Origin of the sequence: Myxococcus sp. AM010, from assembly GCF_013372585.1 — a bacterium.
In the GTDB taxonomy this organism is placed as follows: domain Bacteria; phylum Myxococcota; class Myxococcia; order Myxococcales; family Myxococcaceae; genus Myxococcus; species Myxococcus vastator.
This window is the reverse complement of sequence record NZ_JABXEO010000015.1, coordinates 57,234-114,904: the sequence shown is the minus strand read 5'-3', so window position 1 is coordinate 114,904 and position 57,671 is coordinate 57,234. Positions and strand designations below refer to the sequence as shown.

Here is a 57,671-nt window from a genome sequence, read left to right as displayed (position 1 = left end):
GTCCTCGCCGTGGCCGCCCACGTCCGAGCCCAGGTCGAACAAATCCCGGGGATTCGCGGTAGGGGGTATCGCGGCCGGCGCGTCTGCGTGGAGGTCGACGGACGCGAACGGGTCGCTCCCGACCGGCGCCGGAGCTGCCTTCCGAGCCGACGCGGCAGGTGCCCGCAGGTCAATGGCGGCGAACGGGTCGTTACCGCCCACAGCAGCCGGCGACGACGCATGGAGGTCGACCGCCGCGAGAGGACCACTTCCTACTGAAGGCGACGCGGCCTTGGAGGGCTTCGCGGGCCCCGAGGCGTGGAGGTCGACCGCCGCGAGAGGCCCCTTCCCGACGGTAGGCGGCGTGGCCTTCGCGGGCACAGGCGCATGAATGTCGATGGACGCGAACGGGTCGCTGCCCACGGGCCGAGGCAGCCCGGGTGCCGCGGACGGCACCGTCGCGTCGTCGATGTCAATGGACGCGAACGGGTCGTTCTCCACCGGTGGCGGCGCCCCCGTGGTCGTCGACGGCATCGCCGCCGCATCATCGATGTCGATGGACGCGAACGGATCGTCCCCACCATAAGCGGGCGGCGCACCGCCCGGGCGCACCGTCCCGAGCGCCATGGCCGCCACGGGCGCGCCCACCGGAGGCGGCGTCACCGCGCTTCGGCCGAGCGCCTTCGCGGACGCCGACGGCGCGGCAGGCGAAGACGGCCCCAGGAGCTCCGAGAACGGGTCGGCCACCGGCGGCGCGGCGATTCGGCGAGCACTCGCCGGGGACACGGGGGCCCCAGCAGCGGGCTCGGGGACGGGAGGCACGGAGCGGTCCTCCACGCCAGCGGGCGTGCTCGCACCTCGGGCCCCCGCCGCCCGCGCAGGTGCGCTCCCCGGACCGGGGGACGCGGGCACCGCCGCGGGTGGACGCCCCGAACGCTCAGGACCTGGAACCACGAAGGCGCCCGGCGGCGGCGCGCGCCCCACCGGCGCTTCGGGTGGACGCGCAGCGGGAGGCAGCGGCAGCGACGTGATTCGCGTGGGCTCCCGAAAGACACCGTCTTCCGAGCCCAGGTCCCCGTCCATGCTGTTCCAGTTCGACGCGGGGGGCGTGGGGCGTGCAGGCATCGGCCTGCTCGCCTCGACTCCCAACTCGAAGTAGCCCGGCTTGGTGACGTCCACCGTCGTGGGGTCTGGAGCGACCCCAAACTGAGCGAAAGGGTCCACCTGCCCGCCCGAGGAGGGGGCTGGCGGCTCGCCCGGAGGGCCGGCAGCGGCCTCGCGGGTGACCCGGAACGTGTTCTGGCATTTGGTGCAGCGGACCTTGACCCCCTTCTCGGTCACCTTCTCGTCGGGGATCTTGAACCGCGTCTGGCACCGCTCACACTTGACGATCATTCAGCAGGCCTGGCTGGGAGCAGGAGTATAGGACGACGGGGTAGACACGGCGAGCCGGGTTCACGTTGCTTGCTCGCCCCCACCCCCTCTGCTACGAGAAACGCCCCTGCGAGACTCGGGCGGGGCACGTGGCTTGATGTCGAGCCCAAAAAGGGGCGGAGAGACACATGAGCGAGGCTGAGCAAGCAGGCGCTCCGAGCAAGGAGCCGAAGATCATCAAGCGGTACACGAACCGGAAGCTCTACGACACCGTGGAGAGCCGGTACGTCACCCTTGATGAGATCGCAGCGATGATCAAGGAGGGCACCGAGGTACGGATTGTCGACAATCGTACCAAAGAGGACCTGACCTCCGTCACCCTCGCGCAGATCATCTTCGAAGAGGAGAAGAAGAAGAACCAGATGCCGCTGTCGGTGCTGCGGGAAATCATCCGCCACCCCGGCGAGTCCATCTCCGGGTTCATCCAGAAGGAGGTCTCCCCGCGAGTCGCCTCCATCCGCGAGGAGGCCGAGTCCCGACTCGACAAGCTCCTGCGCCGGGACGAGAACGCCCCCCGGGCAGAGGGTGAGCCCGAGGCCCCCGCCGCCGCCACCGAGGACACCACCGCCGCGGACGCCGCCGCCGCGGCAGCAGCGGGGCTCAGCCCGGCCGACCTGCTCAAGGCCAGCCAGCGCGCCTTCGAGGAGTGGCAGCGGCGAATCGACGAGCGCGTGAAGCACGTCGTGGAGAACCTCACCGGCAACCTGCCCGCGCTTGGCCGCGACATGGCTTCGCTCACCCAGCGCCTCGAGGAGCTGGAGAAGAAGCTGGAGCAGGCCGAGCAGCAGAAGAGCCCGCCGAAGCAGGAGTAACCGCGCGGCTTCAGGCCTTCTGTGAGGCCCGCCTCCGCTTGGGGGCGGGCTCTCCGTGCAGCTCCGCCGCGATGGCGGCCAGCATCTGTGCGCCCCGGCTGCGCGGCGCGTACTCCCAGATGGTCTGCCCGTGGCTCTGGGCCTCGTCGACCTTCACGTCGTAGCCCAGCGGCGTGGCCGCCAGCGCGTCCGGGAAGTAGGCCTTCAGGCGCTCCAGAATCGCCGTGGCCAGCGCCGTCTTCCGGTACAGCGTGGGCACCACCTTCGTGACGCGAAGGTCCGACCGCCCCTCCGCCTCGCCCACCTGACGCACGGTGTCCGCCACCTCCGCGCAGCCGTCCAGCGCCAGGTACGTCAGCGCCACCGGCACCACCACCTCGGTGGCGGCCACCAGGATGTTGCGCGTGGTGGTCCCCATGGAGGGCGGCGCGTCGAAGACGATGGCGTCATAGCCCGCCGCTTCCGCCGCGCGCAGGCGGTCCGCCAGCCGGTGGGCCCGGCGTTCGTCCGCAGCCACCACGACGGGAAAGTCCGCCATCTCCTTGTAGGCGGGCAGCACGTCCAGGCCCTCGAGGGCCGAGCGCTGGACGACGTCCTCGAAGCGCACCGACGCGTCCGTCAGCAGGTGGAACACGTTGCGCGGCAAGGTGCGCACGTCCACGCCCAGGGCCTTGCCCGCGTGGCCCTGCGTGTCCAGGTCCACCAGCAGCACCCGCAGGCCGCGCTCCTTGGCCAGCCAGGCGGCGGTGTTCACCGCCAGGGTCGTCTTGCAGGTGCCGCCCTTCTCATTGATGAACGCGATGCGCCTCATGCCTGGGCACTCCTCACCCGCCGACTACTTCTTCGGGGACTTCGCCGCCAGCAGCGTGTCGAGCTTGCCCTCGACGGACGAGAGCAGACGCTCCAGGTCGTCCACCTTCGAACGAAGCTGCTCCAGGTCCGCGGTGGACGGCAGGTTCGCGGCGGACAGGGCCGTGCGCAGCGCGCTGTCCAGGGAGCCCTTCGCCGCCAGGGAGCGTGACACCAGCGTCTGCACCGCCGACACGAACTTCTCGTTCGACAGCAGCTGCTGCGCCAGCTTGCCGATGCGCTCCTCGCCCGTCTCCACGAGCTTCTTCATCACCGGGTTGTTCTTGAGCATGAAAACACGCGTCCTCGCGAGCAAGGCCCTACCGGGCCGTCTGGAAGTCTTGAAGAAAACGCCGCACTCTGCGAGGGGGCAACGCGACGTGTCAAGCAGCGCAACAAGCCGAGGCCAAACGCGTTGACTCCCGTGAACACGATTCCTACGGTTCGCCGCTCTCATTCTATGGCCGGACTACTCGACAAGCGCCTGTGGATCGTCTCCGGCAAGGGCGGAGTCGGCAAAAGCACCGTCGCGGCGGCTTTGGCCCTGCGCTCGGCGCGTGCGGGCAAGCGCACCCTGGTGTGCGAAGTGAACACCCAGGAGCGCGTCAGCCGCTTCCTGGGGCGCCCCGAAGCCGGGCCCGAAGTGGCCCAACTGGAGCAGAACCTCTGGGCCGTCAACGTGCGGCCCCAGGAGGCCATGCGCGAGTACGGCCTCATGGTCCTCCGCTTCGAGACCCTCTACAAGACGGTCTTCGAGAACCGGCTGGTGCGCCAGTTCCTGCGCTTCATCCCGTCCCTGCAGGAGCTGGTGCTGCTGGGGAAAATCATGTTCCACCTGCAGGAGAAGCTCCCGGACGGGCGCTGGCGGTTCGACACCGTCATCATGGACGCGCCGGCCACCGGCCACGCCATCTCCTTCCTCAGCGTGCCGCAGGTGCTGATTCAGACGGTGCCGCCGGGCCCCATGGCCCGCGAGGCCCAGAAGATGCGCGACCTCCTGGTGGACCCGGCGGTGACGGCCGCCGTGCTGGTGGCGCTCCCCGAGGAGATGCCGGTGAACGAGGCGCTGGAGCTGCACGCGGCGCTGCGGGACAAGGTGAGCCTGCGCACGCACGCGGCGGTGCTCAACCAGTCCTTCCCGGAGCGCTTCACCGAAGCGGACCTGGAGGCCCTGGGGGGCCATCCGGAGCTGCTCGCCGTGGCCCAGGCGCACCACGACCGCGCGGCGCAGGCGGTGCTCGCCGGGACGAAGCTGGAGCGCAACCTGCATGCGCCCGTCTACCCCGTCCCCCGGCTCTTCACGCCCGAGTTCGGGCGCAAGGCGATTGAACAGGTCATGGAGCACCTCGAACCTCTCGTGACGGGGGCGGCGTGAGCACCACGGCCCTGTCGCCCGCGCTGGCGGGCAAGCGCGTCCTCATCTGCGTGGGCTCCGGCGGCGTGGGCAAGACGACGGCGGCGGCCGCCCTGGCCCTGCGCGCGTCGGTGGATGGGCGCTCCAGCCTGGTGTGCACCATCGACCCGGCGCGGCGGCTGGCCAACTCGCTGGGCCTCACGGCGCTGGGCAACGCGGAGACGCCCGTCCCCGCCACCGCGCTGGAGCCGCTGGGCGTGCATCCTCGCGCGCAGCTGTACGCGATGATGCTGGACATGAAGCAGACGTGGGACGAGCTCATCACCCGCGTCGCCTCGCCCGAGCAGCGCGAGCGCATCCTGTCCAACCGCTTCTACCAGTCACTCTCCACGGCCCTGGCGGGGAGCCAGGAGTACATCTCCATGGAGAAGCTGTGGGAGCTGCGCCGCGGCAGCAACTACGAGCTCATCGTCCTGGACACGCCGCCCACCGCGCACGCGCTGGACTTCCTGGACGCGCCCAACCGGGTGCTGGACTTCCTGGACAACGACGCGGCGAAGTGGCTCCTGACCCCGGCGCTCAAGGCCGGCAAGCTGGGGATGTCCCTGTTCAACCGCGGCGGCTACGTCATGCGAGGCCTGGCAAAATTCACCGGCACGGAGATGCTCCAGGAGCTCTCCAACTTCATGCTCGCCATCTCCTCGCTCAACGAGGGCTTCCGCGAGCGCGCCCGGGGCGTGCGCCAGCTGCTGGAGGACCCGAACACCGGCTTCGTGCTGGTGACGAGCCCCCACCCCGAGCGCATGGACGAGGCCATCCACTTCCACAAGATGCTCACACAGCACCGCATGGAGGTGGTGTCGCTGGTGGTCAACCGCGTGCACCCCATGCCCACGGAGGCGCTGTGGGCGGACGCGGCCACGCTGACGCCCAGCCGCCGCGCCAAGGTGGAAGAGACGCTGCGCGAGCAGCACATCATGGCCGAGCAGGACCACACCGGCATCGCCCAGCTCCAGGCCGCCTGTCCGGGGGTCCCCATCATCCAGGTGCCCCGCTTCGCGATGGATGTGCACGATATCTCCGCCCTGTGGCGTACCGGACGCTACCTGATGGGCGACGAGACACTCGGCTGACCCCGGCCAGGGGCCCACATGCTTCGGGCCCGCCGCCGCGTTTTCCTGTTTCGCACGGTGCTTGTGCGAAACCGTCGCACTTCTTCAGTCCAGCCGTCCGCGGGAAGCAGGCGGCCGGGGAAGCGCGCACGGGTCGGGCGCATTAAGCTGGCGTGCCCGGTGACGGGGCTGGGAACCCCGCGGTGCCCTGCGCTGTCCGGGGGGGAGCCGGTCCAGGAGGAGGATGTGGTGAACGGGAGAGCGCTGAAGCAGAAGCCTGTCAGCCGGTGGTGGTGGATGGCCGCGCTGGGCCTTGTCGTCTCCGGGTGCCGGACGACGGGCTCCGCCGCGCGGGAGGAGCCGCGGGCGAAGGCGCCCAAGCAGGAGCTCCACTTCGACGCGGTGACGGTGACGGCGGACCTGGAGCTGGACAAGCTCAACGACGAGGAGCTCTTCGCGGGCGGCACGTCGGCCTTCGCCGCGAACGACTTCCAGCAAGCGGCGCGCTACTTCGGCCGGCTCGTGGACTTCTTCCCCGACAGCCGCCACCGCCGCGCGGCGCTCTACAACGCGGGTCTGGCCCACCAGCGCCTCAAGGAGTGGGAGGAAGCCGGTCACCGCTTCTCCGAGCTGTCGGACCCGGCCAAGGGCCAGGGTGACGCGTTGGACGCGGCCTTCCGCGTGGCGGAGGTGGACTACCACCTGGAGCGCTACGAACAGGCCTCGAAGCTGCTGGGCATCATCGTCGCGCGCGAGGACCTCCCCCTCAACCGCCGCCTCGAAGCGCAGGTGCAGCAGGGCATCTGCCAGTTGGAGAGCGGCTCGCCGGAGACCGCCGAGGTCACCCTGCGCAAGGCGCTCTCCACCTACGACGCCCTGGAGGACAAGGGCGAGGTGGATGACTACTTCCCCGCCCAGGCCCACTTCTTCATCGGCGAGCTGTACCGGCTCCACTACGACGGCGTGAAGCTGGACCCGGCGAAGGGCGCGGACACGCTCGCCCAGGACCTCAACTACAAAGCCGAGCTGCTCCTGTCCGCGCAGGGCCACTACCTGCGCTCCATCCGTGTGGGCAACGGCTACTGGGCCACCGCCGCGGGCACGCAGATTGGTTCGTTGTACGAGAACCTCTACGAGCACATGGTGAACTCGCCCGCCCCCGCGGAGCTGGATGCCAGCGAGGCCCAAATCTACCGGCAGGAGCTGCGGAAGAAGATTCGGGTGCTGCTCACCAAGTCCATCAACATCTACGAGCGCACGTTGGAGACGGCCGAGCGCATCGGCTCGCAGAGCACCTTCGTGGACCGCACGCGTGAGAGCCTGGCCAAGGTGAAGGCCCTGCTGCTCGCGGACGCGGAGGGCGAGCCCGCGTCGACGGCGCCTTCCTCCGAGGCCGAGCCCCATACCTGAGCGTGGCAACGCCCCTGGCTGGGCAGGCCAGGGGCGCGCGGCGTAGCCTGGGGCTTCCATGGAGCCCCTCTTCACGCCCGAGCAACTGGCGGAGATTCACGCCTTCCACCGGCCCTATTACATCCGGGCCGCGGTGGGGCCCTTCGCCAACCTGGCCCTGATGCTGCTCATGTTGGGCGTACTCGTCCAACCCCTCCACCGCCTGGCCGTGGCGGCCGCCGCGGGCCTGGAACGGCGGCTCGGCTTCCTCCGGACGGCGCCAGTCACCCGCGCCTTCTTCCGCGCCATGAACAGCCTGTGGGGCGAGCCCGGCTGGGGCGCGGCGGTGCTCTTCGCCCTCTTCACGGACCTGGTCGTGTCGCTCATCTACCTGCCCGTGGACGTCTGGTTCAGCTACACGCTGGAGCACCGGCACGGCATGTCCACGCAGACGCCCGCCACCTTCGCCTACGACATGGTCAAGGCCCATCTGCTGGCGTCCTTCGCCATCTCCGCGCTCGTCATCGGAATGTTCGGCCTGGCGCGCAGGCTGCGCCAATGGTGGCTGGTGCTGGGCGTGCCCGTGGCCCTGCTGCTCCTCGTCTCCGGGGCGCTGGACCCGTACCGCAGCCGGCTCTTCTTCGACCAGAAGCCGCTGCCCGACGGCCCCCTGCGCACCCGCATCGTGGACCTCATGGAGCAGGCGGACATCGCCTTCGCCGATGTCCTCGTGGAGGAGACCTCCGTCTCCTCGCGCCGGCTGCAGGCCTACTTCGCCGGGCAGGGCCCCACGCGCACCATCGTCCTCAACGACATCATCCTCAAGGAGCTCTCCGAGGACGAAGTGCTGGCCGCGGTGGCCCACGAAGCAGGCCATGTGAACGAGTCGAAGTGGCCCGCCCGCATCGCCTCATCGCTGGTGCTGGTGGCCCTGCTCTTCGCGCTCGACCGCCTCTTGCGCCTGTCCGCGTCGCGGGGGTGGTTCGGCGCCCCCCACTTCGCGGACATCCGCAACCTGCCCCTCATCTCCCTGGTCTTCTTCCTCCTCGTGCTGACGGCCAGGCCCATTTCGGGCGCCTTCTCCCGGGAACGGGAGCGCGAGGCGGACCGCTATGCCCTGCGGCTCACGGGGGACGTGGACGCCTTCCGGCGCATGCTGGTGAAGGCCGCGCGCGTCAACAAGATGGACCCCGCTCCCCCCCGCTGGGTCGTCCTCAAGGGCATGAGTCATCCGCCCATCGGCGAACGGATTGCCTCGCTTCCCACGCCCTGAAACAGCGGTCGACAGGTGGGCTCTCCCCACCTCTTCCGGCCACGCCTCCTCCCCGAGCCCACCCGCCGACTGCCACCACCCCGCCGCTCCCCGACGGCCGGGTGACCCTGCTCCCCCCGACTCCGGCGCTACGGCTGCGCGTCCTCCTTCAGCTTCTCCACCGCCATCAAGGTGATGGCCTTCACCAGCGCCCGCGCCCGGCGGCCTCCCGCCGTCTCACCATGCGGGTCCGCCTCCACCGCGTTCGCCAAATCCGTGAAGCCCTGGCGCTCGCCCCTGCGGAGGTAGAGCTCGCCACGGTTGGCCAGCGCCACAGGGTTGTCGGGCTCACGCTCCAGCGCGGCGCTGTACTCGGCGATGGCGTCGTCCAGCTTGCCCAGCTTCTGGTACACGGTGCCCAGCGCCGCCCGCGCCGCCGCGTCCTTCGGGTTCCCCTCCACCAGGCCTTCGAAGAGGATGCGGGCCTCCTCCAGGCGTCCCGCCGCCGCCAGGTCACACCCCACCTGGGCAATGGCCTTCGCTTCCTCGAAGGTCATCCCCTCCACTTCGGCCCACGTCGCCTCTCCCCGGGCGAACGCCTTCAAGCCCTGCACCGCGCCGCGCTGCATCCGCATGGCCACCGCTCCCTCGTGTTTGATGATGCGTCCCATGACGGCTCAGGCGCTCCGCAGGTTGGAGATGGCCGTCTTCGCCATCTCGTGGAACTTCGAGGACATGTTGCTCATCAGGTCGAACATCGCCTTGCGCTTCTCCACCAGCCGCTGAAGGCGCAGCTCCAGCTCCTGCATGCTGCTCTCCAGCTTCGCGCCCGCCTTCCGGTCCGACTCACCGTTGCCCAGCGAGGCCCGCTGGTCGCGCACGTTCGCCATCTGCTCCATCACGTCGAGAATCTCCTCGTCCGTGTCGCTGGAGATGGACATCAGGATGGCTTGAATCTTGTCCTCGATGCTCATGGTGGGGTTGTCGACGATGCTCCGCACATTCGACGAAGCGCCGCCCACCGGCCGGCTCCCGCCAGTCCCGCTCGCGGGCGGCGTTCCGGAGGACGCCTGCGCCGCGTCCGCCTGGCGCAGCGCCGCCGTGACATCCGGCCGGCCCACGATGCCGTCCCGCGGCCCCACGCCCGCGGCCATCTCCAGCCGGTCGTAGTAGGCGGAGTGGTCCTTGAAGAACTGCGCGGCGCGCTTCAGCGTCGACGATGCCGCCGGGCTGCTCAGGATGGCGTCCAGGTTGTCGCGCGTGAGCACGTTGTCCCGGGCCCCCACCGCGGAGTCGAAGGTGTCCCAGTTCGCGCTCAGCACGCGCAAGGCGTCGTGATACTCGTGGAAGTCCGGGTCCAGCGGGTTCGCCGTCGAGGTCGGCGGGCTGCCCGGCACGGGCGCGGAGCCACCGCCGCCGGACGTGCCGCCAGTCCCGGGCACCGGCGTGCCACCACCGCCGGGCGTGCACCCCGTCCCCGGAGGCGTCGCGCCACCACTTCCAGGGCGCACCGGCCGGCCATACCGCGCGAACTCCGCATCCACCGCCTTGAGCTCGCGCTGGAGGTCCTTCACCGAGAAGGTGTCGAGGTTGTACAGCGGCGAGAAGACGCCAATCCTCGCCAGCGGCCCCTGCCGGTCGAGCCGCTCGAAGAGGGCCGTGTTCTCCCCCATGAAGCGGGCCGCGTCCCGCAGCTGAGGAGACAGGCTGGAGTCCGTGGAGATGCGCTGCAGGTCCTTCTTCGACAGCGAGCCGCTCTTCGTGCCATCCAGCAGGTCCAGTTGCTGGAAGTTCGCCTCCAGCACCTTCAGGGCGTCCGCGTAGTCGAGCATCTTCGGGTCCAACGGACTGCTGCCCGGATTCAGGATGGGCGACGAGGACGCGGAGGGCGCGTAGCCGCTGTCGGCCTTCGAGCTGCCCGAGGAGGACGCGTGGTACTCCGTCTTCGCGGGCGGGTTCTTCGACAGCTCCTGCGCCACGCCCATGGCGCCGCTGGCCGCCAGCATGACGTTGCCCGTCGCGACCCCCGCCGCGGTCTTGATGGAGTTGGTGATGAGCGGCGGCAATCCCAGCGCGTTGCCCGCGAACTCCACCGCGGTGGACATGGGGCCAGCCAGCAGGTTGGCCGCACCTTTGAGGAAGTCGAGCATGAACCCTCTCGCGCGACGGGGTTGAAGTGGACGCCGCGCAGTCGTCCGCTGGATTGCAGCGGCGGTGCCGTCCGTGGGCGTGGGAGGCATCCAGCGAATTCCGACGGTTAGCGCTCACCGAGGTGGCGGCACGTCCCCAGGCGCGGACGGAGCGGTCCACGACGAAGGATTGCGGTTAAGTTCCGCGACATGCGCACCATGGGCCTGGACCTGGGCACCAAAACCATTGGAGTGGCCGTCTCGGACGGCCTGGGCCTCACGGCCCAAGGCGTCACGACCGTTCGCCGCACGTCGCTCAAGGCGGACCTCGCGGCGCTGGCCACCGTCGTGAGCGAACACGAGGTGACCCACGTCGTGCTGGGCCTGCCGCTCAACATGGACGGGAGCGAGGGCCCGCGCGCCGAGGCGTCCCGGAAGTTCGCGGACACCCTGACCCAGTCGCTGGGGGTGACGGTGGAGCTCTGGGACGAGCGGCTGTCGACCGTGGCCGCCACGCGGACCCTGCTCGAGGCGGACGTCAGCCGGGCCCGCCGCCGGGAGGTCATCGACCAGGTGGCGGCGCAGTTCATCCTCCAAGGGTGGCTGGATGCCCGCCGGCCGCCTGATACCGACTACCACCCCGACGACTACGACTCGGAGCCCTGAGGGGCTGGAGGGCCCCTCCAGGGACCCGCGCTACGGCTGACGCCGGTACACGTGAAGCGGCGCGGTGAAGCCCTCCAGCTTCTGGTAGGCCACGCCATCCAGCACCAGCGAGCGCTCCTCCAGCTTCACGCCCGCGTCCTTCGCCAGCGTTCCACCGTCGAAGCGGACCAGCACCTCCGGACGAGCCTCCCGCATGCGCTGGCGGAAGGTGTCCCAGCGCACGCGCGCCAACCGCTCCTCGGGGAGGCCGGAGAAGAAGGCCAGCTGCAGGTCCATGTAGTTCGGGTCGATGTCGAGCGCGGCGGCCCCGCCCTTGGCGGCGACTTCCGCCTTCAGGAACTTCGCCACCTGCATCAGCGCCACGGGATTCGTGGACGTGGGGCTGATGGGGCGCAGCGTGGCCTGCAGCGGCCCGTCGGCACGGAACGTATAGAGGCCCATCGCCACTGGCATGGCCACGGCGACCAGCGCCGTCACGCCCGCCAGGGCCTTGCGCAGCACGGGCCCGCCACGCGCGCCCACCAGCCCGGCGAAGCCGAAGGCCACGAAGACGGGGACCAGCGCGACCTGCGTCACCGTGAAGCGGCCCAGCGGAACGAAGGTCAGCAGCACCGCCGCTCGGAAGGTGAAGTAGGCAGCGGGGAGCACCGCCGCGGCCACCAGCCAGCGCGTGTCCGGACGCGAGCGCCACGCGCGAACCATGCCCGTCATGCCCAGGAGCGCCACGAGGGGCGACAGCGTGAGCAAGGCGATGCCGGGCCAGAACGCCAACTGCTGCAGCCGCCAGCGCACGTTCGACCCCGCCCCCAGGGATGCCTCCGCCCAGTTGCGATGGAAGTCCTCCACCGCTGCCACGGGGAAGAACGGGTTGCCGTGCATCAGCTCATTTCCCTGCATCCACAACAGGGGGAACGGCAGGCACACCAGGCCGAAGCCCACGGCCCGGGTCAGCGACACCACCCTGTCCTGGCTGCTGAAGCACAACGCCCCCGTGAGCAGCGGGATGTACATCCACGCGTCGTAGCGCAGCGCGCATGCCAGGTTGAGCATCAACGCCGCCTGGAACAGGGGCAGGAAGCGGTTCTCATCCACGCCTTCCGCGTACAGGGCGAAGGTGGCCAGCATGAAGAAGAGGGACACCGCCTCGCTGCAGGCCGTGGTGGAGAACTGCATGTGCATGCCCCACGCGGCGAAGGACAGGCCGGCCACCACGCCCGCGCGCCAGCCGAAGAGCCGGCGCGTCAAGGCGAACAGCGGCACCACCGACAGCACGCCGAACAGCAGGCTCACCACGCGGCCCGCGACCTCCCGGTCGAACACCGACAGCGCCGCGCCCACCAGGTACATGTGTAGCGGACCGAACTGGTAGGCCCCGTCCCCGTAAGCGGTGATGAAGTGCGGCGCCCGCAGCCAGCGCTCCGCCAACTCCGTGCGCACCACCGCGTCACCGAAGAGGTTCTCGTTGACGAAGAACACGCCCAGCCGCGGCACCAGGGCCGCCACCAGCAACAGCCCGACGAGCAGCCGGGTGCCTGGCTCGTGCTGAGGGGCAGGCACCGCCGACAGGCCAGGTGCGTGGGGAGGCGAAACGGAGAGGGGTGCGGGGGCAGTGGCCATGACGCGCGGCAGGATACGCAGGCACGGCCCAAAGCCAAGCCAACGCCCATTGTTCCCTTGCTCGGGGAGCGCGGCCGACTTCACGGTGCGCGAACCTGCGCCCCTTCCGATAGCCAGGGGGCTGCAATCATTTCAGGGTGCGCCGGGGCCAAGGGGCTGCTGGACTCCAGCGTCACCCGCGTGCGGCGGACCACCTCCAGCCGCCGGGAGCCCCGCGCCCCCAGCTCGGCGCGCGACGTGTAGAGGACCTCCAGTCGCTCGGGGAACGGGCGGCTCAGGTCGAAGCGCAGCTCGCCCTCGGCCCTGGGGGTTGGAGAGCCGCCCGCTCCCTGAGTCTGGAGGAGGAAGCGCACCCGGCCGCGGGCTCCGTCCAGCTCCACCAGTTCGTAGGTGACGACGGCCAGCCCTCCCTCCTGGGCTCGCGCCACGACCCAGCGCCCTCCCGCTCCCACGGGCGCTTCTGGAAACCGCGGGGTGACGAGCCAGTCCGAGGACAGCGCCGCCCGAACCAAGGTGCTCAAGGCCGCGGAAGCCCCAGGCCCCAGTCGCAGCCACGCCTGAACCGGCGTCCCCCGGTCGGAGAGCACCACGGCTCCATCCCGGCCACTCACCGCGCCCAGCTCCTCCGCCAACCGCCACGCGGGCTCCATCCCCTCATCGTCCACGGCGCGGACCTCGGGACGCCCCACCCGCACGAGATAACGCGCCTGTCCCCTCCCCGCCCCCGCCTGCCACTCCGCGTACAGCGGCACCGAGACCTCGGGGCCATACTCTGTTCGCAGCTCGCGGCCGGTCCCCACTCCCAGCACCGTCTCAACCTCGGGTGAGACCGACAGCACCATGCCCTGGCCCCACCCTGGCCGCTGCGCCAGCCGCAGCGCGCGGCGGGGTGCGCGCCCCGCATCGAGCAGCGCCGTCGCCACCACGTCTCCCTCCGCATGAGGGACTGTTGCCTGGGCCCATGCGGCGAGAAGACAGGTTGCGACGAGCAGGACGGGCATCAGCGGGCTCCAAGGAAGGACAGGCGCCGCGCCCCGTTGCACACGCCATGCTCAGAGGCCTTCCTCTCGTGCGCGCGCCCTGCGCCGTCCAGAACCGGAGACCCTGCGAGCGAAGCAGGGGCTGCGCCGCGCCGACGCCCATACGCCGCGCCGAACGCGCGCTCCGCACCCGGCGCCCTTCCCGCACGGCCGCTCGCCTGCTTTCGCGTATGCGACGCCAGCCACATCCGTGAAGGCTCCACGCCGACATGTGGAGTGAACGGGCACGCTGCCCCACAGCCCGCCCGCGCATCGCCACCGCCGTGCGCCGAGGAGATGACCGTTCAGGCGTTCACTACCCCTCGTGCAGCCGGTGTGCGCCTACCCCCGTGGGCGAGGACCCTTATAATCAAGAGGCCTTTTCACCCCGTGGAGGGGGTGCGCCTCCGGGCGTCCCACCCCTGACACGAGCGTAACGCGCGGTCCCACTCCGCGGCGGGGTCCCGAAGGGGCAGCAGGGCAGTCGTGCCTGGGACCTCGTCGGGGTGGGTGTGGAATGGCAGTCATGCCCTCCAGGTTGACCATTTTGGCCCCCTGTCGGCGCGGCTTTCCGCGTCCTCGGGTGGGCTCCGAGGGAGAGACATGAAGGACGCTGAGAAGGGTTCGTGGGTCTCCAGAATCGCCGCGCTGCAGGACGTGAAGACCTACGCGGAGCTCAACTGGGAAGGCTCGTTCGAGGAGTACCTCGAAATCGTCCGGCAGAACCCCAAGGTCACCCGCACCGCCTTCCAGAGGATCTACGACATGATCCTCAGCCACGGAAAGACGGAGTACATCGACAACAAGAAGAAGCTCATCCGCTACCACTTCTTCAGTGACGAGAAGTTCGGCGGCCGTGACGCCATCTTCGGGCTCGATGTCCCGCTCATGAAGCTGGTCAACGTCTTCAAGTCCGCCGCCCAGGGCTACGGCACCGAGAAGCGCGTCATCCTCCTCCACGGCCCCGTGGGTTCGTCCAAGTCCACCATCGCGCGCCTGCTGAAGAAGGGCACCGAGGACTACTCCAAGACGCCGGAGGGCGCCGCGTACACCTTCTCCTGGCTCACCGACAAGAAGGGCGCGGACGGCGTCCCGGTGAAGGAGAAGATGAAGTGCCCGATGAACGAGGAGCCGCTCAACCTCATCCCCCGGGAGTGGCGCTCCAAGGTCTACGCCGAGATTTCCCCGCCCGAGTCCGGCTACACCATTCCGGACGGCTCCGAGCTGTGCCCCGCCTGCCGCTTCGTCTTCAAGGAACTGATGACGCAGTACCAGGGCGACTTCGCCAAGGTCATGGGACACATCCGCGTCAACCGGCTCGTCTTCAGCGAGAAGGACCGCGTGGGCATCGGCACCTTCCAGCCCAAGGACGAGAAGAACCAGGACTCCACCGAGCTCACCGGTGACATCAACTACCGGAAGATCGCCGAGTACGGCTCCGACTCCGACCCGCGCGCCTTCAACTTCGACGGCGAGTTCAACATCGCCAACCGCGGCATCATCGAGTTCGTCGAGGTGCTCAAGCTGGACGTCGCGTTCCTCTACGACCTGCTCGGCGCGTCGCAGGAGCATAAAATCAAGCCGAAGAAGTTCCCGCAGACGGACATCGACGAGGTCATCCTCGGCCACACCAACGAGCCCGAGTACAAGAAGCTCGAGAACAACGAGTTCATGGAGGCCCTGAGAGATCGCACGGTGAAGATTGACGTCCCGTACATCACCAAGCTGTCCGAAGAGGTGAAGATCTACGAGAAGGACTTCAACTCCCGCGCCATCAAGGGCAAGCACATCGCGCCGCACACGCTGGAGATGGCCGCCATGTGGGCCGTGCTCACGCGCCTGGAGGAGCCCAAGAAGCACAACCTGTCGCTGCTCCAGAAGCTCAAGCTCTACAACGGCAAGACGCTCCCGAACTTCACCGAGGACAACATCAAGGAGCTGCGCAAGGAGAGCAATCGCGAGGGCCTGGAGGGCATCTCCCCGCGCTACATCCAGGATAAAATCTCCAACGCCCTGGTGAGCGACAAGGGCGAGGGCTGCATCAACCCCTTCATGGTCCTCAACGAGCTGGAGGCCGGCCTCAAGACGCACTCCCTCATCAACAACGAGGACACGCGCAAGGGGATGAAGGAGCTGCTCACGTCCGTGAAGCAGGAGTACGAGGACATCGTCAAGAACGAGGTCCAGCGCGCCATCTCCGCGGACGAGGACGCCATCGCCAAGCTGTGCGGCAACTACATCGACAACATCAAGGCCTACACCCAGAAGGAGAAGGTCAAGAACAAGTACACCGGCCTCTACGAGGAGCCCGATGAGCGGCTGATGCGGTCCATTGAAGAGAAGATCGACATCCCCGACACCCGCAAGGACGACTTCCGCCGCGAAATCATGAACTACATCGGCGCGCTCGCGGTGGAGGGGAAGACCTTCAACTACCGGACCAACGAGCGGCTCCACAAGTCGCTGGAGCTGAAGCTGTTCGAGGACCAGAAGGACAGCATCAAGCTCAAGAACCTGGTGTCCTCCGTCGTCGACAAGGAGACGCAGGAGAAGATCGACCTGGTGAAGGACCGGATGATGAAGAACTACGGCTACTGCGAGATCTGCTCCACGGACGTGCTGAACTTCGTGGCCAGCATCTTCGCCCGCGGCGACGCGAAGGAGTAACACCTAGAGAGGGGCGAGCCGCCGTGACCTTGAAGATCCACCAGGACCACTCCCGCTTCAAACAGATTGTCCGCGGGAAGATCAAAGCCAACCTGCGCAAGTACGTGCAGAAGGGCGAGATGATTGGGAAGAAGGGGAAGGACGCCATCTCCATCCCCATCCCCTTCATCGACATCCCCCGCTTCAAGTACGGCCACAAGGAACAGGGTGGCGTCGGACAGGGTGACGGCGAGGTCGGCCAGCAGCTCGGCCCCGGGGCGGTGGAGCCCGGGGAGGGCAAGCAGGCCGGCCAGGGTGAAGGCGACCACGCCCTGGAGGTGGACGTCACGCTCGACGAGCTCGCCCAGATTCTGGGCGAGGAGCTGCAGCTGCCCAACATCGAGCGGCGGCAGAACGAGCGCATCATCACCCAGAAGATCCGCTACACCGGCGTCAACACCACCGGCCCGGAGTCGCTGCGGCACTTCAAGCGGACCTTCAAGCAGGCCCTGCGGCGGCAGATCGCCGCTGGCACGTATGACCCGGCGCGGCCCGTCATCATCCCCACGCGCGAGGACCGCCGCTACCGCAGCTACAAGCTCCAGGACCTGCCGGAGACGAACGCGGTCATCATCTACATGATGGACGTGTCCGGCTCCATGGGTGACGAGCAGAAGGAGATCGTCCGCATCGAGAGCTTCTGGCTCGATACCTGGCTGCGCCACCAATACAAGGGCCTGGAGGCGCGCTACATCATCCACGACGCGGTGGCGCGCGAGGTGGACCGCGACACGTTCTTCCACACCCGCGAGTCTGGCGGGACGATGATCTCCAGCGCCTACAAGCTCTGCCGGGACATCATCCTGGCGGACTACCCGAAGAGCGCGTGGAACATCTACCCGTTCCACTTCAGCGACGGGGACAACTGGAGCGCGGACGACACGCGGCAGTGCATTGAGATGCTGCGAAGCGACGTGCTGCCCAACGTCAACCAGTTCGCCTACGGCCAGGTGGAGTCACCCTACGGCAGCGGCCAGTTCATCAAGGATCTGCGCGAGGCGGTGGGGGACACGCCCAACGTCGCGCTGAGCGAAATCGCGGACAAGGACGCCATCTACGCGTCCATCAAGGACTTCCTCGGCAAGGGCCGCTGACTTCAGCGGGCCTTTCCCACCGGAGCGACTGCCCGATGCCCAAGAGCCTCACCCCTCGCCTCGCCGCGCTCCGGGACGAAATCCATGGCTACGCCAAGGAGTTCGGCCTGGACTTCTTCGACACCCGCTTCGAGATGGTGTCCTACGACGAGATGAACATGGTGGCCGCCTACGGCGGCTTCCCCACCCGCTATCCCCACTGGCGCTGGGGCATGGAGTACGAGCAGCTCGCCAAGGGCTACGAGTACGGGCTGAGCAAGATCTACGAGCTCGTCATCAACAATGACCCTTGCTACGCCTACTTGATGGAGAGCAACCCGGAGGTGGACCAGAAGCTCGTCATGGCCCACGTCTATGGCCACTGCGACTTCTTCAAGAACAACTTCTCCTTCCGGCACACCAACCGCCGGATGATTGATGAGATGGCCAACCACGCCACGCGGGTGCGGCGCTGGGTGGACAAGATTGGCGTGGAGAAGGTCGAGGACTTCATCGACCGGACGCTGAGCCTGGAGAACCTCATTGACCAGCACGCGCCGCACATCCGGCGCAACCCGGACCCGAAGAAGGCCGAGGACGAGCTCAAGGCCAACGAGCGCGTGGAGGGCTTCAAGGTGGGCCGCGAATACATGCGCGGCTACATCAACCCGTCCGAGTTCCTCGACTTCCAGCGAAAGAAGGTGGAGGACGAGAAGCAGCGCGCCAAGCAGTTCCCCGAGCGTCCGCAGCGCGACGTGCTGCTCTTCCTCTTGGAGGAGGCGCCGCTGGAGCCGTGGGAGGCGGACATCCTCGCCATTCTGCGCGACGAGGCCTACTACTTCGCGCCCCAGGGCCAGACGAAGATCATGAACGAGGGGTGGGCCAGCTACTGGCACTCCACCATCATGACGCGCCGAGCCCTCAAGGACGACGAAATCATCGACTACGCGGACCACCACTCCGGCACCATGGGGACCCGCCCTGGCGCCATCAACCCGTACAAGCTGGGCATCGAGCTGTGGCGGGACATCGAGGAGCGGTGGAACAAGGGCCGCTTCGGCAAGGAGTGGGACGAGTGCGACGATTTGCGCGCGCGCCGCTCCTGGGACAAGAAGCTGGGCGCGGGCCGCGAAAAAATCTTCGAGGTCCGCAAGCACTACAACGACATCACCTTCATCGACACGTTCCTGACGCCCGAGTTCGCGATGGAGCAGAAGCTCTTCGTGTACGGCTTCAACGACAAGCGCAATTCGTGGGAGATCCTCGACCGCGAGTTCAAGAAGGTGAAGAACAAGCTCCTCCAGGGGCTCACCAACTTCGGCCAGCCCATCATCGAGGTGGTGGACGGCAACTTCGAGAACCGCAGCGAGCTCTTGCTGGCGCACCGCCACGACGGGCAGGACCTCAAGGGCGACTACGCGCGCGAGACGCTGCGCAACCTCCAGTCGCTCTGGCGCCGGCCCGTCAACATCCTCACGCGGTACGACCACAAGGCCGCCATGCTGCGCTTCGACGGGCAGACCCACTCGGAACGAAAGGTGGAGCTCTGAGCGCCCCTGCCCTGGCGGCGCTCAAGCAGCCAGGCAGCCGAGCCTGAGAAATTTCCCGGCCCTCCGCTGGGCGAGCGCCAGGGTGTCCACTACACTCGGCCGCCGTCCCATGAGAATCGCTCCCCTGCTCTGCCTGGCCGCCGCGCTGCTGGCTTCGACGTCCGAAGCCGCCGTCCGTTACGTCATCAAGAACCGCCGTATCGAGCCGCGCCAGACGCTCGCGCAGGCGCTGCACGACGCGAAGCTCCCGGACGCGCAGGTGGCCGCCGTCATCTCCGCGCTGGAGGGCGTGTTCGACTTCCGCAAGTCGCGCGTGGGTGACCAGCTGCGGCTCGTCATGCGCGACGGGGAGCTGGACTTCTTCGACTACCGCCAGAGCATGGTGGACGAGTGGCAGGTCCGCCGCGACGGCGAGAAGTACGTGGGCAGCAAGCGCGCCATCGAGGTGGAGAAGCAGGTCGCCGTGGTGGCGCTGGAAATCCAGTCGTCACTGTACGAGGCGGCGATGGACGCCGGAGAGGACCCGGCCATCGGCATGGTGCTGGCGGACGTGTTCGCCTGGGACATCGACTTCTACCGGGACGTGCGCAAGGGCGACACGGCGCGCGCGCTGGTGGAGAAGTTCGTCTCCAAGGGCCGCCTGCTGCGCTACGGCGACGTGCTGGCGGCGACGTACACGGGCGGCCTGGTGGGCCAAAAGAAGGTGTACCGCTACGTGCTCCCGGACGGGCAGCCCAACTACTTCAACGAGGAGGGCGCCAGCGCGAAGAAGACCTTCCTCAAGACGCCGCTGAAGTACGCCAACGTCACCAGCCGCTTCGGCTCGCGCTTCCACCCGGTGCTCAAGTACCTCAAGGCCCACAACGGCGTGGACTACGGCACCCCCATTGGCACCCCGGTGTGGGCGGTGGCGGACGGCACGGTGACGCAGGCGGGCTACGCGGGCGCCGCCGGCAACATGGTCGTCATCCGCCACGCCAACGGCTTCGAGACGCAGTACATGCACCTGTCGCGCTTCGGAGAAGGCGTCCGCGCGGGCGCCCGCGTGCGGCAGAAGCAGGTCATCGCGTACTCCGGCAACACCGGCCGCTCCACCGGGCCGCACCTGCACTTCGGCCTCAAGCGCAACGGCCGGTACACCAACCCGCTCAACCAGCAGTACCCCCGCGCGGACCCGCTGCCCAAGGAGCTGCTGCCGGACTTCCTCGCCAGGGCGCAGGCGCTGACGGGGCAGATGGAGGCCGTGTCCATGGCCGCCGTCGCCGGGCAAGCCGCGGCCATGCCGTGACGCGGGCCTACTCCCAGGTGATGACGTAGTCGGCGCCCGTCACGCCGCGAGGCGTGCCCACCACCCGGCTCTTGCAGCCGACGACGCTCAGCGCCTCCTGCAAGACGCCCTCGTGGTACTGCACCGGCTGCATGTCCCCGTGGAAGGCCAGGCGCACCTGCTGGTCTCCCAGCACGGCGAACTCACGCCGGCCGTAGTTCACCAGCGTCGAGTACGCGGTGGGCGCGTGGGAGAGGAGCCGCTTGGGGTCGCCCTTGCCGATGAGCCGGTTGAGCGTCTGCCCCACCGTGGACTGGAAGAAGTGCGTGACGGCCGCCGCGCCGCAGGCCCGCACCGCGTCCTCCATGGAGCCGTAGACGGGCGTGAGCGCCTCCGACGTCGCGTACAGGAGGCGCAGGGCGTCCGCGGCCGGATAGGAGAAGAAGTCCACCGGGGAGCGCTTGAAGAAGGGCTCACGCAGCCGCGTGGCCGCGTCCGCGCCCAGCTTCTTCTCCGTCAGGTTGAACACCGCGTTGAAGACGAGCCCGCGCACCGTGTCTTCGGGGCGGATGATGGCCAGCCGTTGTTCGAGGTCGTTCTTCGGAAAACCCATGGCGGATTGATTTCTACATCAATCCGTCTCCGGGTTGGCGCGCCATCCACCGGCAGGCAGTCCGCCGCCCTTCCAGGTGAGCTGTCCCAGGGGGCAAAGCCGCGCTTTACCGGTGCGATGCGAGACACGGCTGCGCTAGCCTGACGCACCTTCGCGTACCCGGGAAAGCCCGGGGCCCGCGAAGCCCTGAACCCGCAGCATCTACGTCCAGAGATACCCAGCGACATGGCCCCTCCTGCCTCCGCCTCCCAGCAGCCCCGCCCCGCCCAGCCGGCCCAGACCGACGACAGCGGGCGCGTCGGGCACGACGCGGCCAGCCTGCGCCGTTCCTTCCTCGACCACGTGCGCTATTCGCGCGGAAAGAACTACGAGTCCTCCACCCCGCATGACCGCTTCATGGCGCTGTCGCTCGCGGTGCGGGACAGGCTGGCGGACCGGTGGGTGAAGACGTCGCGCACGTACTATGAAAAGGACGTCAAGCGCGCCTACTACCTGTCCGCGGAGTACCTGCTGGGTCGGGCCCTGGGAAACAACCTGCTGAACCTGGGGATGTACGAAGCGGCGGCCGAGTCCATGCAGGAGGTGGGGGTGGACCTCACCAACTTGCTGGAGATGGAGCCGGACGCGGGCCTGGGCAACGGCGGTCTGGGCCGCCTGGCCGCGTGTTTCATGGAGTCGCTGGCCACGCTGGCCTACCCCGGCATGGGGTACGGCATCCGCTACGAGTTCGGCATCTTCACGCAGGACATCGTCGACGGGTACCAGGTGGAGCGCGCCGACGAGTGGCTCAAGTTCGGCAACCCGTGGGAAATCGTCCGGCCGGAGAAGGCGGTGCCGGTGCGCTTCTTCGGGCGTGTGGAGCACCACCAGGGGCCGGATGGCCGCCCCGTGGCGCGCTGGGTGGGCGGCAAGACGGTGGTGGGCGTGCCGTATGACACGCCCATCGCCGGGTACCACAACAACACCGTCAACACGCTGCGGCTGTGGCAGGCGCGGGCCTCCGAGGAGTTCGACCTGCTGCTGTTCAACGCGGGCGACTACGAGCGCTCCGTGGTGGAGAAGAACGACTCGGAGGTCATCTCCAAGGTCCTCTACCCCAACGACGCGTTCCAGGCCGGCAAGGAGCTGCGGCTCAAGCAGCAGTACTTCTTCGTCGCGTGCTCCATCGCGGACATCGTCCGGCGCTACCTGAAGAACCACACCGACTTCCGGGACTTCTCCCGCAAGGCGGCCATCCAGCTCAACGACACGCACCCGGCCATTGGCGTGGCGGAGCTGATGCGCGTGCTGGTGGATGAGAGGCGCCTGCTCTGGGACGAGGCGTGGACGATTACCCAGGAGACGTTCGGCTACACCAACCACACGCTGCTGGCCGAGGCGATGGAGCGGTGGCCGGCGACGCTCTTCGAGCGGCTGCTGCCCCGCCACCTGGAAATCATCTACGAAATCAACACGCGCTTCCTGCGGCAGGTGCAGATTCGCTACCCGTACGACCAGGAGAAGATGCAGCGGATGAGCCTGGTGGAGGAAGGGGCCGAGAAGAAGATTCGCATGGCCCACCTCGCCGTCGTCGGCAGCCACAGCGTCAACGGCGTGGCCGCGCTGCACACCGACCTGCTGCGCCGGGACGTGCTGACGGACTTCGCGGCCATGAACCCGGAGCGGTTCAACAACAAGACGAACGGCGTGACGCCGCGCCGCTGGCTGGCGTGGTGCAACCCCCGCCTGTCCAAGCTGATTACGTCCCGCATCGGCGAGGGCTGGGCCACGGACCTGGACAAGCTCACGAAGCTGGAGGCGCACGCGGAGGACCCGGAGTTCCGCAAGGCCTTCCGCGACGTGAAGCGCGCCAACAAGGAGGACCTGGCCCGGCACATCCGGGACTTGCGCTGGGTGCAGCTCAATCCGGACGCCATCTTCGACGTCCAAATCAAGCGCCTGCACGAGTACAAGCGCCAGCTCCTCAACGCGCTGCACATCGTCGCGCTGTGGATGAAGGCGCGCAGGGACCCTTCCACCATCATCCACCCGCGGGCGTTCATCTTCGGCGCCAAGGCGGCGCCGGGCTACCACCTGGCGAAGCTGACCATCCGGCTCATCAACGGCATCGCCGAGGTGGTGAACAGTGACGCGGGCACCACGGGCCTGCAGGTGGTGTTCGCCCCCAACTACCGGGTGAGCCTGGCCGAGCGCATCATCCCCGCCGCCGACGTGTCCGAGCAGATCTCCACCGCGGGCATGGAGGCGTCCGGCACCGGCAACATGAAGCTGATGCTCAACGGCGCGCTGACGCTGGGCACGCTGGACGGCGCCAACGTGGAGATTCGCGACGCGGTGGGTGATGAGAACTTCTTCCTCTTCGGCCTCACCGCGGACGAGGTGATTGCCCGCAAGCGTGAGGGCTACCGCCCGCGCGACGTGTACAGCCAGCACCAGGAGCTGCGCGAGGCGCTGGACCTCATCTCCACTGGCTTCTTCTCCCCGGAGGACAAGCACCTCTTCAAGCCGCTGGTGGACAGCCTCCTGGAGGAGGACCGCTACCTCATGCTGGCGGACTTCCCGTCCTACATGGCGAAGCAGGAGGAGGTCGCGCAGGCCTACAAGGACGCGGACGGCTGGGCGCGCAAGTGCATCATCAACGTGGCGCGCGGCGGCATCTTCTCCTCGGACCGGACCATCAAGCAGTACGCCGAGGAGATCTGGCGCATCCAGCAGACGCCGGTGGAGCCGTAGCCACGCGTCCCCTTCCGGCCGGTGACGATGCCGGCCGGCAGTGCGCTGGCGGCGCCACTGCGCTTCAGCGAACGCCCCATGCGTCCAGTTCCACGCAAGGCACCGGAGGGCGATTGGCATGGGAGCCGCCACGTCCGAGGACCCGGCGGCATGAGCCTGCAAGCCAACCGAGTGCTGGGGACGAGCGCCGCCATCCTGGGCCTGCTCGTGGGATGGCGACTCATCCCCATGGGACAGACGTCTGGCGCGCCTCCCGCCCCTGGCACCGCGAGTGCCCAGGGCCGCGGCCTTCCTGCCCCCGGGGCCCCCCCGGCGAGCCGTCCGCCCATGCCAGGCGCCGTCAACGCAGCCGCCCCAGCGGCGGAGTCCCTGGACGTGGAGTGGGAGGTGCTGCGCCTCTCACTGCTCGAGCGCTTCGGCTCGCGGCTGCATGAACCGTCCGTCCAGCTCCGGATGCTGGAGCAGCTCATGCGGTATTTCCAGACGCGCTCGCCGGACCGGTGGCGAGAAGAACTCCAGACCTTCCTTCGCAAAGCCTTTCCCAGTCAGCACGAAGCGCTGGCCGCCCTGCTGCGCGACCGTCTGGACTACGAGAAGTGGGTGAAGGACAACGACGCCTACCTGCGAGGGTTGGACTCGAAGCAGCGGCGTGCCGCCGTCTGGGATGCGCGCAACCGGCTCTTCGGGAAGGAGACGGCGCAGCGCCTCTGGGCATCGGAGTTGAAGCACCAGGCGCTGGTGGACGCGCTCCAGGTGATTGACGCGAGGCAGGACCTGCCCCTCCCGGAGAAGCTGGCTGCCTACAAGGCGCGGCTGGGGGAGGTCTACGGAGACGGGGCACCCGCGCAGCTCGCCCGGCATCCGCAGGAGGCGATGAACCGCTTCCTGGCGCTTCCCTCCGTCCAGCGCGAGCTGACGGGCATGACACCGGCCGAGCGCGCGCGCAGCTTGTGGGCCGTGCGCCAGGAACTGGGGCTCGATGACGAAGCGCTGCGGCGCTGGGACGCGCTGGACCAGACGCGGGAGGCCCGCTGGGAGGCGGGCCTCCGGTACATGGCGGAGCGTACAGCGCTGGCACGGACGCTCTCCGGCGATGCGCTGGAGGCCCGGCTCCAGGAGGTGCGCGCCCGCTACTTCGGCACCGAGGCGGACGTCATCGCCCAGGAGGAGGCCAGTGGCCTCTTCCGCTTCACGCGCCCCCGGCAGTGGGGGCGCAACTGAAGCGCGGACGGGGCGTCACGCCGCCTGGTTGAGCCACTCCTCGTAGGCGCGGAAGTCGTAGTCGCGCCCCAGGAAGGCATTCACCAGCCGGGCCGCGTCGTCGGAGCCACCCGGCTCCAGCACCGCGCGCCGGTAGGCCTGGGCGGGCTCCGGGGCCAGCAGCCCCTTCTGCTGGAACACCGTGAACAGGTCCTTCGCGATGACGAGCGACCACATGTACGTGTAGTAGTTGGAGGAGTACCCGTCGAGGTGGCCGAAGGAGAGGTGGAAGTAGGTGCCCTCCACGTACGGGAAGGGCGTGAACTTCCCCTGGAGCTCGCGCACGAGCGACACCGTGTCCACGCCCTCCGGCTTGCGCCGGTACAGCTCCAGGCTGAGCGCCGCGTAGAACATCTGCTGGCGCACCCACAGCCCCTTGCCGAACTCCTCCGCGCGGCGCATGCGCTCCACCACGTCCGCGGGGATGGGCTCGTTCGTCTGGTGGTGCCGGGCGAAGGTCTGGAGGCTGGCGGTGTCACGCGCCCACTCCTCCAGCATCTGCGACGGCGCCTCCACGAAGTCCCACTCCGTGCGCACGCCGGACACGCCCGCCCAGCGCGTGTGGCCGCCGAAGATGTGGTGCAGCAGGTGGCCGAACTCGTGGAAGAAGGTCTCCACGTCGCTGTGCTGGAGCAGCGCGGGCTCCGCGCCGGGACGGGGGAAGTTGCAGACCAACACCCCTTCCGGCAGCCGCCGGCCCGACTTCCCGCTGGTCAGCGTGAACTGGGCGGCGTGCTTGTACTTGTCGTCGCGCGGGTGCATGTCCAGGTAGAAGCGCCCGCGCAGCGTGGTGCCCTCGAACACGTCGTAGGCCTCCACGTCCGGGTGCCACACCGGCGCGTCCGCGACGCGGCGGTAGGTGACGCCGAACAGGCGCGCCGTCAGGTCGAGCACGCCCTGCTTCACGCGCGTGTACTCGTAGTAGGGCCGCACCACCTGCGAGTCGAAGGCGTACTGCTCCGCCTTCACGCGGTCCTCCAGGTACGCCTGGTCCCACGGGTTGACGCGCTCGGCGCCGGGGACGTCACGGCGCTTGCGCTCCAGCAGCGTGGCGTAGTCGCGCTCCATGCGCGCGCCGGACGCGGCGGCGATCTTCTCGATGAAGTCCGAGGCGGCCCGCTCGTCCCGAATCATCTTGTCCTCAGTCGCGTAGGCCGCCCAGCTCCGGTAGCCCAGCAGCGTGGCCAGCTCGTTCCGGCGGGACACCATGCGGTGCAGGACGTCCGCGTTGGCGGGGTGGCCGCGCTGGCGGAAGACGCGCCACAGCTGCTCGCGGGCCTGGGCATCCCGCGAGTACGTCATGAAGGGGACGATGTCCGGGTAGTCCGTGGTGATGCGCACCTTGCCGTCCGGCCCGGGCGGGTGGGCGCGCACGTAGTCATCGGGCAGGCCCTCCAGCGCGGACGGCGCCAGCGCCTCCGTGCGCGTGTCCTGGCGGATGTTGCGGCTGAACTCCTGGCCGATGCGGACCAGCTCCTCCTGGAGCGCCTTCACCCGGGCGCGGGTGGCGTCATCCCGGTCCACGCCCGCGCGGCGGAACTCGCGCAGCACCTTCTCCATCCACTTGCGCGTGGCGGCGTCCTCGCCGGACAAATCCAGCGCGGCCAGCACGTCATAGACGCCCCGGTCCATGCGGATGTCGTTGCCGAGCGTCTCCAGGGCCTGCTCGGCGGCCTCAGCGGCCTCGCGCATGGCGGCGTCCGGGTGCGCATGGCGGGCGACGCTGGCGCGGGCTCCGGCGTCGTCGAGCGCGGCCGTGGCCTCGTCGTAGAGCTCCAGCACCTCGCGCGTAATGTAGGGGGGACGGAGGGCCTTGAGCTGGGCGATTCCCGCTCGGGCGGCGGCCATGGCCTCCTCACCGGCGCGCGTGAATTCGGCCGGCGGACAGGTGACGAGGCGGGCGGCGTCGGGGACTTGGCTCTCTGACACAGTCTGCTCCTGGACGTGGTGACGGCGAAGGTACGGCCGCAAAGGTAATGCGCCGGACGCCGGGGAGCAGCAGGGATTGGCGGCGGAAATACAAGAGGCCGCCCGGCGCATGCACGCCCGGCGGCCTCCGTGAGACACGCGGTGCTCCCAGCCCGGCTACGGCCGTTCCGTCGGGCTCAGTGAGTTCTGTGGCTGACGGACGGCCCGTTGCACGAAGTCCGCGCCGTTGTCGTCAGAGTCCCAGCCGTTGCCGAAAGACGCGTCAGCGCCGCCCTCCGCCATGGTGGCGACGGTCGAGGTGTCCAGGGCCTTCCGCTCCAGGCTGCCGCCCGTCGCAGGGTGAGAGGGCGCCGAGGTGCCTTCTGGCGAGTTCCCGGTGCCCCACGCCACCTTGTCCACCGCCACGTCATTGACGTTGGTGGTCAGGCCAGGCCCGATGCGGATGTGACCTCCACCCGTCGTGGAGGCCGAGGCGTCGAACGAATAGGCCAGGTCCCGCGCCACGGAACCGCTGTAGTTGCTGCCCCCCAGGAGGAAGTACCCATGGGCGCGGATGACAGTCCCGGCGGGAATGGTGACGGTGCCGGCGTAAGCGGGCCCTGTCGCGGACTTGTACTGCACCTGCCAGTCGCTGAGGTCCACGTCGGTGTCCGTCGGGTTGTAGAGCTCGATGAACTCATCGGTCGCCGCGGTCCCGGTTCCGTTGCCGCCGCTCACCTCGCTGATGACGACGTGGTTGGCCACGGGGGGCGGCGACACCACCGTCACCGTGCCGTAGTTGCCCGTGCTCGCCTCCGCGACGACGCCGTCCTGGTCGCAGTACACCCACGCCTGAGCCGACTCGGGCCCTTGCGTGAAGCGGTAGCGGAAGCCGTAGATGTAGCTGCCCGGCGCCTCGATGTTCAGCGGAGCCACCAGCTCATCGTTGTTGCCCGGCGTGGCGTACCCCGCGTTCGGCTGCGCCGGCACCCACGTCCACGACTCCGGTGAGGCCGCGTCGGCTCCATAGCCCAGCTCCGCCACCAGGTGCGGGAAGCCGTCGTTGCCGTTCGTGTTCCGGGTGCTCACCTGGGGCTCGTAGAACTGGCTGTAGACGGCCTCCGCGTGGCCCGCCTGGATGGGCGTGGCGAAGGACTTCGGATACTGGATGGCGCAGTAGTCCACCGGGCCGGTGAGCTCCACGCCGCAGGACGCGTTGGCGCCGCCCGGCGTGCCCTGTCCGCCGCCCGAAAGCGGCGCCTCTGAATCACACCAGTACCAGGCGTGCTGGCTGGCCCGCGTCCCCACCACCACGGACGACAGGTTCATCGAGCGCCCCGTCGTCTGCGGGAAGGAAGCCGAGTACGCCACGTCATCCACCACGGTAGCGCCCATCTCGACGAAGAGGTGCCCCGAATGGCCAAGCTCGAAGAGCGTGCTCCCGTAGCCGTACTGGGCCGCCACGCCGCCGTTGGTGGCCACCTCCGTGTTGTTCGCGAGGACGAAGGTGCCTCGCCCCGAAACGATGAGCGGCCGGTCACCGGTCGTCAGCACGCTGAAGTCCGTCTCGCCGCCCGCGCCATCGTCGAAGCGGATGCGCAGGTTCGCGACGTCCCTCGGTCCGTCGACGGTGCTGGTCAGCTCGATGTATTCGGTGGTGTTCGCATCCGGGCGGTGCATCACCTCGCTGATGACCAACTCACCCGCCGCGGGCGCGGGCGCCGTGGCACAGGTGCCCTCGAAGCAGACGCCGTCCTGGCCCGGACAGAGCTCCGAGGTGGGCGTGTACTCGCACTCCGCCAGGCCCGCCGTCACCACGCACGCCTCCGCGTAGGTGACACGCTGCACGCCATCCTCATCACACTCCGGCGCGCGCGGCGTGCAGACGACATCGCCGCAGGGCCCCGGCACCTCGATGGAGACGAACGCCACGGTGCTGCCGTTGTTCGCGCCGTCGAAGACGCGGAGCCCGAAGTATCCGGTAGCAGCCTGGGACGGCGGCAGGGCGTGAATCACTTCCTCCGCCTGCCCCGGCGCCCGTGGCGCCGCCGTGGGCACCTCGCTGGCCAGCGCGAAGCTCTGCGCGTCCATGGGCCCGGCGCTGTAGCGCAGCTCGTAGCGGGCGGCGTTGCCCACGACGCCGTTGTCTCCCGTGGCCAGCCACGTCAGGCGGACCGTCGTGTTGTCCACCAGGCTGGCGCTCAACACGGGCTCGGCGGGCGCGACATCGTCGGTGATGGTGACCATCGTATCGACGGAGGGCAGCGCCGGGCTCTCCGTGGTCGCGGAGAGGACGAAGCTGCCCGCCTGGTCCACCGTGAGGTCGGTGAAGACGGCCACGCCCGCCACCGGCGCCACCGTCAAGGTGCCGCCCAGCGTCACCCCCGGCGCGCCCACCAACTGGAGCGTCACCGACGGCGCCGTGACATTCGACACATTGCCGAACCCATCCTGCAGCGCCACCCGCGTCTCGGACAGCGGCGCCAGGACGGTGCCCGGCTCCGGAGGAGCGACGAACACGAGCTGCACGGGCTCGCCCGCCTCCACGGTGAAGTCATACGTGTCGGCCACCGCGGCATCGCCGTCCGTGAACGTCACCGACTGCGCACCCGCCGTTTCAAAGGTGATGGTGAAGGTGTGCACGCCCTGGTCCGCCTCGGTGTACGTGTACGTCGACAGCGGCGCGGCTTCCGGGTCCGTCGACGTGGGCTCCACCGTCCCCTCGTACGCCGTCAGCACGTTGCCGAAGCGGTCCTGCGCGGAGACGGTGAAGGACTGGGGCTCGCCCGCGACACTGGGCTCCGTCGGCCCCACGACGGACAACGCCGCGAGGAGTCCAGGCTGCACCGTCACGGAGTCCATCCCCGTCAGCGTCGCCGTCAGGGTGTCCGTGACGACGAGCTGACCGCTGCCCACCGCGGCGAACGTCACATTGAAGAGGCGCTGGCCAGCGTCCGACTCGGTGAAGGTGTAGTCCGAAGGCACGGTGGCCTGGGCGTCCCCCGGAACCTCGAAGTGGACGGTGCCCTGGTAACCCGAGGCGAGGTTGCCGTGTGCATCCCGCACCGACACGGTGGCCGCCACGGGCTCGCCCGCGAGGGTCGTCGCGGAGTCCAGTTGCACCGTCAACTGCACAGCGGGGCCAGACAGGACCTGGGTGCTCACCGTCGCCGTCAGCCCCGCGTTGCCCGCATCCCGCACCGTCACCGAGCGCGCCCCAGAGGTCACCAGCGTCACCGAGAACGTGTGCTGCCCCGCGTCCTGCCCGGGAACGAAGGTGTAGTCCGCGGGCAGCGTCGCCTCCGGGTCATCCGACTCGAAATGCACCGTGCCGGTGTAGCCCGTGACGAGGTTGCCGAAGCCATCTCGCGCGGTGACAGTGAGGCTCTGCGCCTCGCCAGCCGCCACCTCCGAGGGGAGCGCGCTCAGCGTCAACTCAGCGGCAGCCCCCGTGCTCACCTCCACCTCGAGCGTGTCGGTCAGCTCCGGCTGCGCCGTGTCCTCCACGGTGACGCTCTGGGCTCCCGCAGTCAGCAGCGTCACGCCGCTGAAGGTCCGCTGCCCCGCATCCGCCGAGGTGAACGTGTGGTCGCCCGGCAGCTCCGCCTCGGCGTCGGTGGACGTGAAGCGCACCGTGCCGGTGTAGCCCGTGGCCACGTTGTCGAAGGCGTCATGAGCCGTCACCACCACACTGCCCTCGGCGCCCGCTGCCACCGGTGAGGCCAGGCCCGTGAGCGCCAGTCGGACGGCGTCGCCCGGCTCAATGGTGAACGTGTCGCTGGGCTCCGGGTTCAGCCCCGTGGCCAACGCGATGAAGCGGTGCGTTCCCGCCTGCTCCACCACCACGCCGGAGAAGGTCGCCACGCCCGCGACCGCCGCCACCTGCAACGGCGTGAAGCCGGGCACATCCTCCAGCGAGAGCGTCACTGGCGACGTGGCCGTGGTGACGACCTGTCCGTCGTCATCCAGCAGCGAGACGCGGAGGTCCGGCTGCGTGTCCCCCGCGTCACCATCCACGGGCTGCTGGGAGAAGACGAGCCGCGCGACGCCCTGCACCTGCGTCTGCACCATCAAGCTGGCGGAGCGGACCGCGTTGCCCTGGTTGTCCGCCACGCGCAACGCCACATGGTAGTTCGTGCCAGGCTGAAGTCCCGTGAGGACGGCGGCCTCCTGCGTGCCAGCCTCCGCGGGCTCGCCCAGGCCGCCCACCGGCGTCGCCTGGTTGAAGTCCGCGTCCGTCTCAATGGGGTTCAGCGAGTAATGCAGCGCATGCGACGCGGCCCGCCCCTGGTCGCCGTCATCACCCACGGCCGTCCAGGACACCGTGACGCTGTCGGGCGTGGCCGCGGTCGCGGCGAGGACAGGGATGGCGGGGAACACGTTATCGACGATGTCGAGGTCCGTGCTCGTGGCGGGCGTCAGTCCCTCCGCAGTGGCCTGGAGCTGGTAGCGGCCCTCCGTCTCCACATGCACGCTGGAGAAGGACGCCAGCCCCTCCACGGGCGCCACCTCGGTGACACCGCGCAACGGCACTCCGCCCGCCGGCGCCAGGGACAGCGTCACCGAAGGCGCGCCCACGGGCGTCCGGTTGCCGTGCGCATCCTGGAGCACCACCTCCACCGCGGTCAGCGCGGCGCGCACGGACGCATGCGAGGGCACGCGCGCGAAGGCCAGCGCCGCGGTCCGGTCCGCCGTGACGCGCACGTCCTGGCGCCCCGCCAGGCCCGCCTGCGCGGCGTCCTGCACGTCGACCCGCTGGGTGCCCGCCCGCCGGAGGGTGATGCCCGTGAAGCGGAAGCGGCCCGCGTCCGCCTCCGTGAAGATGTGCCCGCCCGGCAGCGTGGCCGTGGCGTCAGAGGACTGCACGCTCAGCGTGCCGCGATAGCCACTGGCGACGTTGCCGAACGCGTCACGCACCGTCACCTCCGCATCGTGCGAGGAGCCCGCGATGGCGTTTGGCGGCAGCCCCGTCACCTCGACGGTGGCGGCGGCTGCTGGCGTCACGTCGAACGAAGGACTGACGGCGCCCTCGACGCCGGTGGCCTCGGCCTTGAGCTGATAGCCCAGGCCCGCGCGCGTCAGCACCACTTCCTGGAAGCGGGCGACGCCGTCCACGGCCTGAGCCCGGAGCGTGCCTCCCAGGGAGGCCCCACCCGGGCCAGCGGCCAGCGAGAGCGTCACCTCGCCGGTGATGGACGGAACCCGGCGGCCGTCGGCGTCCCGGAACTCGACGTCCAGTCCACCCATGGGTGCACCGGCTCGGGCCGCCAGCGAGGACGCCGCGAAGGCCAGCCGAGAGGCCCGCGGTACGGTGAAGCCGACGACGGGACGCGAGCCCAGCACCACCGCGCCGCCCTCGGCATCCACCGAGGCCGTCACCCGCTTCGAGCCGCCTCGCGTGGACACCACGGACGCGGTCGCCACGCCCTGGGCGTTCGTCCGGTCCGCCGGCTGCGTCACGGTGTTCCCGTCGCCGGAGACCTCCACCCGCACCGCGCGGCCCTCCATGGGCGAGCCGTCCTTCTGCCGCACCGTCACGGTGATGGTGACCGCGTCCACCCCGTCCGCCAGCACCTGCTCCACCCGGTCCACCTGCACCGTGGAGAGCGCCGCGTCGGGCAGGGACTTCGCTGGCGGAGGGAACGGCGGCGTGGCGCTGTCACCACACCCCACCAGCACAACGCCGAGGCACAGCACGCCCAACCCCAGCAACCGGGTGAGCGCGAGAGGACAACGGGACATGAGCGGCTCCGGGAACGAACGGACCCCGCACGGAAGAGAGCACTCGCGAGGTCCCAGTGCCTTCTACCAGACAAGTCCCTTCACCACGTAGACCCCCACCAGAGCTTTGCATCCCGGGTGGAACCCGCGGGGTTGTCGTGACCCATGTCCCGTCAGGCGCGGCCCGCTACATGCCGAGCGCGGCCATGAGCGCGCCGCCGCCCAGCAGGGACTGGCCGCCGTCGCAGACCATGATGGAGCCGGTGATGTAGGACGAGCCTTCCGACGCCAGGAAGAGCGCGAGCTGGGCGATGTCCTGCTTCTTCCCGAAGCGCTGGAGCGGCAGGGCCTGGGCGAGCTTGTCGCGGCCCTCGTCGCTGGGGGCCAGCCGGCGCATGCCCTCCGTGTCGTCGATGGGGCCGGGGGTAATCGAGTTGACGCGCACGCCGGAGCCGCCCCACTCGATGGCCAGCACGCGGGTGAGCATGTCCACGCCGGCCTTGGCGGCGCAGACGTGGGCCTGCATGGCCATTGGGAGATAGGCCTGGGGCGCGGAGATGTTGATGAGGGACGCGCCCGGCTTGCGCAGGTGCTCGAAGGCGGCGCGGCTGATGTTGAAGGTGCCCAGCACGTCGATGTCCATGACGGCCTTGAAGCCGTTGGAGGACATGCCCAGCGCGGGCGCGGGGAAGTTGCCAGCGGCGCCGCACACGACGACGTCCAGCTCACCGTAGGCCTCGCGCACCGTCTGGAGCGCCTTCTCCACCGCGGCGAAGTCCCGGACGTCGGCGGCCACGCCCATGGCGGTGCCGTGCGCCTGAAGCCCCTTCACCGCGGCCTCGAGCTTCTCCACGTTGCGGCCGTTGATGGCCACCTTGGCGCCCGCCTTCACGAAGGCCTCGGCGATGCCGAGGTTGATGCCACTGCTGCCGCCAGAAATGAACGCCACCTTGCCCGCGAGCAGCCCGTCCCGGAACACGCCATCAGCCATTTGGACCCGTCTCCTGTGGAAGCAACCGAGCGGGGACTTGAACAAACCCGCCGCACTGCGTCCATGACGTTCGCCGGGCCGACAGCGGAACCGGGGTCCGTATGTTAGAGGTCGCGCCATGACCCGCCGCCGCCCCGAAATCCTCGCCCCCGCAGGGGACCTCGACTCGATGAAGGCCGCGCTCGCCAGTGGCGCGGACGCCATCTATTTCGGGCTGGACGAAGGGTTCAACGCACGCGCCCGCGCGGAGAACTTCTCGCTCGCCACGCTGCCCGGGACGCTGGCGCTCGTGCACCGCGCCGGGGCTCGCGCCTATCTGACGCTGAACACCCTGGTCTTCGAGCCCGAGCTCCCGGTGGTGGAGGACATCCTGCGCCGCATCGCCGAGGCCGGCGTGGACGCGCTCATCGTCCAGGACCCCGCGATTGCGCTGGTGGCGCGCGCGGTGTGTCCACAAATGGAGGTCCATGCCTCCACGCAGATGACGATTTCGAGCGCGGAGGGCGCGCGCTTCGCCAAGGGCCTGGGCGCCACGCGCGTGGTGGTGCCGCGCGAGCTGTCTGTGGCGGAGATTCGCCGGCTGGCGTCGGAGACGGACGTGGAGCTGGAGGTCTTCATCCACGGCGCGCTCTGCATGTCGTGGAGCGGCCAGTGCCTGACCAGCGAGGCGTGGGGTGGACGCTCCGCCAACCGGGGACAGTGCGCGCAGTCGTGCCGGCTTCCGTACGATTTGGTGGTGGATGGCCAGACGCGGGAGCTGGGGGACGTGCAGTACCTGCTCAGCCCCAAGGACCTCGCGGGGGTCATGGCGGTGCCGCAGCTCGTGGAGATTGGCGTCCACTCGCTGAAGATTGAAGGCCGGCAGAAGGGGCCGCAGTACGTCGCCACGGCGGTGCAGGGCTACCGGCGCTGGGTGGACGGCGTGTCCGCGGGGACGCCGGACACGGGCGCGCTGCGCAAGGACCTGGCGGACATGACGCTGTCGTACAGCCGGGGCTTCTCGCACGGCTTCTTCGCGGGCTCGGACCACCAGACGCTGGTGGAGGGGCGCTTCCCGAAGCACCGGGGCGCGTACCTGGGCCGCGTGGAGTCCGTGCACGGCCGCGACGTGCGCGTGGTGGACGACGTGGAGGGGCGTCCGTGGACGGGCGGGCTGGGCCAGGACGACGCGCAGGCGCGCGCGGCTGCGCCCGTGGGCAAGGTGTCCGCTCCGCTGGAGACGGAGACACCGGTGGCGGCCGAGGTGTCGCCCCGCCCCGGCATGGGCGTGGTGTTCGACGACGGGCACCCCGAGGACAAGCACGAGCCCGGCGGCCCGCTGTTCCGCGTGGAGCGCAAGGGTCGCGGCTGGGTGCTGGGCTTCGGCAATCCCGGTCCGGACATGGGCCGGGTGAGGCCGGGCCAGCGCGTCTGGATGACGAGCGACCCGTCCCTGGCGAAGCGCACGGAGGAGCTGCTGGGGCGCGGCGAGCCCGAAGGCCGCGTGCCCTTGGAGCTCACGGTGACAGGCGCCGCGGGTTCGCCGCTCACGGTGCTGGGCCGGGCGCGTGGTGGACACGTCTCCACGGTGTCCAGCGAGGTGGCGCTGGCCGAGGCGCGCGCGGGTGGCATCGACGAAGCCCTGCTGCGCGACAAGCTGGCGGCGCTGGGCGGGACGCCGTTCACGCTGACAGGCCTGGAGACGTCCGGGCTGGCGGCGGGGCTGCATCTGCCGGTGTCGGAGCTGAAGGCGCTGCGTCGCCGGCTGGTGGCGGCGCTGTCGGAAGCCGTGGCGCGCGGTCCGGTGCGGACCGTGAACGAAGGCTCCACGCTGGAGTCCCTGCGCGCGTCGCTGCGTGAGCGCGTGAAACCAGCACCCCAGGCGGTGGAGGACGTGCGCTTGCTGCCGCTGTGCCGCACGGACGAGCAGCTCGAAGCGGTGATTGCCGCGGGGCTCCCCGAGGTGGAGCTGGACTGGATGGAGCTGGTGGGCCTGCAGCGCGCGGTGGAGCGTGCGCGCGCGGCGGGGCTGCGCGTGACGATTGCCACGGTGCGCGTGCAGAAGCCGGGCGAGGAAGGCTACGACGCGCGCATCGCGAAGCTGAAGCCGGACGCGGTGCTGGTGCGGCACTGGGGCGCGATGATGCACTTCCTGGAGCGGCCTCCCGCGCCCGGGGAGACGCGCCCTGCCCTGCACGCGGACTTCTCGCTCAACGTCACCAACTCCGTGACGGCGCTGCACCTGCTGGGGCTCGGGCTGGACACGCTGACGTTCGCGCATGACCTGGACGCGGTGCAGCTCGGGGCCATGCTGGAGCACCTGCCCGCGGAGCGCTTCACGGTGACGGTGCACCACCACATCTCCACGTTCCACACCGAGCACTGCGTGTATTCCCACACGCTGTCTCACGGGCGTGACTACCGGAGCTGTGGCCGGCCGTGCGAGAAGCACCGCGTGTCCCTGAGGGACCACAAGGGGCTGGAGCACCCGGTGGTGGTGGACGTGGGGTGCAGGAACACGGTGTTCAACGCGCAGGCGCAGAGCGCGGCGTCGCTGGTGCCGTCGCTGCTCGCGCGGGGCGTGCGGCGCTTCCGGGTGGAGTTCGTGCGCGAGTCTCGCGAGGAGGCTTCGCGCGTGCTCTCCGCGTACCAGGAGCTGCTGGCGGGCCGAATCTCCCCCGCCGAGGCAGTGCGCCGCGCGGCGGTCCACGAGCAGTTCGGTGTGACGAAGGGCACGATGAAGGTGCTCAACCCCAGCTCCACCGTGCAGCGCTGACGCTGAAGGCGACCGCGCTCAGCGGGAGCCCGTGGGCACGGCGCGGCGTGAGAAGCGCAGGACAGCCCGGAACACGTCTTCCGTGGCGTCCGCGTCCAGCCCCTGCGCCTCGGCCCACTGGCGCCGGGTCTCCAGCAGGCTCGCCTCGCGCTCCGCGTCGGGCAGCGGCAGTCCGTGCTCGGACTTCAGGTGGGCGGCTTGCTGGATGAGCTGAGCGCGACGATTCAGGAGCTGCACCAACTCCTGGTCCAACGCGTCCACGCGCTCCCGGACTTCCGTCAGCCCAGGCGGCGCGGCGACAGGCTCCGGGGTACCCGAGCGCCCTGACTCACAGCCCAGGTGGAGCTGCGTGAGGGCATCCAGCAGCCGCACCCGCGCGTCCCGCGCGTAGGGGTTCTCCGACTGCACGACGCCGAAGAGGTGGGGCACCTCCAGCCGCGCGTACTCCTCCAGGCGGGCCACCGGCTGGAAGCTGGGCGGCGCGAAGGGCAGGTCCTTCCCAGCCTCTGCCTTGAGCAGTCCGTGGGCCAGGAAGAAGGTGAGCACATGCGTGCGCGCCATCAGCGCGTCGTGCGCATCCGGCGACAGCTCCGTCACCTCGCAGCCGATGCGCTCGAACAGCGCCCGGGCCTTGCGCACGGCCTCCGGGTGCAGCTCATTCGGGCACACCACCGTGCGGCGCGGCAGGTCGCCCCTGGCCAGACTGGCCGGGCCGAACAGCGGATGCGTGCCTGCCCAGGGGATGTCTCGCCCCAGCACCGAGGCCAGCACCTGCACGGGCCTCACCTTGACGCTGCCGACGTCGAGCACCGTCTGCGTTGGCGACAGGTGCGGCCGAAGCGCCTCCAGCACCGAGCGCATGGCGGACACGGGCATGGCAAGCACCACCAGCCCGGCGCCTTCAACAGCCTGGGCCAGCGTCAATGCCCTCAGTGCCGCGGGCACGTCGTCCTGGCTCGGCTCGTACACCCGATGCCGGAGGCCCGCTTCCAGCAGGAGGCCAGACAGGGCACGGCCAAAGCGGCCGTACCCCAGCAGCGCGATGCTCTCCGTCATGTCGCCGGGCTCCGAATCCAAGGTGTTCCTGGAACTCTCGCATCGGCGACACGGGGGACGAAAGCCCCTCGGGGTGGATGCTCAACGCCCCTGGAAGTGAGGGGGACGGCGTTCCGCGAACGCGGAGAAGGCTTCGGCGAGGTCATGGGATTGGAGGAACGCGGAGTTCCACACCGCCACATAACGCAGACCATCCGCGATGGATTTGTCCGCGCAGTACTCCATGACCTGCTTGGCGCCTTGGACAACGAGCGGGGGATTCTCGGCGATGCGCTTCGCGGTCGCCCGGGCCTCCTCCAGCAGGGCCTCTGGCGTGGGGAACACCTCGTTCACCAGCCCCATGCGCAGCGCGCGCGCCGCGTCCACGTCACCGCCGGTGTAGGCCAGCTCGCGCGTGTGGCCCTCGCCGATGATGCGAGGCAGGCGCTGGAGCGCGCCCAGGTCGGCGACGATGCCTACCTTCACCTCGCGGAGGGAGAACTTCGCCTCCTGGGAGCAGTACCGGAAGTCACACGCGGCGATGAGGTCCATCCCGCCGCCGATACACCAGCCGTGCACGGCGGCGATGACGGGCTTGCGGCAGCGGGCCAGGCCCTCTGTCGCCTGCTGCATGTCGCCAATCAGCGACAGCAGCTTCAAGCGCTCCAGGGCCAGGTTGCCCTCACCGGTGAGCAGCGGCCCCAGGGACTCCATCATCCCCATGAGGTCCAGGCCGAAGGTGAAGTGCTTGCCCTCGCCGCGAATCAGAACGACGCGGACGGCGTCATCCGCATCCAGCGCGCGGATGGCCTCGGGCATCTCGCGCCAGAAGTCGGGCCCCATGGCGTTGCCCTTGCCGGGGCCGGTGAGCACCAGCTCGGCGACGCCTTCGTTCTTCTCGATGCGCAGCGACTTGTAGGTCCCGTCCATTCAGGCCTCCGATTCAAGACGTCAGCCGAACTCCACCACCCGCATGCCGAACAGGCGGTCCACCGCGAGGAGCAGGTCGTCATTCACCTGCACCTTGATGGACGTGTTGCCGATGAGCGCCTCGCCCTCGCCCTTGAAGAGCACGCTCACCGCCACGGGCGTGGCGCCGGCGTACTTCTTCGCCAGCTCGTGCAGCTTCGCCACCCGCTCCTCCGTGAGCAGGTCCGCCGGCACGCGCAGCTCCAGGCGCTTGGTGCGCTTCTCACGCACCGCCTTGAGGCTCTGGATGTCGTCGACGATGAGCTCCGGCGTCGGCGAGTCCTCGTCACGCTGGCTGATCTGCACCGTGCCGGACACCAGGATGGGGTCGTCCGACTTGAGCAGGTGCTCCCAATTCTCGAAGCCCGGCTTGGGGCCCTGCTTCGCCCACTTGCCGTCCCGGCCCATCACGTTGCGCGTGCCGTCCTTGCCCGGGAAGCACACCAGCTCGATGGAGCCGGACAGGTCCTCAATCGTCACCCACGCCATGCGCTTGCCCGTCTTCGTGGGCCGCTCGCGCAGCACCGTGACGATGCCCGCCACCGTGAGCTTGTCGTCCCTGCGCGCGCGCTGCACCGCCGTAATCGGCCGCGCGTAGCGCTTCAGCTCCTTGTCGTACTGGTGCAGCGGATGGCCGGACACGTAGAAGCCAATGGCCTCCTTCTCCAGCGACAGCCGCTCCTTCTCCGACCAGTCCTCCACCTCGACGTAGTCGTCCTTCAGCGCGCCGCCCCCGCCGTCCGAGGACGGGCCGGCCAGCATTCCGAACAGCGAGCTCTGCCCGGCCGCCTTGTCCTTCTGGCTGGCCGAGCCGCGGTTCATCGCCTTCTCGATGGTGTCGAAAATCTGCCGGCGCGAGCGCTTCTCGAAGTCGAAGGCCCCCGCCTTCACCAGCGCCTCCATCACCTTCCGGTTCACCTTGCGGCTGTCCACGCGCTCGCAGAAGTCGAACAGGCTCTTGAAGGGGCCGTCCTTGCGCGCCTCCAAGATGGACTCGATGGCGCCCTCGCCCACGCCCTTGATGGCGCCCAGACCGAAGCGAATCTTCCCGCTCACCGCGCCGAACTCCATGTCGGACTGATTCACGTCCGGCGGCAGCACCTCGAGGCCCGACTCGCGCGCCTCGCCGATGTGCTTCACCACCTTGTCCGTGTTGTCCTTCTCGCTGGAGAGAAGGGCCGCCATGAACTCGCAGGGGAAGTGCGCCTTCAGCCAGGCCGTGTGGATGGTGACCAGGCCGTAGGCCGCCGAGTGGCTCTTGTTGAAGCCGTACTCGGCGAACTTCTCCATCAGGTCGAAGATTTCACCGGCGACCTTGAGGTCGACGTTGTTCTTCGCGCAGCCCTCGAGGAAGCCGGCCCGCTCGGCCTGCATGACCTCGGCCTTCTTCTTGCCCATGGCGCGGCGGAGCAGGTCCGCGCGGCCCAGGGTGTAGCCACCCAGGACCTGCGAAATCTGCATCACCTGCTCCTGGTACACGATGACGCCGTACGTGTCCTTGAGCACTGGCTCCAGCGCGGGGTGCGGGTATGACACCTTCTCCCGGCCGTGCTTGCGGTTGATGAAGACGTCCACCATGCCGGAGTCCAGCGGACCCGGGCGGTAGAGCGCGCCGGCGGCGATGACGTCTTCAAAGCAGTTCGGCTTGAGCTTCACGACCATTTCCGTGAAGCCGCTGGACTCCATCTGGAAGACGCCGGCCGTGTCGCCCTTGGCCATCAACTCCCACGTCTTCTCGTCGTTGAGCGGAATCTCGTGCCGCGGGATGTCCTTGTCGTGGTTGCGCTTCACCAGATTCAGCGCGTGCTGAATCACCGTGAGCGTCTTCAGCCCGAGGAAGTCGAACTTCACCAGGCCGGCCGCCTCCACCTCGTCCTTGGCGAACTGGGTGATGAGCGTCTTCTCACCGGGCGGCTGGTAGACGGGCACGAACTCCCAGAGCGGCTTGTCGGCAATCACCACGCCGGCGGCGTGCATGCCGGGCTGGCGGTGCAGGCCCTCCAGCGCGAGCGCGATTTCGAGCACGTCCTTGGTGGTGACGGGCTTGCCTTCCACCTCGCCGAGGTTGGAGGGCGTCTGCATCATCTCCTTGAGGCGAGGCTCCATCTCGATGGCCTCCTTCAAGGTGATGTTGAGCACCTCCGGCACCAGCTTCGCGATGCGGTCACCTTCACTGAAGGGCAGCGCGAACACGCGGCACACGTCGCGCAGCACGCTCTTCGCCTTCAGCGAGCCGAAGGTGATGATCTGCCCCACGTTCATCTCGCCGTACTTCCGGCCGACGTACTGGATGACCTCGTCCCGGCGGTCCTGGCAGAAGTCGATATCGAAGTCGGGCATCGACACGCGCTCCGGGTTCAGGAAGCGCTCGAACAGGAGGTTGTACGGGATGGGGTCAACGTCGGTGATGCGCAGCGCGTAGGCCACCAGGCTGCCGGCGCCGGAGCCACGGCCCGGGCCCACCGGGATGTTCATCTTCTTCGCCCAGTTGATGAAGTCCTGGACGATGAGGAAGTAGCCGCTGAACCCCATCTTCTGGATGACGCCCAGCTCCAGCGACAGGCGCGCCTGGTACTGCTCGCGGTCGATGGGATAGGTGACGGTGGCCGCCAGCTCCTTGAAGCGCTCGCGCAGGCCCTCATACGCCAGCTCCGCCATGAAGCTGTCCGGCGTGTGGCTGTCGGGCACCTTGAAGGTGGGCAGCATCGGCTTGCCCAGCTTGAGCTCCAGGTTGCACTGCTCGGCGATGCGCTGGGTGTTGTGGACCGCCTCGGGGATGTCCTTGAAGAACTCCAGCATCTCCGTGGGGCTGGTGACGTAGAGCTTGTCCGTGGAGTGCTTCATGCGCTTGCCGTCCGCCAGCGTCTTGCCGCTGGCGATGCACATGAGCAGTTCGTGGGCGCGCGCGTCCTCGCGCTTGATGTAGTGCGCGTCCGCGGTGGCGCACAGCGGGATGTCCAAATCACGCGAGAGTTGCTTGAGGTTCTCGTTCGCCTTGTCCTGCTCCGGCATCCCGTTGGACTGCACCTCCAGGAAGAAGTGCCCCGGGTCGAAGATGTCCTTGTACTCCTGCGCCGCGCGCCGGGCGTGGTCCATGTCGCCGCGGAAGCACGCGCTGGTGACTTCACCGCCCAGGCACGCGGTGAGCGCGAAGAGGCCCTTGCTGTGCTCGGCGAGCACCTTCTTGTCGATGCGCGGGTGGTAGTAGAACCCGTGCATGTACGCGGTGGAGGAGAGGTAGCGCAGGTTGGCGTAGCCCTCCGCGTCCTTCGCCACCAGGATGAGGTGGTGGGAGACCTTCTCGGAGCGGTCCTCACGCCCCTTGGGTCCGGCGACGTAGGCCTCCATGCCCAGAATCGGCTTGATGCCGGCGTCCTTCGCCTTCTTGTAGAAGTCGATGGCGCCGAACATGTTGCCGTGGTCCGTCACGGCGACGCTGCTCATCCCCTTCTCCTTCACCGTCTTGATGAGGTCCTTCATCCGGATCGCCCCATCGAGGAGCGAGTAGAGGGTGTGCAGGTGGAGGTGGGTGAAGGACATAAGCGCGTTCCGCTCCTGGAGGCCGGGGGGCCGCCGAACACTAGAGCCCCGCTCCCCTGCTCGCCAGTCCAGTGTTGTTCCTGGCCCGGTGAGCATACGGGCGGCTTCATACTTCTTCACGCCTCGTACAAGCCCCTGCAATGGCGGGCCGGCACATTGCTCTCCGTCGCCGCGAGTCGTGGCGACGTCACGTGGAGCCATCCCGCGCTCCACCCAGGAGAGAAAGCCATGATGAAAAGGTTCGCCGTCGTCGGCTCCGCGATGCTCGCCGTCGCCCTGCTCAGCGGCTTCGCGCTGCGGGGAGGCCCCCGCTGGGGCAAGGACCCGGAGCGCGTGAAGCAACTGGTGACGTGGAAGCTCGACGACAAGCTGGACACCCTGGACGCCACCGAGTCCCAGCGCCAGTCCATCCACGCCGTGAAGGAGCGCCTGTTCTCCGACGGGATGCAGATGATGAAGGAGCACCGCGCGGTGCGCGAGGAGGCCTTCCAACAGCTCTCTTCGGACACGCCGGACCGGCAGAAGCTCCACGCCCTGGTGGACGCACGCATCGAGGCCATGCGCGCCTTCGCTCACCAGGCGACAGACGCCGCCCTGGAGGTCCACGGCACGCTGACGCCGCGGCAGCGCCAGGAGCTGGCCGAGCAGTTCCGCCAGCACGTAGGCCCATAGCCCGCGCGCACGCCACCGTGGCGTCAGGACAGGTGGTGTGTGTGCCGGCGGGAAAGGGTGGGCGGGGCGGCGGCGCGCGGCTAGCTTAGGTGCGTGAATTACACCGACTACGCAAAGCGGATCCGCGCCCACGCCCACGTCGCGGACGTCTCCGAATACGGCCGCGTGACGGAGGGGGACCAGGACTACCCCCTCCTCCGGCTCGTCGTCCCGGGAGAGCGTTGGCTGGTCATCACCGCCGGCTTCCACGGGGAGGAGCCCGCCGGCCCGCTCACGCTGGCCGAGCACTTCCCGGCGGTGGCGGCGTACGCGGTGGAGCGCGGCGTGGGGCTGCGCGTCTACCCCTGCATCAACCCGTCCGGCTTCGAGGCGGGCACGCGCTACAACCGCAGCGGAGAGAAGCCCAACAACGACTTCCTCCGCTACGAGGTCGCCCCCGGAGAGTGGGTGGGCGAGCTGAACGTCGCGCGGCCCATCCTCCGCTGGGCGCTCTATGACGGAGGCCCCAAGGAGACGCGCGCGATACGCAGCGAGCTGGCGCGCTACGCCGCTCCGGCCGCCGCGCTCGACATCCACCAGGACGACTACCTGGGCGGGGCGTCGACGTACGCGTACACCTTCGGAGACAAGGCCGCCTACCGCCCGCTGGTGGAGGCCAGCGCGAAGCACGTCGCGGTGGTGCGCAGCCAGAAGGTGGACGACCACAGCTTCACCGACGCGGACGGCCTCATCGAGTACCACGACGGCAGCGTCACCGACTGGTACGCGCGCCAGGGCGTGCCCTACACGGCCGCGCTGGAGACGACGACTCCGACGCCGCGTGACGTCTGCGACGCCGTGAATCTCATCTGGATTCGCGGCTTCATCGACCTGGCGGCGCGCGGCGGCTGACGGCGGAGCACCGGACGCAGCGGCGGGCTACGGCGAGCGCGCGTTGCCCACCCGCCGCGACCACAGCGTGAGGAGGTTGCGGACCACCGCGCCCTCGGGGACCTCCGCGCCATCCGGCACGTCCACCTGGAGGCCGCGCGCGGCCAGCGGGTGGAAGGGGCTGTCGTCACCGGGCGACGTCAGCGGCACGGAGGGGTCCGCGGGGCGGAAGCCGAAGGCCAGCGCGCGCTGCTGCACCGGCCGGCTGTGCAGATGGCGCAGCCACGCCAGCGCGGCCTCACGCTGGCGGGGCAGCACCCAGTCCCCTTCCAGCACCGCCGCCGGATGGTCGCTCCAGGACGTGAGCGTCGGGTACAGGACCTTCAGCGCCCCCCACTTCCCCGGGGGCTGGGAGAGCTGGGAGATGGCCAGACTCTCGTACACCACGGCGATGTCGTAACGAGACGGGCCGAAGCGGACCATGTCCGCCATCAGCCCGCCCGTGGACCGCTCGAAGCGGCCCGCACCCCGCTCCAGCTGGCTCAGCCACGTCTGGAACCGCGGCTCCAGCAGGTCGGCCACCGTCAACCCGCGCTGCTTGCCGTAGAACTCCAGCGACGCCAGCAGCAGCGCCTGGAGCCCGGAGTTGGAGCGCGTGGGGTCCGTGTGGCCCAGCTTCACGAAGCCCCACTCCGGCTGGCCGCCCACCGCGGGCCAGCCCTGGTCGCTGGCCACCGCGTCGTGGATGACCTTCCAGGACACCGCGCCCCCGCCGCTGGCGCGCTGGAGCACCTCCGCCCGGTCCTCCCACGCCACGAAGACGAGCGGCGTCTTCACCAACGGCCGCGGCGCCGCGGCGCCCTCCGAGGCGAACAGCGGCGCGCGCGTGGCGTCCGTGGCCCAGTCCGACTCCAGCATCCGCAGCACCGCGCTGTCGGCGGGGCTCCACACGGTGGGCCGCTCACGGCCTTCGAGGATGGCCCGCGCGGCCTCCAGCGAGCCCCGGCCCACCAGATTCACCCGGATGAGCGGGTGCGCCTTCTGGAAGTCCGCCGCCGCCTCCTCCACCCACGCCCGCTTCTCCGTGCTGTAGAGGAACGTGATTTCCGTCCGCACCGCGCGGGCGGGCGCGGGCGCCCGCGCCGCCGGACGCGCCTCCCCCGTGCCGCGCTCCGCGGCGCGCCGCGAGGACAGGTAGAGGGCCCCACCCAACGCCGTGAGCACCCCGATGATGATGAGGACCGCGGGCTTCATGTACCGGCTCGCACTTCTGGGAACAGGTGCTCGGCTCCTGGGCAGCCTTGTAGGCAACCTCCGTGACGCCGTACAGGGGAGGCCCGTCCGCCTCGGAATCCGGGCCTGCCCCGAAGCGTCCGCTTCCGCACGTTTGTTTGAACACAAATGACATGCCAGAATGGGGGGATGACGGCAAACATTCGGAAGCTCGTGCTTGCGGGCCTGGGCACGGCGTTGAGCGCGTGCGCGACCAAGCCCGCTCCTCCGGTGGAGCATTTTTCGCTCGGCATGTCCCGAGCGGACTACCGGGACTACAAGAAGGCGAAGGCGGACCCCTGTGCGTCCTCGGAGCCGCGGTGGCTGGCGGACGAGCTGACGACGGTGAACGGCGCGATGGCGCGCTTCCTCCGGGAGACGGAGCAGGTCTCCAAGCTGGACGCGCCGGACCACGCGCGGCAACTGGCGATGATGCGGGAGGCCACCGCGTCACTTCCGCCCCTCATGGAGGTGCACCGCTACACGCTGAACCGGTTGAAGGAGTGCAGCTTCCGCGACATCGGGGCCTTCCCGGAGATTGTCCGGCGCGGCAACGAGCTGCTGCCGGAGGTGGAAGCCCGGTTGGAAGAGGGCCCCAAGGTGCTGGCGGCAGTGGCGCTGAAGGACGCCCGCCGGCGGTGGCGCGCGGAGATGCCCGAGCGGGAGGAGACCGCCCGCCGCACCTGGTGCCCGCCCAAGCCCCAGGTGGGGCAGACGGACCTGTTCTACGCGCGCCAGGAGGTGGACGGCCGCAAGCTGTGGCGCTTCTGCGACGGACACCTGGTGGAGCAGCGCGCCAACGGTGAGCCCGTGCTCGTGCAGCCCGACAACCTGACGTGGCGCATGCGCCGGCGCATCAAGCCCCAATCCTACCTGGATGCCGCGCGCGACTACCCGATGGCGGAGATGGACCGGCAGCCCGACAGCGTCCCGTCCTCGGGCAAGGGCGCCGCCAAGAAGTCGTCCGCGTCCAGCAGCGGCGGCCCGGGCTAGCCCACCGCGCCGCGAGGAGCGCGTGGGACATTTCCACGCGCTCCTTGCACCCCGCGACGTCGGCGCCTCACGCCCCCAGACTGGCCAACCGGCCGGCCAGGTGCGCGTCCTTCGAGGCCTCGACGGACTGGGCCCAGGTCGCCAGCGAACCGCCGCTGGAGGCCAGCTGCTCCTCCACGTGTGGCCGCAGGCGCGTCCACCGCTTGCTCCACCCCTCCTCGGAGGGCGCGCCCGTTTGACCGGGACGCTCCGCCAGCAGCATGCCCATGCGCAGCGCCAGCTCGGGCTGCCCCAGCGCCGACGCCTGCCGGGCCACGGCCGTCGCGGCGGGGACGGCGTCCGGCGCGGCGAGCCACACCTCGGCCGCGCGGGTGAAGGCCGCCACGTCCAGTTCGCCTAGCAACGCCAGCGCGTGCCGCAGCGGGAGCCGGCCGTCCCCCTTGGGAGCGACGACGCGCTCCATCAGCGCGGTGAAGGTGCCCGCCAGCTCCGCGTGGGCCGCGGGGTCCACGCCGCCCAGGGCCCGCAGCGCGCGCTTCGCACGCCGGGCCCGCGACGTCACCTCCCAGCTCCGCCACCCCAGTCGGGCGCGGAGCGCGGCCAGGGCCTCGGCGGCGGCCTTCAGTGACTCGGGCGTGGGCGTGGCCGCGGGCACGCGGCGGGGGAGCTCCGCCTTCTTCGGCGCGGGCGGCGGGGCGGGCGCGGCCTCGGCGGCGCCGCCCTCCGTCACCTCGCGGTAACCCTCTCGCAGCTTCTCAGCGACCTTCTTCTCGTATTCCTTCCGGGCGCCGGCTTCGTCCGCGAAGGCCTTCTCCCGCCGCTGACCGGCGGTGCCGATGCGGCCGTAGGTGACGATGAAGGTGTTGCCCTTGAGCTCCGGCTCCCAGAACTTGGAGCTGGAGCCTTCCACGAACTCGAACCTTCGCATGCCTCAGAGCATACGCGACGCCGTGCTCCGATGCTCCGCCTTCATCTCCCGGAGCCCTTCTTCACGGGAGCGGCGGCCCTCATACCCCAGCTCCCGGCGGGCCTTGTCGTCCCGCACTGTCACCTCGCGCCCCATGAGCAGCACCTCGGTGCGGGTGAGCGGAGGCCTGCCGCCCAGGCCGAAGGTGCCCCACAGCAAGTCGCCCACCGTGGCCACCGTCGCGGCCACACCGTATGGCAGGGTGCGCTCGCCCGCGTCCACGCCCTGCGTCGCGAGCATGGCGGTGATGAAGCCCCGGAACTCCACGGGCTCCCCATCGGTGAGGAAATAGGCCTCGCCGCCGCGGCCCTTCTCCGCCGCCAGCAGCATGCCCTCCACGCAGTTGGCCACGTGGCAGGTGGACGTCAGGTAACGGCCGCCGCCGAACCACCGGAAGCGCCCGGCACGCACGGCCTCCTGGAACTGCGGCAGCAGCGACGTGTCACCGGCGCCCCAGATGAAGCGGGGACGCACCACCACGGTGACGAAGTCCGGCGCATTCACGCTGAGCACCCGGCGCTCCGCCTCGCCCTTGGTGGAGGGGTAGTCGCCAATGGGGCGCTCGGGCAGGGGCATCGTCTCATCCACCCGCTCCAGGGGCGAGCCATCCACCAGCACCGCCTCCGTGCTGACGTGGACCAGCCGCTTGACGCCCGCGGCGCGCGCCGCCTCCAGCACCCGCTCCGTGCCGCGCACGTTCGTCTCGTAGAACTCGCTGCGCGCGCCCCAGCCCTTCACCACCGCGGCGCAATGGAAGACGGTGTCGCAGCCCTCCATGCCCGCCTTCAGCGTGTCCACGTCCGACAGGTCGCCCTCGAAGGGCTCCGCGCCGGACTCCGTCACCGAAGCCAGCGCCGCGGCGGAGCGCGCCAGGGCCCGGGCGGGCGTCCCGCGCACCTTCAGCGCGGCGAGGAGGTGCCTGCCCACGAAGCCTGAACCACCGGTGACGAATGCCCGCATTGACTGCACGCTCCTGTGAAGGACTGCTCGCGCTCCTAGCACCCCCGCGCCGGGCCCGATAGAGCGCCCGGCCCGGCTCAGAACATGTCGCGCAGGGAGGGTGGCGGCCCGGTGAAGAGGCTGCCCGCCGCGCGCACCGAGGCCTCATCGCCCACCAGCGCGCCCATGGCCCGCAGCGACTCCGCGGACAGGTGGCCCGTGTACAGCGGCGCCAGCTCCCGCACGTGCAGCCGCAAGCCGCCGTCGCCGCCACGGCGGACGCGCGCCTGCCCGTCAGCGACTTCCAACACGAAGCGGCCCTGGTTCTCCGGGAAGAGGTCGTCCTCGAGGTCCAGATGGAGGGTGCCGGAGAGCCCCTCCGGCCAGCCGCGCGCCTCCAGCGCGGAGGCCACGTCCAGCACCCGCACCATCCAGTGCATGTACAGCTTCACCGAGTACGTCTGCTCGCGCAGCAGCAGGAGCAGCGGGTCATCCACGCCGCCGTACCAGAAGACGTCCGTGGCCAGGGAGCGGTGGTCCCCCAGGAAGCTCAAAATCCTCCGCGCCGCCGCGGGCGTATGGGCCACGACGTCGGAGAGGAACAGCTCCTGCTTGAAGTCCTTGAGCGGCCGGCGGATGACGTAGAGGTAGCCCTCCACACCGGCGCTGCCCTCCACCAGGTAGCCATGTGCCACCTCGCCGCGCAGGTTGCGGACGCGGCCCCATGAGAAGTCCCCACGGTCCAGCCAGCCCGGCCGGTGACGCGCGTGGCGCTGGTAGCTCAGGACGATGGCCTGCGTGTCCTTCTCCTCGATGGGCCGGAGCGACAACGTCCGCTCGCTGAAGTCCAGCGATGGGACCTGGATGCGAAGCTCCTGCCGCGTGCCCGCGTGCTCGTAGCCCACGCGCCGGTAGAGCGGCTGCGTCGCGGGATAGAGCACCGACAGCGGGGCGCCCGTCGCGCGCGCCTCGCGCAGCAGGTGCCGCATCAGCCGCGTGGCGGTGCCGCGCCCACGGTGGACGGGCGACACGCCCACGCCGCCCACGCCGATGACGGGCACGCTGCGTCCGCCGTACCACTGCCCCATGCGGATGAGCACGAGCGTGGCCGCCACCTCGCCGCCCTCGCGCAACAACCGGAGGTCCGGCCGCGACGTCCGCTGCACCCAGGCGGCGCTGTCGGCGGGGGACATGGCATACGACTGCATCATGATGTCCGCGACGGCGGCCATCTCACGTTCGTCTCGCGGCGGTCCGAAGTCGCCAGGCTGCGTCTCCACGCGCATCTCCGTTCCCCGATGGCGCCAGCGGGCGCCTCGGCCGACCCGCATTCTCACGACGGCCCGGCCCGCCTGTCGAGCGACAAGCCACGGTCAGCTCCGTGCGCCCGCGTCCGGACAGCAGGTGCGCCGTGAGGCTGCGCCTCCCGGGCCCGGCGAGCCACCCCACCGCATCCACCTGACGCACGTGGCGGCTTCGTCACTCGACGGAGACGCGGCTGGTATCCTCGCCGCCATGAAGCGCCCTCCCGAGCCCGACGCCCCCGTGATGCCGTCGCTGCTCGTCTTCGCCGTCGCGGTGCTCCTCTTCGGCTCCCCCCTGCGCCTGCTGTGGCTGGCGGAGGGCGCGCCGGGGTACCTGCCCTTCGCGGTGTGGCTGGGCGTCATCATCCTGGGCGGCTGGGCGGCGCACCGGAGCGGTGGCCGATGACGCTGGAGCTCGGCTCGCTCGTCGCCGCGTCCGTCGCCTACCTGCTGGTGCTCTTCCTGGTGGCCTACGCGGCGGAGCGAGGCGCCATCCCCGCGCGCATCACCCAGCACCCGCTCGTCTACGCGCTGGCCCTGGGCGTGTACGCCACGTCGTGGTCCTACTTCGGCAGCGTGGGCTACGCGGCCCGGCACGGCTTCCGCTACCTGGGCATCTACCTGGGCGTCACCCTGGCGTGCCTGCTGATTCCCGTGCTGTGGCGCCCGCTGCTGCGCCTGTCCCGCGAGCTGCAGCTCACCTCGCTGGCGGACGTGCTGGCCTTCCGCTACCCGGGGCAGTCCACCGGCACGGCGGTGACGCTGTTCCTGCTGGCGGGCAGCCTGCCCTATCTGGCGCTCCAGGTGCGGGCCGTCGTGGAGTCCGCGCGCGTGCTCAGCCCGTCCGCGTCGCCCACGCTGGTGGGCCTGGGCTTCTGCGCGGTCCTCACCGTCTTCTCCGTCCTCTTCGGCGCACGGCACCTCTCCCCGCGCGAGCGACACGAAGGCCTGATGCTGGCCATCGCCTTCGAGTCCGCGGTGAAGCTCGTCGCCCTGGTGGCCGTGGGCGTCTGGGCGGTCTCCAACGTGTTCGGCGGCGTGGACGGGCTGCGGGCCTGGGTGGACGCGCATCCAGAGGCCATTGAAGGGCTCCAGCGCCCAGCGCGGGAGGCCTCCTGGGCCCCGCTGCTGGTGCTGTCCTGCGCGGCCGCCTTCCTCACGCCTCGCAGCTACCACGTCGCCTTCACCGAGGCCCCGGAGCGCGAGGGCCTGGCCACCGCCACCTGGGCCTTCCCGCTGCTGCTGCTGGTGATGAACCTGGTCGTCCCCGTGGTGCTCTGGAGCGGCGAGGCGCTGGGGCTGCCCTGGCCCGCGGACTTCCACGTGCTGGCGGTGCCCGCGTCACGCGGCGCCACGTGGCTGGCGCTGGGTGCCTTCCTGGGCGGCGTCTCCGCGGCCAGCGCCATGGTCATCGTCACCACGCTGGCCCTGGCGCCCATGTGCCTCACGCACCTGGTGCTGCCGCTGGGCTATGCGCGCGGCCAGCCACACCTGTACGGATGGCTGCTGTGGGCGCGCCGGCTGCTCATCGGCATCATCATCCTGGCCGGCTACGGCTTCCACTGGCTGCTGAACATCCGCGGCACGGGGCTGGTGGACCTGGGGCTGGTGTCCTTCGTCGCGGTGGCGCAGTTCATCCCGGGCGTGCTGGGGCTGCTGTTCTGGAAGCGGGGCACGCGCGCCGGGCTGCTGACGGGCCTGGCGGTGGGCGCCAGCGCGTGGCTCCTGACGCTCGTGGTGCCCCTGTGGGCGTCGCCGGGCGTCGTCGCGTGGACGCACCGCATGGCGGCGCTGCTCGGCTTCCCCGTCGACGAGCCCTGGGGCTTCGCCACCTTCGCCTCGCTGACGCTCAACGGGCTGGCCTTCATCGGCGTTTCGCTGGCGACGCGCCAGTCCGACGAGGAAGCAGAGGCCGCGCGGGCCTGCACACGCGAAGAGGCCGCGCCCGCCGCGGGCGGCGTGGTGGCGGGCTCGCCCGACGCGTTCCGCCGCAAGCTGGCCCCGCTGCTGGGTGAGGAGGCCGCGACGGCGGAGGTGGACCGGGCGCTGAAGTCCCTGTCGCTGCCGCCGGACGAGCGCCGGCCCTCCGAGCTGCGCCGCCTGCGCGACGGCGTGGAGCGAAACCTGTCGGGCCTGCTGGGCCCCGTGCTTGCGCGCATGACGGTGGAGGAGGCGCTGCGGCTGGAGCCCGGCGCGCGAACGGCCCTGGCCGAGCAGCTCCGCTTCGTCGAGGAGCGCCTCCGCGACGCGCGGGGCCCGCGAGGCCCGGTGCCCGCGCTGGAGGCCGTGCGCCGCTACCTGCGCCGCATCCTGGAGGACCTCCCAGTGGGCGTCTGCGCCGTGGGGCCGGACGGTGAGGTCGTCATCTGGAACGCGGCGCTCGAGCAGCTCTCCGGCGTGCCGGTGGACACCGTGCGAGGCCATCCCCTGGAGGCCTTGCCCGCGCCCTGGGGCCCGCTGCTGTCCGGCTTCGCCAGCGGCGTGGACGGGGACACGGAGACGCGTGTCACCGTGGCGGGCGCCGAGCGCATCCTCCGGCTGCACCGCTCGCGGCTCTCTGCGGCTGAGCAGGGCACGGGCACGTCCGAGGGCATGGCGCTCCTGGTGGAGGACTTCACGGCGCGCAAGGCCGTGGACGCGCGCATGGCGCATCAGGACCGGCTGGCCTCGCTGGGCCGAGTGGCCGCGGGCGTGGCCCACGAGATTGGCAACCCGCTGACGGCCATCGCCAGCCTGACGCAGAACCTCAAGTACGAGTTGGAGGACCCGGCCGCGATGCAGGAGCGCGCGGGGCTCATCCTCCAGCAGTGCCGGCGCATCGACGCCATCGTCCGGACGCTGGTGGGCTTCAGCCACGAAGGTACGGTGGGCGGACAGGCGCGGCCCTTCACGCGCGTCGCCGTGGCGCCGCTCTTGAGCGAAGCCGTGCAACTGGCGCGGCTGGCGCGCAAGCAACGCGGGGTGCGCTTCGAGCATCGCTGTCCAGAGGGCCTGGAGGTGCAAGGCGACGCGCAGCGGCTGGAGCAGGTGCTCGTCAATCTGCTGACCAACGCGATGGACGCCTCACCCGAGCACGGCGTGGTGGAGCTGGAAGCGGACATCGACGAGGGCGCGGTGCGCCTGCGCGTTATGGACCGGGGGCATGGGATTTCCGCCGAGCTGGCGCAGCGCGTGTTCGAGCCCTTCTTCACCACGAAGGGCCCCGGTGAGGGAACGGGCCTGGGCCTGGCGCTCGCGGCGGGCATCGTCCGAGAGCACGGCGGGACGATGCAGGTGGACAGGCGGCAGGGGGGAGGGACTAGCGTCGTGGTGAGCCTTCCGGAGCCACGCCGGATGGAAGCCAGCGTGAACCCCGAGCGGGAGGCCCCGGCATGAGCCGCGTCCTGGTCATCGAAGATGAGCCCATCATCCGCACGGAGCTGCGCCGGCTGCTCGTGCGCGCGGGGCATGACGTGTCCGAGGCGGGCTCCGTGCACGAGGCGTCGAGCGACTACGCCCTGGACTCGTTCGACCTGGTGCTGTCGGACCTGCGCCTGCCGGGCGCCCCGGGGACGGACATCATCGCCCTGTGTCCGGGGGTACCGGTGCTCATCATGACCAGCTACGCCACCGTGAGGTCGGCGGTGGACGCGATGAAGCTGGGCGCGGTGGACTACATCGCCAAGCCCTTCGACCATGACGAGCTGCTGATGCAGGTGGAGCGGGTGCTGCGCGAAGGCCTGCTGACGCGGCAGAACGCGGCGCTCAAGCGCGAGGTGGAGCAGGCGCACCCCGTCAGCGGAATGGTGGGGAGCAGCGCCGCGATGCGAGAAGTCTTCGAGCGCGTCCGCAAGGTGGCCCCCTCCCCCGCCACCGTGCTGGTGCTGGGCGAGTCCGGCACGGGCAAGGAGCTGGTGGCGCGCGCCCTCCACGCCCAGAGCCCTCGGGCGGACGGGCCGCTGGTGGCGGTGAACTGCGCGGCCATTCCCGAAGGCCTGCTGGAGAGCGAGCTGTTCGGCCACGAGAAAGGCGCCTTCACCGGCGCGCAGGCGGCGCATCCGGGGCTCGTGGAGGCGGCGCACGGCGGCACGCTCTTCCTGGACGAGATTGGTGAGCTGCCCGCGCCCGCCCAGGCGCGCCTGTTGCGAATGCTCCAGGATGGCGAGGTGCGGCGCGTGGGCGCGACGCGGTCCCGCAAGGTGGACGTGCGCATCGTCGCCGCGACTCACCGCGATCTGCCCCGCCGGGTACAGGAGGGGTCCTTCCGCCAGGACCTCTACTTCCGCCTGCGCGTGGTGGAGATTCGCCTGCCGCCGCTGAGAGAGCGCACGGAGGACGCGCCCGCGCTGGCCAGACACCTGCTGGAGAAGGCCAGCCGCAAGGTCGGCCGTCCCACGGCGAGCCTGGCGCCCGAGGCCATGGAAGCGCTCACCTCCCATCCCTGGCCGGGCAACGTGCGCGAGCTGGAGAACGCGCTGGAGCGCGCCGTCATCCTCGCGGATGGCCCGGTGGTGACAGCGGGGCTCCTGGCGCTGGAGCTGCCCGACGCGGCGGACCGCCTCGGAGCCTCCACCGAGCCCACCGACACAAGCCCCGCCGCCGAGGAAACCAGCGGCGCCGCACCGGACTCCATGGAGGAGTACTTCCGCCGCTTCGTCATGGAGCACCAGGAGCACATGGGCGAGACGGAGCTGGCGAAGCGCCTGGGCATCAGCCGCAAGGCCTTGTGGGAGAAGCGCCAGAAGCTGGGCATCCCTCGCACGCGCGCTTGAGGCACGGCGCCCGTACGCCCGTCCACTGCCCTCCGGTGCTGGCAGCGTGTCCGCCATGAGCGGCGCCCCGGCACGACGGAACGCCCGCCGTGCCCCATCGCTAGGATTCCCGCCAACACACCGCAGGGAGGAGCTCATGGCAGACAGCGTGCCTGTGATTGGCAGTGGGGCTGGCAATCGCGCTGGGGAAGTCGTTGGCGTCATTCCTCGCGCGGAGTACGGGCGGATGGTGGTGCTCACCACGGTCATGCCCATGGCCGTCCTCACCACGACGTGGTACCTGCCGCCGGGGTGGAACCTGCTCGGAACGGCCGCCATGCTCACCGGCTTCCTGCTGGTGTTGGGCAAGGCCATCGTGGGCGTGCCGCTTGCCCTGCTCATCAGTGAGCGCAACCTGATGAGTCTCTCCCGCTTCCAGGCGCTCGTGTGGACCGTGGTGGTGATGGCGGGCTACCTGACGATGACGCTCTCCCGCGTGAAGTCGGGCGCGTCCAACGCCGTGGGGGTCGACATCCCCCAGGAGCTCTGGATTGCCATGGGCATCTCCACCACCTCCTTGCTGGGTACACCGCTGGTGCTGGGAGGCAAGCGTGCGCGCAGCCCAGACGAGAAGCTGGTGCAGAACACCTCTGTCCAGCTCGCGGAGGCGACCGCGGACATCGACGCGCACCGCCAGGGCGTGCTCTACGCCAACGCGAACATGACGGACGCGCGCATGGCGGACATGTTCCAGGGAGACGAGGTGGGCAACACCGCGCACATCGACCTGGCCAAGGTGCAGATGTTCTATTTCACAGTCATCGCAGCGGTGGGCTACTTCATGGACGTGGCCATGTCGGTGGCGCGCGGGACGACCAGCGCGATGCCCGCCCTGTCGCAAGGCATGCTCGCCCTGCTGGCCATCAGCCATGGTGGATACCTGCTAGGAAAGACGGGCGACCACTCCAACTCCAAGCAGACCTGACGCCGCGCGCGAAGCGCGACGACGCGGCGCATGAAGCGTTACCGCGGTAACGCGCACGTCACCTTCGGTAACGTCCTGACGCGCCGAGCCAACCTGCAACGTCTTGAATCTCCGAGCGCGGCGCGTTGGCAGACACGTTGCTCTGTGCTGGGGCATGCGCACTGCCCCCGCACGCATGCTGTCGTTCATGGCCGCGCTCGCGGTCCTGCTGTCAGCCACTCCGTCGAGCGCATTCAAGCTACCCGTCAGCGAGGAGTCCTACCTCAACGTCGCCATCCTCCTGCAGCCGCAGCTCCAGCTTGTCGACGAGGGCGCGCCGTCCGGCGGGCCTGGCACTGACATGTTCCTGCGGCGCACGCGCCTGCTCGTCTTCGGCAACATCACCAGGCGTCTGTCGTTCTTCGCCGAGACGGACCAGCCCCACTTCGGAAAGAACGGCGACTGGAGCGTCGCCTTCTTCATCCAGGACGCGTTCATCTCCTACGAGGTGGCGGAGAAAATCTGGATTGACGTGGGCATGCTGCTGCCGCCGCTGACGCGCCATGTCCTCCAGGGCGCCATCGCGTTGCAGGCGGTGGACTACCACTCCAACCTGGTCCGCTGGGCACCTGGCGTGGGCAAGGTGTGGCGAGACATCGGCGTGCAGGTCCGCGGCTTCGCCGGCCCCTTGGGATTCCGGGCCGCCATCTTCAATGGCGTCAACGGCAAGACGACGCCGGAGGGCACCATGCTCAACCCGGACGACTTGCCTCGCGTCACGGCGATGGCGCGCTGGAACTTCTTCACGCGCGAGGAGGACCTCTTCTTCCAAGGCATCTACTTCGCCTCCGAGCCGCGCTTGTCGGTGGGCCTCGGCGCCGACTACCAGCCGAAAGCGGTGGCCACGGAGTCCGGGCTCCATGACGCGGTGGGCACGGCCGCGGACGTGTTCCTCGACGTGCCCCTGGCGAACGACCAGGAGTTCGTCTTCAACGCCACCCTCTTCCACTACCGCCAGGGCCTGGACAACCCGCGGAGCGGCACGGGCTTCTACGCGGAGACGGGCTGGCGCTTCGGCAAGCTCCAGCCGCTCATCTCCGGCGAGTACTTCAAGGCGCGCGTGGCCGGCCAGGACCAGCTCGCGCTCAAGCCCGGCTTCAACATCTGGTTCCAGAAGCACACGCTCAACCTCCGGACCGAGGTCGCCGTCGCGTGGACGGGTGACCTCTCCCAGGCCCGCGCCGCCGTGACGGGCACGAGCCAGCTGCAGCTCTTCTACTAACCCGCCTCCACTCCCAAGGATGCCGACCATGGCCCAGACGCAGGACGCGCTCATTCCCACGAAGGACGCCTTCAGCCGCAATGCCCACGTGAAGAGCCTGGAGGACTACCAGCGCCTCTACCAGCGCAGCCTCCAGCAGCCCGAGGCCTTCTGGGATGAGATGGCCGAGCAGCTCACCTGGTTCCACAAGCCAGACGCCATCATGGACCTGGACCCCGAGCAGGTGGACTTCGCCTGGTTCGGCGGCGGCAAGCTCAACGCGGCCTACAACTGCATCGACCGGCACGCCAAGGAGCGCCCCGGCAAGGTCGCCATCATCTGGGCGAAGAACGAGCCGGGCGAGTACGAGTCCATCACCTACCGCGACCTGCAGCACCACGTGGGCCGCGTGGCCAACGTGCTCAAGGCGCACGGCGTGCGCAAGGGCGACCGCGTCTGCATCTACCTGCCCATGGTGCCGGAGCTGGCCTACACCATGCTCGCGTGCGCGCGCATCGGCGCGGTGCACTCCGTGGTGTTCGCTGGCTTCTCGTCGGAGGCCCTGCGCGAGCGCATCCTCGACTGCGGCGCCAAGGTGCTCATCACCGCCAACGAAGGCCCGCGCGGCCCCAAGTTCGTGGCGACCAAGGCCATCGCCGACGAGGCCGTGGAGGGCCTGTCCGTGGTGGAGTCCATCCTGGTGGTGCGCCGCACCGGCAAGGAGGTGCCCATGCTCGCCGGCCGCGACTACTGGCTGGACGCGGAGCTGGCGAAGCACCGCGGCGTCTGTCCCGCGGAGTGGATGGACTCCGAGGACCCGCTCTTCATCCTCTACACGTCCGGCTCCACGGGGAAGCCCAAGGGCGTGCTGCACACCACGGGCGGCTACCTCGTCTACGCGGCCACCACGTTCCGCTACGTCTTCGACATCCAGCCGGAGGACGTCTACTTCTGCGCGGCGGACCTGGGCTGGGTCACCGGCCACAGCTACATCCTCTACGGGCCGCTGATGAACGGCACCACCACGGTGATGTTCGAGTCCACGCCCACCTTCCCGGACGCGGGGCGGCTGTGGCGCGTGGTGGACGACCTGAAAGCCACCATCCTCTACACCGCGCCCACCGCGCTGCGCGCGCTCATCCGGGAGGGCGACGCGTGGGTGAAGGAGTCCTCGCGCCAGTCGCTGCGCCTGTTGGGCAGCGTGGGTGAGCCCATCAACCCGGAGGTGTGGCGCTGGTACCACGACGTCGTGGGCGACAGCCGCTGCCCGGTGGTGGACACCTGGTGGCAGACGGAGACGGGCGGCATCCTGATTGCGCCGCTGCCGGGGGCCACGCCCACCAAGCCGGGCTCCGCCACCCTGCCCTTCTTCGGCGTGGAGCCCGTGCTGGTGGACGACGAGGGCCGCGTCATCGAAGGCAACGGCGTCAGCGGCAACCTGTGCCTGGCGCGCTCGTGGCCGGGGCAGGCCCGCACGCTGTACGGCCACCACCAGCGCTTCAAGGAGACCTACTACGCGCGCTTCCCCAACCTGTACTTCACCGGTGACGGCTGCCGCCGCGACGAGGACGGGTACTACTGGATTACCGGCCGCGTGGATGACGTGCTCAACGTCTCCGGGCACCGCCTGGGCACCGCCGAGGTGGAGAGCGCGCTGGTGGCGCACGAGGCCGTCGCCGAGGCCGCGGTGGTGGGCTTCCCTCATGAGCTCAAGGGCACGGGCGTGTGCGCGTTCGTCACGGTGAAGCCGGACTGGCAGGAGTCCGGCTCCGAGCAGATGGTGGGCGCGCTCAAGGAGCAGGTCCGGCATGTCATTGGCCCCATCGCCACGCCGGACCGGGTGGTGCTGGTCAACGGCCTGCCGAAGACGCGCTCCGGGAAGATTCTGCGCCGCATGCTCCGCAAGATTGCCTCGGGCGAGGTGGAGAACCTGGGTGACGCCAGCACCCTGGCGGACCCGTCGGTG

Annotated in this window: 40 protein-coding genes (2 of these 40 cut by a window edge); 22 read left to right on the top strand and 18 right to left on the bottom strand. The window is 69.7% G+C overall.

What is annotated here, in order from left to right; genetic code table 11:
* Positions 1–1,374, bottom strand: the 5' portion of a protein-coding gene (locus HV826_RS36690) for a zinc-ribbon domain-containing protein (protein WP_217918573.1). 825 nt of this gene lie to the left of the window's left edge; only the first 1,374 of its 2,199 coding nucleotides appear in the window; it begins with the start codon at positions 1,372–1,374; its stop codon lies beyond the left edge, outside the window.
* Between the two features lie 167 nt (positions 1,375–1,541).
* Here HV826_RS36690 and HV826_RS10800 point away from each other — a divergent pair, with 167 nt between their 5' ends.
* Positions 1,542–2,225 carry a polyhydroxyalkanoate synthesis regulator DNA-binding domain-containing protein gene (locus tag HV826_RS10800; protein ID WP_176416919.1) on the top strand — a complete coding sequence of 228 codons (684 nt, stop codon included), beginning with the start codon at positions 1,542–1,544 and terminating at the stop codon, positions 2,223–2,225.
* A 10-nt stretch (positions 2,226–2,235) separates the two neighbouring features.
* On the opposite strand, the gene HV826_RS10795 is transcribed toward HV826_RS10800, so the two are convergent.
* Together HV826_RS10795 and HV826_RS10790 are read right to left on the bottom strand one after the other, a co-directional pair.
* Positions 2,236–3,036 (bottom strand): ParA family protein, encoded by an 801-nt coding sequence (locus HV826_RS10795; RefSeq protein ID WP_176416918.1) that lies wholly within the window; start codon positions 3,034–3,036, stop codon positions 2,236–2,238.
* A 24-nt stretch (positions 3,037–3,060) separates the two neighbouring features.
* The gene (locus HV826_RS10790) at positions 3,061–3,366 is read right to left on the bottom strand and encodes a hypothetical protein (protein WP_176416917.1); all 306 of its coding nucleotides are present in this window, start codon (positions 3,364–3,366) and stop codon (positions 3,061–3,063) included.
* Between the two features lie 168 nt (positions 3,367–3,534).
* Between HV826_RS10790 and HV826_RS10785 the strand changes: the two genes are divergently transcribed.
* The 4 genes from HV826_RS10785 to HV826_RS10770 all read left to right on the top strand — a co-directional run bounded on the left by HV826_RS10785 (position 3,535) and on the right by HV826_RS10770 (position 8,202).
* Complete coding sequence (locus HV826_RS10785; RefSeq protein WP_176416916.1) at positions 3,535–4,449, top strand: ArsA family ATPase; 915 nt, start codon at positions 3,535–3,537, stop codon at positions 4,447–4,449.
* Positions 4,446–5,561, top strand: coding sequence for an ArsA family ATPase (locus tag HV826_RS10780; protein WP_176416915.1), 1,116 nt, complete (start codon positions 4,446–4,448; stop codon positions 5,559–5,561). The genes HV826_RS10785 and HV826_RS10780 overlap by 4 nt, the downstream gene beginning before the upstream one ends.
* A 276-nt stretch (positions 5,562–5,837) precedes the next feature.
* On the top strand, positions 5,838–6,950 hold the full coding sequence (locus tag HV826_RS10775; RefSeq protein ID WP_176416928.1) for a tetratricopeptide repeat protein: 1,113 nt from the start codon (positions 5,838–5,840) through the stop codon (positions 6,948–6,950).
* Positions 6,951–7,008: 58 nt separating this feature from the next.
* On the top strand, positions 7,009–8,202 hold the full coding sequence (locus tag HV826_RS10770) for a M48 family metalloprotease (RefSeq protein ID WP_176416914.1): 1,194 nt from the start codon (positions 7,009–7,011) through the stop codon (positions 8,200–8,202).
* A gap of 128 nt (positions 8,203–8,330) precedes the next feature.
* On the opposite strand, the gene HV826_RS10765 is transcribed toward HV826_RS10770, so the two are convergent.
* Both HV826_RS10765 and HV826_RS10760 read right to left on the bottom strand, forming a co-directional pair.
* A complete protein-coding gene (locus HV826_RS10765; RefSeq protein WP_176411590.1) occupies positions 8,331–8,852 on the bottom strand; it encodes a tetratricopeptide repeat protein in 522 nt (173 codons plus the stop codon).
* 6 nt (positions 8,853–8,858) lie between these two features.
* The gene (locus HV826_RS10760; protein WP_176416913.1) at positions 8,859–10,331 is read right to left on the bottom strand and encodes a hypothetical protein; all 1,473 of its coding nucleotides are present in this window, start codon (positions 10,329–10,331) and stop codon (positions 8,859–8,861) included.
* A 189-nt stretch (positions 10,332–10,520) separates the two neighbouring features.
* On the opposite strand from HV826_RS10760, the gene ruvX reads away from it, so the two are divergent.
* Entirely contained in the window at positions 10,521–10,976 is a 456-nt protein-coding gene (ruvX, locus tag HV826_RS10755) for a Holliday junction resolvase RuvX (protein WP_163786764.1), read from the top strand.
* A gap of 30 nt (positions 10,977–11,006) precedes the next feature.
* Here the strand turns inward: ruvX and HV826_RS10750 are convergent, their stop codons facing one another.
* Both HV826_RS10750 and HV826_RS10745 read right to left on the bottom strand, forming a co-directional pair.
* A complete protein-coding gene (locus HV826_RS10750) occupies positions 11,007–12,677 on the bottom strand; it encodes a glycosyltransferase family 39 protein (RefSeq protein ID WP_176411588.1) in 1,671 nt (556 codons plus the stop codon).
* Positions 12,674–13,594 (bottom strand): hypothetical protein, encoded by a 921-nt coding sequence (locus HV826_RS10745; RefSeq protein WP_217918571.1) that lies wholly within the window; start codon positions 13,592–13,594, stop codon positions 12,674–12,676. Before HV826_RS10745 ends, HV826_RS10750 begins: the two co-directional genes overlap by 4 nt.
* A gap of 621 nt (positions 13,595–14,215) precedes the next feature.
* Here HV826_RS10745 and HV826_RS10740 point away from each other — a divergent pair.
* The 4 genes from HV826_RS10740 (at position 14,216) to HV826_RS10725 (ending at position 20,229) form a co-directional block, all read left to right on the top strand.
* Complete coding sequence (locus HV826_RS10740; protein ID WP_176416911.1) at positions 14,216–16,279, top strand: PrkA family serine protein kinase; 2,064 nt, start codon at positions 14,216–14,218, stop codon at positions 16,277–16,279.
* A 23-nt stretch (positions 16,280–16,302) separates the two neighbouring features.
* Entirely contained in the window at positions 16,303–17,412 is a 1,110-nt protein-coding gene (locus HV826_RS10735) for a DUF444 family protein (RefSeq protein ID WP_176416910.1), read from the top strand.
* Between the two features lie 35 nt (positions 17,413–17,447).
* Complete coding sequence (locus HV826_RS10730) at positions 17,448–18,941, top strand: SpoVR family protein (RefSeq protein ID WP_176416909.1); 1,494 nt, start codon at positions 17,448–17,450, stop codon at positions 18,939–18,941.
* Between the two features lie 109 nt (positions 18,942–19,050).
* Complete coding sequence (locus HV826_RS10725) at positions 19,051–20,229, top strand: M23 family metallopeptidase (protein WP_176411585.1); 1,179 nt, start codon at positions 19,051–19,053, stop codon at positions 20,227–20,229.
* Between the two features lie 7 nt (positions 20,230–20,236).
* Here HV826_RS10725 and HV826_RS10720 read toward each other — a convergent pair whose 3' ends face one another.
* Positions 20,237–20,821 (bottom strand): DUF2378 family protein, encoded by a 585-nt coding sequence (locus HV826_RS10720; protein WP_176411584.1) that lies wholly within the window; start codon positions 20,819–20,821, stop codon positions 20,237–20,239.
* Between the two features lie 225 nt (positions 20,822–21,046).
* Between HV826_RS10720 and HV826_RS10715 the strand changes: the two genes are divergently transcribed.
* A complete protein-coding gene (locus HV826_RS10715; protein WP_176416908.1) occupies positions 21,047–23,554 on the top strand; it encodes a glycogen/starch/alpha-glucan phosphorylase in 2,508 nt (835 codons plus the stop codon).
* 150 nt (positions 23,555–23,704) lie between these two features.
* Positions 23,705–24,775 carry a hypothetical protein gene (locus HV826_RS10710; RefSeq protein WP_176416907.1) on the top strand — a complete coding sequence of 357 codons (1,071 nt, stop codon included), beginning with the start codon at positions 23,705–23,707 and terminating at the stop codon, positions 24,773–24,775.
* Between the two features lie 15 nt (positions 24,776–24,790).
* Here the strand turns inward: HV826_RS10710 and HV826_RS10705 are convergent, their stop codons facing one another.
* From HV826_RS10705 to HV826_RS10695, 3 genes are all read right to left on the bottom strand, one after another.
* Positions 24,791–26,743: a M3 family metallopeptidase gene (locus HV826_RS10705; protein WP_176416906.1), complete on the bottom strand. Its 1,953-nt coding sequence runs from the start codon at positions 26,741–26,743 to the stop codon at positions 24,791–24,793.
* A gap of 156 nt (positions 26,744–26,899) precedes the next feature.
* Entirely contained in the window at positions 26,900–32,464 is a 5,565-nt protein-coding gene (locus HV826_RS10700) for a lamin tail domain-containing protein (protein ID WP_176416905.1), read from the bottom strand.
* A gap of 166 nt (positions 32,465–32,630) precedes the next feature.
* Positions 32,631–33,434, bottom strand: a complete 804-nt coding sequence (locus HV826_RS10695) for an SDR family oxidoreductase (protein ID WP_163783235.1) — start codon at positions 33,432–33,434, stop codon at positions 32,631–32,633.
* Positions 33,435–33,552: 118 nt separating this feature from the next.
* Here HV826_RS10695 and HV826_RS10690 point away from each other — a divergent pair, with 118 nt between their 5' ends.
* A complete protein-coding gene (locus tag HV826_RS10690; protein ID WP_176416904.1) occupies positions 33,553–36,189 on the top strand; it encodes a U32 family peptidase in 2,637 nt (878 codons plus the stop codon).
* Between the two features lie 18 nt (positions 36,190–36,207).
* Here HV826_RS10690 and HV826_RS10685 read toward each other — a convergent pair whose 3' ends face one another.
* The 3 genes from HV826_RS10685 to dnaE form a co-directional block, all read right to left on the bottom strand.
* Entirely contained in the window at positions 36,208–37,245 is a 1,038-nt protein-coding gene (locus tag HV826_RS10685) for a prephenate dehydrogenase/arogenate dehydrogenase family protein (RefSeq protein WP_176416903.1), read from the bottom strand.
* A gap of 81 nt (positions 37,246–37,326) precedes the next feature.
* Positions 37,327–38,154 carry a crotonase/enoyl-CoA hydratase family protein gene (locus HV826_RS10680; RefSeq protein ID WP_176416902.1) on the bottom strand — a complete coding sequence of 276 codons (828 nt, stop codon included), beginning with the start codon at positions 38,152–38,154 and terminating at the stop codon, positions 37,327–37,329.
* 21 nt (positions 38,155–38,175) lie between these two features.
* The gene (gene dnaE / locus HV826_RS10675; protein WP_176416901.1) at positions 38,176–41,733 is read right to left on the bottom strand and encodes a DNA polymerase III subunit alpha; all 3,558 of its coding nucleotides are present in this window, start codon (positions 41,731–41,733) and stop codon (positions 38,176–38,178) included.
* 228 nt (positions 41,734–41,961) lie between these two features.
* Here dnaE and HV826_RS10670 point away from each other — a divergent pair, with 228 nt between their 5' ends.
* Together HV826_RS10670 and HV826_RS10665 are read left to right on the top strand one after the other, a co-directional pair.
* Positions 41,962–42,405 carry a Spy/CpxP family protein refolding chaperone gene (locus HV826_RS10670; RefSeq protein ID WP_255208209.1) on the top strand — a complete coding sequence of 148 codons (444 nt, stop codon included), beginning with the start codon at positions 41,962–41,964 and terminating at the stop codon, positions 42,403–42,405.
* A gap of 93 nt (positions 42,406–42,498) precedes the next feature.
* Positions 42,499–43,296, top strand: coding sequence for a hypothetical protein (locus tag HV826_RS10665; RefSeq protein ID WP_176416899.1), 798 nt, complete (start codon positions 42,499–42,501; stop codon positions 43,294–43,296).
* 27 nt (positions 43,297–43,323) lie between these two features.
* On the opposite strand, the gene HV826_RS10660 is transcribed toward HV826_RS10665, so the two are convergent.
* On the bottom strand, positions 43,324–44,529 hold the full coding sequence (locus tag HV826_RS10660; RefSeq protein ID WP_176416898.1) for a substrate-binding domain-containing protein: 1,206 nt from the start codon (positions 44,527–44,529) through the stop codon (positions 43,324–43,326).
* A 168-nt stretch (positions 44,530–44,697) separates the two neighbouring features.
* Between HV826_RS10660 and HV826_RS10655 the strand changes: the two genes are divergently transcribed.
* Positions 44,698–45,540 carry a hypothetical protein gene (locus HV826_RS10655; RefSeq protein WP_255208408.1) on the top strand — a complete coding sequence of 281 codons (843 nt, stop codon included), beginning with the start codon at positions 44,698–44,700 and terminating at the stop codon, positions 45,538–45,540.
* Positions 45,541–45,607: 67 nt separating this feature from the next.
* On the opposite strand, the gene HV826_RS10650 is transcribed toward HV826_RS10655, so the two are convergent.
* The 3 genes from HV826_RS10650 to eis all read right to left on the bottom strand — a co-directional run bounded on the left by HV826_RS10650 (position 45,608) and on the right by eis (position 48,732).
* Positions 45,608–46,468: a WGR domain-containing protein gene (locus HV826_RS10650; RefSeq protein WP_176416896.1), complete on the bottom strand. Its 861-nt coding sequence runs from the start codon at positions 46,466–46,468 to the stop codon at positions 45,608–45,610.
* Between the two features lie 3 nt (positions 46,469–46,471).
* The gene (locus tag HV826_RS10645; RefSeq protein WP_176416895.1) at positions 46,472–47,467 is read right to left on the bottom strand and encodes an NAD-dependent epimerase/dehydratase family protein; all 996 of its coding nucleotides are present in this window, start codon (positions 47,465–47,467) and stop codon (positions 46,472–46,474) included.
* Between the two features lie 77 nt (positions 47,468–47,544).
* Complete coding sequence (eis, locus tag HV826_RS10640) at positions 47,545–48,732, bottom strand: enhanced intracellular survival protein Eis (RefSeq protein WP_176416894.1); 1,188 nt, start codon at positions 48,730–48,732, stop codon at positions 47,545–47,547.
* A 229-nt stretch (positions 48,733–48,961) separates the two neighbouring features.
* Here eis and HV826_RS10635 point away from each other — a divergent pair, with 229 nt between their 5' ends.
* The 6 genes from HV826_RS10635 to acs all read left to right on the top strand — a co-directional run.
* Entirely contained in the window at positions 48,962–49,156 is a 195-nt protein-coding gene (locus HV826_RS10635) for a hypothetical protein (protein ID WP_176416927.1), read from the top strand.
* Positions 49,153–52,125 carry an ATP-binding protein gene (locus HV826_RS10630; protein WP_176416893.1) on the top strand — a complete coding sequence of 991 codons (2,973 nt, stop codon included), beginning with the start codon at positions 49,153–49,155 and terminating at the stop codon, positions 52,123–52,125. Before HV826_RS10635 ends, HV826_RS10630 begins: the two co-directional genes overlap by 4 nt.
* Entirely contained in the window at positions 52,122–53,501 is a 1,380-nt protein-coding gene (locus HV826_RS10625) for a sigma-54 dependent transcriptional regulator (protein WP_176416892.1), read from the top strand. The genes HV826_RS10630 and HV826_RS10625 overlap by 4 nt, the downstream gene beginning before the upstream one ends.
* 136 nt (positions 53,502–53,637) lie before the next feature.
* A complete protein-coding gene (locus HV826_RS10620; RefSeq protein ID WP_176416891.1) occupies positions 53,638–54,465 on the top strand; it encodes a hypothetical protein in 828 nt (275 codons plus the stop codon).
* 154 nt (positions 54,466–54,619) lie between these two features.
* Entirely contained in the window at positions 54,620–55,726 is a 1,107-nt protein-coding gene (locus tag HV826_RS10615) for a hypothetical protein (protein WP_255217144.1), read from the top strand.
* A gap of 28 nt (positions 55,727–55,754) precedes the next feature.
* Positions 55,755–57,671 carry the 5' portion of an acetate--CoA ligase gene (gene acs, locus HV826_RS10610; protein ID WP_176416889.1) on the top strand. It continues 48 nt past the right edge of the window, so the window shows 1,917 of its 1,965 coding nt (coding positions 1–1,917); the start codon lies at positions 55,755–55,757; its stop codon lies off the right edge, out of view.

Coding starts and splice junctions, on each gene's coding strand:
- HV826_RS10800 (WP_176416919.1), top strand. CDS start 1,542: ATGAGCGAGGCTGAGCAAGCAGGCGCTCCGAGCAAGGAGCCGAAGATC.
- HV826_RS10795 (WP_176416918.1), bottom strand. CDS start 3,036: ATGAGGCGCATCGCGTTCATCAATGAGAAGGGCGGCACCTGCAAGACG.
- HV826_RS10790 (WP_176416917.1), bottom strand. CDS start 3,366: ATGCTCAAGAACAACCCGGTGATGAAGAAGCTCGTGGAGACGGGCGAG.
- HV826_RS10785 (WP_176416916.1), top strand. CDS start 3,535: ATGGCCGGACTACTCGACAAGCGCCTGTGGATCGTCTCCGGCAAGGGC.
- HV826_RS10775 (WP_176416928.1), top strand. CDS start 5,838: ATGGCCGCGCTGGGCCTTGTCGTCTCCGGGTGCCGGACGACGGGCTCC.
- HV826_RS10770 (WP_176416914.1), top strand. CDS start 7,009: ATGGAGCCCCTCTTCACGCCCGAGCAACTGGCGGAGATTCACGCCTTC.
- HV826_RS10765 (WP_176411590.1), bottom strand. CDS start 8,852: ATGGGACGCATCATCAAACACGAGGGAGCGGTGGCCATGCGGATGCAG.
- HV826_RS10760 (WP_176416913.1), bottom strand. CDS start 10,331: ATGCTCGACTTCCTCAAAGGTGCGGCCAACCTGCTGGCTGGCCCCATG.
- ruvX (WP_163786764.1), top strand. CDS start 10,521: ATGCGCACCATGGGCCTGGACCTGGGCACCAAAACCATTGGAGTGGCC.
- HV826_RS10745 (WP_217918571.1), bottom strand. CDS start 13,594: ATGCCCGTCCTGCTCGTCGCAACCTGTCTTCTCGCCGCATGGGCCCAG.
- HV826_RS10740 (WP_176416911.1), top strand. CDS start 14,216: ATGAAGGACGCTGAGAAGGGTTCGTGGGTCTCCAGAATCGCCGCGCTG.
- HV826_RS10730 (WP_176416909.1), top strand. CDS start 17,448: ATGCCCAAGAGCCTCACCCCTCGCCTCGCCGCGCTCCGGGACGAAATC.
- HV826_RS10725 (WP_176411585.1), top strand. CDS start 19,051: ATGAGAATCGCTCCCCTGCTCTGCCTGGCCGCCGCGCTGCTGGCTTCG.
- HV826_RS10720 (WP_176411584.1), bottom strand. CDS start 20,821: ATGGGTTTTCCGAAGAACGACCTCGAACAACGGCTGGCCATCATCCGC.
- HV826_RS10715 (WP_176416908.1), top strand. CDS start 21,047: ATGGCCCCTCCTGCCTCCGCCTCCCAGCAGCCCCGCCCCGCCCAGCCG.
- HV826_RS10710 (WP_176416907.1), top strand. CDS start 23,705: ATGAGCCTGCAAGCCAACCGAGTGCTGGGGACGAGCGCCGCCATCCTG.
- HV826_RS10700 (WP_176416905.1), bottom strand. CDS start 32,464: ATGTCCCGTTGTCCTCTCGCGCTCACCCGGTTGCTGGGGTTGGGCGTG.
- HV826_RS10695 (WP_163783235.1), bottom strand. CDS start 33,434: ATGGCTGATGGCGTGTTCCGGGACGGGCTGCTCGCGGGCAAGGTGGCG.
- HV826_RS10690 (WP_176416904.1), top strand. CDS start 33,553: ATGACCCGCCGCCGCCCCGAAATCCTCGCCCCCGCAGGGGACCTCGAC.
- HV826_RS10685 (WP_176416903.1), bottom strand. CDS start 37,245: ATGACGGAGAGCATCGCGCTGCTGGGGTACGGCCGCTTTGGCCGTGCC.
- HV826_RS10680 (WP_176416902.1), bottom strand. CDS start 38,154: ATGGACGGGACCTACAAGTCGCTGCGCATCGAGAAGAACGAAGGCGTC.
- dnaE (WP_176416901.1), bottom strand. CDS start 41,733: ATGTCCTTCACCCACCTCCACCTGCACACCCTCTACTCGCTCCTCGAT.
- HV826_RS10670 (WP_255208209.1), top strand. CDS start 41,962: ATGATGAAAAGGTTCGCCGTCGTCGGCTCCGCGATGCTCGCCGTCGCC.
- HV826_RS10660 (WP_176416898.1), bottom strand. CDS start 44,529: ATGAAGCCCGCGGTCCTCATCATCATCGGGGTGCTCACGGCGTTGGGT.
- HV826_RS10655 (WP_255208408.1), top strand. CDS start 44,698: ATGACGGCAAACATTCGGAAGCTCGTGCTTGCGGGCCTGGGCACGGCG.
- HV826_RS10650 (WP_176416896.1), bottom strand. CDS start 46,468: ATGCGAAGGTTCGAGTTCGTGGAAGGCTCCAGCTCCAAGTTCTGGGAG.
- HV826_RS10645 (WP_176416895.1), bottom strand. CDS start 47,467: ATGCGGGCATTCGTCACCGGTGGTTCAGGCTTCGTGGGCAGGCACCTC.
- eis (WP_176416894.1), bottom strand. CDS start 48,732: ATGCGCGTGGAGACGCAGCCTGGCGACTTCGGACCGCCGCGAGACGAA.
- HV826_RS10635 (WP_176416927.1), top strand. CDS start 48,962: ATGAAGCGCCCTCCCGAGCCCGACGCCCCCGTGATGCCGTCGCTGCTC.
- HV826_RS10630 (WP_176416893.1), top strand. CDS start 49,153: ATGACGCTGGAGCTCGGCTCGCTCGTCGCCGCGTCCGTCGCCTACCTG.
- HV826_RS10625 (WP_176416892.1), top strand. CDS start 52,122: ATGAGCCGCGTCCTGGTCATCGAAGATGAGCCCATCATCCGCACGGAG.
- HV826_RS10620 (WP_176416891.1), top strand. CDS start 53,638: ATGGCAGACAGCGTGCCTGTGATTGGCAGTGGGGCTGGCAATCGCGCT.
- HV826_RS10615 (WP_255217144.1), top strand. CDS start 54,620: ATGCGCACTGCCCCCGCACGCATGCTGTCGTTCATGGCCGCGCTCGCG.